The 42,340-nt window shown below is 42.4% G+C and carries 32 protein-coding genes and 1 other RNA gene; 12 read left to right on the top strand and 21 right to left on the bottom strand.

From position 1 onward, the window contains the following. The first annotated feature begins 282 nt into the window (after positions 1–282). The gene (locus tag BN35_RS00825; protein WP_028901099.1) at positions 283–2,058 is read left to right on the top strand and encodes a M6 family metalloprotease domain-containing protein; all 1,776 of its coding nucleotides are present in this window, start codon (positions 283–285) and stop codon (positions 2,056–2,058) included. Positions 2,059–2,349: 291 nt separating this feature from the next. On the opposite strand, the gene BN35_RS00820 is transcribed toward BN35_RS00825, so the two are convergent. Together BN35_RS00820 and BN35_RS00815 are read right to left on the bottom strand one after the other, a co-directional pair. Further along, complete coding sequence (locus BN35_RS00820) at positions 2,350–3,018, bottom strand: YggS family pyridoxal phosphate-dependent enzyme (RefSeq protein WP_025073250.1); 669 nt, start codon at positions 3,016–3,018, stop codon at positions 2,350–2,352. 264 nt (positions 3,019–3,282) lie between these two features. After that, positions 3,283–3,780 carry a DUF4494 domain-containing protein gene (locus tag BN35_RS00815; protein ID WP_025072384.1) on the bottom strand — a complete coding sequence of 166 codons (498 nt, stop codon included), beginning with the start codon at positions 3,778–3,780 and terminating at the stop codon, positions 3,283–3,285. Between the two features lie 189 nt (positions 3,781–3,969). On the opposite strand from BN35_RS00815, the gene BN35_RS00810 reads away from it, so the two are divergent. Together BN35_RS00810 and BN35_RS00805 are read left to right on the top strand one after the other, a co-directional pair. Continuing rightward, entirely contained in the window at positions 3,970–5,217 is a 1,248-nt protein-coding gene (locus BN35_RS00810) for an ABC transporter permease (RefSeq protein ID WP_028901098.1), read from the top strand. A gap of 230 nt (positions 5,218–5,447) precedes the next feature. Then, on the top strand, positions 5,448–7,160 hold the full coding sequence (locus BN35_RS00805; RefSeq protein WP_044071100.1) for an AMP-binding protein: 1,713 nt from the start codon (positions 5,448–5,450) through the stop codon (positions 7,158–7,160). Between the two features lie 156 nt (positions 7,161–7,316). Here BN35_RS00805 and BN35_RS00800 read toward each other — a convergent pair whose 3' ends face one another. The 4 genes from BN35_RS00800 to rnpB all read right to left on the bottom strand — a co-directional run bounded on the left by BN35_RS00800 (position 7,317) and on the right by rnpB (position 10,915). Then, entirely contained in the window at positions 7,317–7,697 is a 381-nt protein-coding gene (locus BN35_RS00800) for a desulfoferrodoxin (RefSeq protein ID WP_025072386.1), read from the bottom strand. Positions 7,698–8,461: 764 nt separating this feature from the next. Beyond that, positions 8,462–8,875 (bottom strand): YkvA family protein, encoded by a 414-nt coding sequence (locus BN35_RS00795; RefSeq protein WP_008122307.1) that lies wholly within the window; start codon positions 8,873–8,875, stop codon positions 8,462–8,464. 90 nt (positions 8,876–8,965) lie between these two features. Beyond that, positions 8,966–10,321 carry a YihY/virulence factor BrkB family protein gene (locus BN35_RS00790; protein ID WP_036893474.1) on the bottom strand — a complete coding sequence of 452 codons (1,356 nt, stop codon included), beginning with the start codon at positions 10,319–10,321 and terminating at the stop codon, positions 8,966–8,968. A gap of 185 nt (positions 10,322–10,506) precedes the next feature. Then, an RNA gene (rnpB, locus tag BN35_RS12720) (RNase P RNA component class A) lies at positions 10,507–10,915 on the bottom strand. A gap of 292 nt (positions 10,916–11,207) precedes the next feature. On the opposite strand from rnpB, the gene BN35_RS00785 reads away from it, so the two are divergent. Then, complete coding sequence (locus tag BN35_RS00785) at positions 11,208–12,659, top strand: Do family serine endopeptidase (protein ID WP_025072389.1); 1,452 nt, start codon at positions 11,208–11,210, stop codon at positions 12,657–12,659. Between the two features lie 219 nt (positions 12,660–12,878). Here BN35_RS00785 and dapA read toward each other — a convergent pair whose 3' ends face one another. The 4 genes from dapA to BN35_RS00765 form a co-directional block, all read right to left on the bottom strand. Beyond that, positions 12,879–13,766: a 4-hydroxy-tetrahydrodipicolinate synthase gene (gene dapA / locus BN35_RS00780; protein ID WP_028901097.1), complete on the bottom strand. Its 888-nt coding sequence runs from the start codon at positions 13,764–13,766 to the stop codon at positions 12,879–12,881. 166 nt (positions 13,767–13,932) lie between these two features. After that, a complete protein-coding gene (gene tilS, locus BN35_RS00775; RefSeq protein ID WP_234396709.1) occupies positions 13,933–15,282 on the bottom strand; it encodes a tRNA lysidine(34) synthetase TilS in 1,350 nt (449 codons plus the stop codon). Positions 15,283–15,335: 53 nt separating this feature from the next. Continuing rightward, positions 15,336–16,520 (bottom strand): class I SAM-dependent rRNA methyltransferase, encoded by a 1,185-nt coding sequence (locus tag BN35_RS00770; RefSeq protein ID WP_275975243.1) that lies wholly within the window; start codon positions 16,518–16,520, stop codon positions 15,336–15,338. Next, entirely contained in the window at positions 16,513–17,163 is a 651-nt protein-coding gene (locus BN35_RS00765) for a 3'-5' exonuclease (RefSeq protein ID WP_025072392.1), read from the bottom strand. The genes BN35_RS00770 and BN35_RS00765 overlap by 8 nt, the downstream gene beginning before the upstream one ends. Positions 17,164–17,272: 109 nt before the next feature. On the opposite strand from BN35_RS00765, the gene BN35_RS00760 reads away from it, so the two are divergent. Genes BN35_RS00760 through BN35_RS00750 form a run of 3 tightly spaced genes read left to right on the top strand, consistent with a single transcriptional unit; the run spans position 17,273 to position 21,981 of the window. Next, entirely contained in the window at positions 17,273–19,735 is a 2,463-nt protein-coding gene (locus BN35_RS00760) for an FtsK/SpoIIIE family DNA translocase (RefSeq protein ID WP_025072393.1), read from the top strand. A 14-nt stretch (positions 19,736–19,749) separates the two neighbouring features. Beyond that, the gene (locus BN35_RS00755) at positions 19,750–20,385 is read left to right on the top strand and encodes a LolA-like putative outer membrane lipoprotein chaperone (protein WP_025072394.1); all 636 of its coding nucleotides are present in this window, start codon (positions 19,750–19,752) and stop codon (positions 20,383–20,385) included. A gap of 45 nt (positions 20,386–20,430) precedes the next feature. Beyond that, positions 20,431–21,981 (top strand): DUF5687 family protein, encoded by a 1,551-nt coding sequence (locus tag BN35_RS00750; RefSeq protein ID WP_234396710.1) that lies wholly within the window; start codon positions 20,431–20,433, stop codon positions 21,979–21,981. Here the strand turns inward: BN35_RS00750 and BN35_RS00745 are convergent. Then, positions 21,978–23,183 carry an L-serine ammonia-lyase gene (locus tag BN35_RS00745; RefSeq protein WP_025072396.1) on the bottom strand — a complete coding sequence of 402 codons (1,206 nt, stop codon included), beginning with the start codon at positions 23,181–23,183 and terminating at the stop codon, positions 21,978–21,980. The two genes, BN35_RS00750 and BN35_RS00745, sit on opposite strands and share 4 nt — an antisense overlap. Positions 23,184–23,330: 147 nt before the next feature. On the opposite strand from BN35_RS00745, the gene BN35_RS00740 reads away from it, so the two are divergent. Continuing rightward, positions 23,331–23,996 carry an MgtC/SapB family protein gene (locus BN35_RS00740; protein ID WP_025072397.1) on the top strand — a complete coding sequence of 222 codons (666 nt, stop codon included), beginning with the start codon at positions 23,331–23,333 and terminating at the stop codon, positions 23,994–23,996. A 214-nt stretch (positions 23,997–24,210) separates the two neighbouring features. Here BN35_RS00740 and BN35_RS00735 read toward each other — a convergent pair whose 3' ends face one another. From BN35_RS00735 to BN35_RS00690, 10 genes are all read right to left on the bottom strand, one after another. Continuing rightward, the gene (locus BN35_RS00735) at positions 24,211–24,651 is read right to left on the bottom strand and encodes a Fur family transcriptional regulator (protein WP_028901095.1); all 441 of its coding nucleotides are present in this window, start codon (positions 24,649–24,651) and stop codon (positions 24,211–24,213) included. A 116-nt stretch (positions 24,652–24,767) separates the two neighbouring features. Continuing rightward, the gene (gene hisS / locus BN35_RS00730) at positions 24,768–26,138 is read right to left on the bottom strand and encodes a histidine--tRNA ligase (protein WP_025072399.1); all 1,371 of its coding nucleotides are present in this window, start codon (positions 26,136–26,138) and stop codon (positions 24,768–24,770) included. Positions 26,139–26,154: 16 nt separating this feature from the next. Continuing rightward, entirely contained in the window at positions 26,155–27,429 is a 1,275-nt protein-coding gene (locus BN35_RS00725) for an adenylosuccinate synthase (RefSeq protein ID WP_025072400.1), read from the bottom strand. Between the two features lie 4 nt (positions 27,430–27,433). Next, positions 27,434–27,913, bottom strand: a complete 480-nt coding sequence (locus BN35_RS00720) for a Fur family transcriptional regulator (protein ID WP_008122339.1) — start codon at positions 27,911–27,913, stop codon at positions 27,434–27,436. Positions 27,914–27,983: 70 nt separating this feature from the next. Beyond that, positions 27,984–28,592, bottom strand: coding sequence for a DNA alkylation repair protein (locus BN35_RS00715; protein WP_028901094.1), 609 nt, complete (start codon positions 28,590–28,592; stop codon positions 27,984–27,986). After that, complete coding sequence (locus tag BN35_RS00710; protein ID WP_081411450.1) at positions 28,582–30,510, bottom strand: dipeptidyl-peptidase 3 family protein; 1,929 nt, start codon at positions 30,508–30,510, stop codon at positions 28,582–28,584. The genes BN35_RS00715 and BN35_RS00710 overlap by 11 nt, the downstream gene beginning before the upstream one ends. Before the next feature lie 69 nt (positions 30,511–30,579). After that, positions 30,580–31,056, bottom strand: coding sequence for a helix-turn-helix domain-containing protein (locus tag BN35_RS00705; protein ID WP_025072401.1), 477 nt, complete (start codon positions 31,054–31,056; stop codon positions 30,580–30,582). A gap of 358 nt (positions 31,057–31,414) precedes the next feature. Next, the gene (locus BN35_RS00700) at positions 31,415–31,978 is read right to left on the bottom strand and encodes a Maf-like protein (RefSeq protein ID WP_025072402.1); all 564 of its coding nucleotides are present in this window, start codon (positions 31,976–31,978) and stop codon (positions 31,415–31,417) included. 41 nt (positions 31,979–32,019) lie between these two features. Next, on the bottom strand, positions 32,020–32,538 hold the full coding sequence (locus BN35_RS00695; RefSeq protein ID WP_025072403.1) for a KdsC family phosphatase: 519 nt from the start codon (positions 32,536–32,538) through the stop codon (positions 32,020–32,022). Positions 32,539–33,240: 702 nt separating this feature from the next. Beyond that, complete coding sequence (locus BN35_RS00690; protein WP_234396711.1) at positions 33,241–34,548, bottom strand: DUF3078 domain-containing protein; 1,308 nt, start codon at positions 34,546–34,548, stop codon at positions 33,241–33,243. 127 nt (positions 34,549–34,675) lie between these two features. Between BN35_RS00690 and BN35_RS00685 the strand changes: the two genes are divergently transcribed. From BN35_RS00685 to BN35_RS00670, 4 genes are all read left to right on the top strand, one after another. Next, a complete protein-coding gene (locus BN35_RS00685; protein WP_025072405.1) occupies positions 34,676–36,283 on the top strand; it encodes a CTP synthase in 1,608 nt (535 codons plus the stop codon). A 6-nt stretch (positions 36,284–36,289) separates the two neighbouring features. Beyond that, positions 36,290–38,185 (top strand): membrane protein insertase YidC, encoded by a 1,896-nt coding sequence (gene yidC, locus BN35_RS00680; protein ID WP_025072406.1) that lies wholly within the window; start codon positions 36,290–36,292, stop codon positions 38,183–38,185. Positions 38,186–38,191: 6 nt separating this feature from the next. Next, positions 38,192–40,369, top strand: coding sequence for a S9 family peptidase (locus BN35_RS00675; protein WP_028901092.1), 2,178 nt, complete (start codon positions 38,192–38,194; stop codon positions 40,367–40,369). Positions 40,370–40,443: 74 nt separating this feature from the next. Beyond that, positions 40,444–41,859 (top strand): MFS transporter, encoded by a 1,416-nt coding sequence (locus BN35_RS00670; RefSeq protein WP_025072407.1) that lies wholly within the window; start codon positions 40,444–40,446, stop codon positions 41,857–41,859. Positions 41,860–42,340: the final 481 nt, after the last annotated feature.

The raw sequence follows: 42,340 nt of genomic DNA, 5'->3' as shown, positions 1-42,340 counted from the left end.
TTAAGCTGGTTATTCACACGGGTTAAGCAGACCACGAGCAGGAGATAATTGTGCTGGCATCGGGAAACGCTAATCATAGACAACTGCATTATCAGTTCTAAGTGAAAATTTCCATCAAGCAAGAAATTGATTACGAAGCAAGGAAGTTCTTTAATTTCCATCAGAAACAAACACGCCAAGAATTACACGAAACACGCAAAAAGGTAAGAAACAGTGCAAAATAAAGATAAATTTTGTATTTTTGCAAAACGATTGAATATGTTACAACTACAACGTCACAATATGAAAAAGTTACTATTGACATGGATTTCTCTCCTACTGGTAAGTCTGTCTTGGGCTGCCAAAGCGTGGAAAATGCCGCTAACGGTCACGCAACCCGACGGTAGCGTGTTACAAGCCTACCAACATGGAGATGAACATTTTAACTGGTACACCGACAAAGACGGTGTCATACTGATTCGCAAAGCCGACATCTTTTATATTGCGCATATCGACCGATATGGGAAAATATCATCGTCAAACCTCTTGGCGCATGAGAAATCGCAACGACAAGACGCTGAAAAGAGAGCGGTGGCAGCGCAAAACAGAAACCTGTTTTTTGAAAGAGCACAACAACAGATAGAAACTCGTGCCATGCGTCGCGAACCTGTACAGGTGAACAGTACTTTTTTCCCACACATGGGTTCGCCCAAAGCCATTGTCATTTTGGCTCAATACAATGACACCCCATTTACACTTACCAATCCTCGCCAATCGTTTCAACAGTTTCTCAATGGCGAAGGAGAACCTGTTGACTACGAACACAGTAAAGGTAGAAATGCATCGAGCGTGAAGCAATATTTCAAGGACATGAGCTTTGGTAAGTTTATACCACAATTTGACGTCTATGGTCCTGTGACACTTCCGCACGAACTTGCATATTATGGAGGAACAGATCCCAACGGTGGCGGCGAAAAATTCAGTGAACTGATTACTGATGCCTGCCGACTGATGGACGATTCGCTTAATTTTGCCAACTATGATGCCAATGGCGACGGCTATGCCGATTTGGTGTATGTTGTCTATTCAGGCTATGGACAGAACATGGGTGCCCCCGACAACACCATGTGGCCCAAAGCAGGAACGATTTACCCCTGCCCCTCCTTTGACGGAAAAAAGATATGTAGGGCAGGTATCAGCAACGAACTGATTGGCAACCCTAAAACTCCTAAGAAAAAAATGATATCAGGCATCGGACTCTTTTGTCATGAATTCAGTCACTGTATGGGGCTTCCCGATTTCTATCCTACATTGGCGAGTGCCCGAGGGGACAACCAAGGAATGGAGGCATGGAGCCTCATGGACGATGGCGAATATACCGCCAATGGCTGGTGGCCTACTGCCTATACGGCTTGGGAACGCGAAGCCATGGGCTGGATGACGATTGATAATTTGACCACTGCGCAGCAAATTGAATTGCAAACCATTGATAACAAGGGCAAAGCCTATCGCATTTACAATGATAACGATCCGAGCACAAAAGATTATTACATTGTTCAGAACATTCAAGCCGAGCGTTGGAATGCAGGCTTGAAGAGTCATGGACTGTTGATGTATCATGTAAATTACGAGGCTACAGCATTTATATTATCATCAAACAGCGTGAACAATGTGAAAGGCAAGCCTCGCATGACAGTAATTCCTGCTGATGGATTGCTGTATAGCTCGTACAATTGGGACAGAAATAGAGATAAATACAAAGAAGATTTAAAAGGCGACCTCTTTCCCGGGACGAAGAATGTAACAGAACTCACAGATGCGAAAAAATTGCCCAACTATGCACCATGGACAGGGGGGACGCTTGATAAGCCCATTTATAACATTTCGGAAAGAGATGGCAAGATATATTTTGATTTTCTTCGAAAAGATTTCACCAGTGGCATTGAACAAGCTACGTACAAAGACCGACCTGTCGATGAGCGCATCTACACACTGGACGGTCGTTATGTAGGAACCGATGACAGGGTATTAGAGAAAGGTATCTATATCAGAAATCACAAGAAGTTTGTCAAACCTTAAAGGCAGGTTCTATAAATTACCACCGCACATAGTCATCAAATGTTTATGAAATACGTTTTGTTATCTTTTGGCTTCTTTTTGGTTCAAAATGTAAGTTCGTTCAGTCGTGTAGCTCGCTACACTCCTTCACTCTCTTGCATTTTGACCTCAAAAATAAGCTCAAAATCTAACAAAGCTAATTTATAGAACCAGCCTAAAACGAACAAATCCAACCAAAGATTTTGGTTGGATTTGTTCGTTTAGAGACTGCTATGGGCTGCGCTCAATCAAAAGGAGAAGAGGGATAGCACGCTAAACTCGCTCACCAAAGATAGCCGACCCCACTCTCACCATGGTTGATCCACACTCCACAGCGATGCGGTAATCATGGCTCATCCCCCAACTGCGTTCCTTGAAATAAGGCGCATCGGCAAAATATTGTGACTTCACTTCATCGAAAAAACGGCTCGCCAAAGTCATCTCTTCCCGTATTTGCTCCTCGTCATCAACATTGGACGCCATCATCATCAAGCCACAGATGCGCACATGATCCAAACTCCGCCATTGTCCTTGTGCTAACCATTGGCGGCAATCGGACAAGGAGAATCCGTATTTTGTAGCTTCCTCCGCAATGTGCAACTCAAGCAGCACATCAATGACACGATGATTGCGCGCCGCCTGCTTCTCGATTTCAAGCAAGAGTTTCTCTGAGTCAACAGCCTCAATCATCGTGATATAAGGAGCTATCAATCGAACTTTGTTGGTTTGCAGATGTCCTATGAAATGCCACTGAATATCTTTGGGCAGCATTTCCACCTTTCTACTTAGCTCTTGTTCTCTGCTCTCTCCAAACACACGCTGCCCATAAGCATAAGCCTCGGCAATGCTCTCGGCAGGATGATACTTGCTAATTGCCACCAACTTTACATGAGCAGGCAATTGCTGTTGAATGTTTTGTAAATTTTGAACTACGTTGACCATGATATTGACTGTTAGTGTAAGAAGAAATAAGGTGAGTGGTTGCTAAGTGAAGGCTGGTTCTATAAATTAGCTTTGTTAGATTTTGAGCTTATTTTTGAGGTCAAAATGCAAGAGAGTGAAGGAGTGTAGCGAGCTACACGACTGAACGAACTTACATTTTGAACCAAAAAGAAGCCAAAAGATAACAAAACGTATTTCATAAAAATTTAATGACTAAATGCGGTGGTAATTTATAGAACCAGCCTGAAGTGAAGCGGCATTCCGTTATTTGGTAGCGTCTGCCGAATCCATTTCGGGTCGATCATCAGCTTTCGGTTTCAGTTCATGTTCGAAAACATCCATGATTTTTGTCTCCGCAATATTCGCTACTGTGAAATCAAGTACACTGGTAGAAAACACTTCCTCGATGTTCTTCAATGCACCAGCCACCGAACCGGCTTGCACCAAGTAATTAACGGCAGTGCGCTTTTCCTTGCCTTTTTCTTCATCAATGGTGATGAACATCAGTTTTGCCTTATACCATTTGTCATCATTCTCTCCGTCACTGAAAAAGATTTCTCCGTAGGTGGCAGGCGTAATATTCTTGATAACGAACTCGCCACTCGAAAAGGAAGACATCTCCTGTGTGATTGCTTTTTCTGCTTCACCAAACGTAAAGGCGTCTATGACATACATTTCTCGCACTTTGGTAAAAAGTCCGTCCTCTCCTTGTCGTTCATATTGCACACTTGTCTCAAACCAATTGGCATTTCTTGTTCTCATGTTGTTCTTTTTTTTTAGTAATTATGAATGCAAAAGTACAAAAAAATAATAGACCTGCAAGTTTTGCGCAATCAATATATTTGCTACCTTTGCAGGAAGACAGGACAGACTTCAGCAACCCGTAGTCTACCCTCTCGGTGCAGAAACGAACAAAGAAACGAACGAACAACGTTGCCGAAATTACGAAATATGAACTTACCACTCTTTTTATCCAAACGCATTTACCAAGAACAAGGAGACAAACAAAAGGTGTCCAAACCTGCTATTCGCATTGCAACTATCGGTGTGGGCATCGGTTTGGCGGTCATGCTGATATCCGTATGCGTTGTCTTTGGGTTCAAACATGCCGTGAGCAACAAGGTCATTGGGTTTGGAAGTCACATCCAAGTGGCAAACTTCATGACGCTGCAAACCTCTGAATCTTATCCCATCCAAATGGGCGACTCGATGATTCAGGTGCTGAAAAAATGTCCGGGAGTAGACCATGTACAGCGATTTGCAAACAAACAAGGAGTTCTCAAGACCGACTCAGACTTCTTAGGCGTTGTCTTCAAAGGCGTAGGACCCGATTTTGATTCTACCTTCATCAAGCACAATTTAATAGAAGGTCACATCCCAGCATTCTCAGACAAGAAGAGTAGCAACCAAATTTTATTGTCAAAATCCATGGCACAAAAGCTGCAACTCAAATTAGGCAATCGTATTTTCGCCTATTTTATCGATGACCATGGTGTACGTGTCCGACGATTTAAGATTGCAGGCATCTATCAAACCAACCTTGCCCAATACGATGATGTGACTTGTTACATTGATTTGTACACCGCTGTGAAGCTCAATGGGTGGGAAACAGATCAGGTCACAGGAGCAGAAATAACGGTCAAGGATTTCCAACAGGTGGACATGACGGCGAACTATCTTATTCAACACGTCAATCGCTCCGTCGATCAATATGGCGAAACCTATTCCTCAAAAACCATTCGAGATATTAGTCCGCAAATCTTTTCATGGCTTGATTTGCTCGATCTCAATGTTTGGATTATATTAGCCCTCATGTTGGCAGTGGCTGCCATTACGATGATTTCAGGCTTGCTCATCATCATTCTTGAAAGAGTACAGATGATTGGGGTGCTCAAAGCCATGGGAGCGCGCAACAATATGATAAGGCGCACCTTCCTATGGTTTGCCGCTTTCATCATTGGACGAGGCATGATTTTAGGCAATCTCATTGGCTTAGGACTCGTTGCATTACAGCATTATACAGGTTTGGTGAAGCTTGACCCCGAAGTATATTATGTGAATACGGTTCCAGTAGAAATTAATGTTTGGATAATTCTGCTCCTCAACCTCGGCACTTTGGTCATCAGTCTGCTGGTGTTGATAGCACCCAGTCAGCTTATCTCACACATCCACCCTGCCAAATCAATGAGATACGAATAAAGGAACCGTATTTTATCAACTTCATGTACAGCGCATAAAACACAGTACATCACTCTTTTGAAAGCCAAAAAATAGTGATGAAGGCACTCGTTCGTTCATAAAATCACCATTTAGCTGCAAAATATGCACATTATATTTGCTAATGTGCAAAGAACATCTTAACTTTGCACACAAATAGAACAAATGTGCAAGAACCGGACTGTGTTACTTCACATTATAATATTACGAACATGAACGAACTAACAAAGAGCCAAAAGCATACAGCAAACGGGATAGAAATATCGAGTTTTAACGCGCTCATTGAAAAGAGTATCAAAGACCATTGGACGCTTGATGCGCTGACAGATTATCAAGGTGCTACATTGCAGTATCACGATGTAGCGCGAAAGATAGAAAAGCTACACATCCTGTTTGAAAATAGTGGTGTGGAAAAGGGAGATAAAATTGCGCTATGCGGTCGTAATAGTTCTGCATGGGCATGCGCATTCTTAGCAACTTTGACGTACGGAGCAGTGGCTGTTCCTATTCTGCACGAGTTTACAGCAGAACAAATTCACAACATTGTGAATCATAGCGAAGCCAAACTGTTGTTTGTTGGCGATGTGGTAGCCACGGTCATCGATGCAACTCAGATGCCCGACTTAGAGGGTATCATCTATCTTCCAGACTACTCATTGGTGGTGTCCAGAACAGAGAAATTAACTTATGCACGTGAACATCTCAACGAGATGTTTGGAAAAAAATATCCAAAGTATTTCCGTCAAGAACATGTAAAATACTATATTGAAAAAGATCCTGATGAGCTGGCGCTTATCAACTATACCAGTGGCACAACTGGCTACTCAAAAGGAGTCATGCTCCCCTATCGTGCACTGTGGGGAAACATTGCCTTTGCTTTCCATAACTTGAAAGACAAGATACACGCAGAAGATCATGTGATGAGCATTCTCCCTATGGCTCACATGTACGGAATGGCGTTTGAGTTCCTATACGAGTTTTTGTCAGGCTGCCATATTTTCTACTTAACTCGCTTACCGAGTCCAGCCATCATTGCCAAGGCATTTGCAGACATCAAGCCGTCACTCATCATTGCAGTGCCATTAGTGATAGAGAAGATTATCAGAAAGCGCGTCTATCCAAAGATTGAGAGCAACAATATGCTGAAACTACTGCTCAATATGCCTGTTATCAATAAAAAGGTAGAAGAGAAGATATGCCAAGAAGTTTATCAAGCCTTTGGCGGTAATCTATATCAGATTATTATCGGAGGGGCTGCGCTCAATCAAGATGTGGAGAAATTCTTGCATCGCATCGGTTTTCCTTATACAGTAGGATACGGCGCAACAGAATGTGCACCCATCATTTCTTATTCGGATTGGAAGACTTTCGAGCCAGGAAGTTGTGGAAAACCTGCCTATCTCATGGAGGTGAAAATTGACAGTTCCGACCCTGAAAACGTTGCAGGAGAAATATTAGCCAAAGGACCAAATGTGATGTTGGGCTATTATAAGGATGAAGAGGCGACAAAACAAGCCATTGATCAAGACGGCTGGTACCATACAGGCGATTTGGGAACGATGGATAGTGAAGGGAATATCTTTATCAAAGGTCGCTCCAAAAACATGCTTCTCGGTGCCAGTGGACAGAATATTTACCCCGAAGAAATAGAAGATAAGCTTAACTCTCTGCCATTGGTGAGCGAGAGTGTGGTACTTCAGGATGGTGACAAACTTGTTGGACTCGTCTATCCAGACTTTGATGAAGCGAAAACACTTGGACTTGACCATGAAGATTTGGAAAAAATCATGGAGCAAAATAGGCAAGAGCTCAATAAGTTGATACCCGCGTACAGTAAGCTTTCTGCCATTAAAATTCACGAAACAGAGTTTGAAAAGACGCCTAAAAGGAGTATTAAGCGTTATCTGTATCAATCGAAAATATAAGGGAGTGGAGCGCAAAAGCAAGACTTCCTCGACACTCGCATTCCCTTCAAAAAACAATCATTAAAAAAGTCTTCACGCACATGGTGAAGACTTTTTTATTGGGTCGCTATTCGAAGATTCGTTCAACGAATATTCAAGGATGATTCTACCACCTGTTTACTTGGTAGCTTTCCACAGTCCGTGCAAGTTGCAATACTCACGAGCTGTTACATTCTTAGCACAGGTCTTAAATTCTGCTACTGGTTTTTCGCCCGGTTTCAAGAACTTTCTTAACACACCATTCTCGGTAATCAAATCAATCCACTGAATGTAATGTTCCTCTGCCATGGGATGTTCCACTTCACCTACAGTTACACGGTAACCACAGTCAGTCTTTTCAATCACAGGAACATGCTTTTCAGTAGCAGCGTCAGTTGTATTTTCTGTCAACAACTCCATGGGCTTACCACAGCAGCTTAATGTTCCTGTACTTGCATTCACTACCTCAACGATGTTTCCACAAACGGAACATCTGTAAATTTGTTTTGTTTTTGTCATAATATCGTATTCTATAATGTTGTTAACGCAAAGATAATCATTTTACAACAAAAACGCAATCTTAAACTTGTAAAAAATCTAAATTTTAGACGAATGATTGTCTCAGCATTCATGTTTCCACCGCTATCTCATTCTAATCGTTATGTTTTTTGGTGAGAACATGAGACGTTTTTGTCCTGTTGTTTTACCAAAAAACGGTCAATGAAAATCTGTGAAATAGAAAATTTTAATAGGCAAACGCTCAACAAAATTATGCCGATTTGAACAAAAAAAACGTCTGTTCGGGTTGGAACATTGACTTAACGAGCTTGGAAACACCATTTAAGGGCGTTAAAGACATGACATAACCGGCTTAAAGCATGCAAATAGCAGGCTTATCTCAATGGGATAGCTGGAAAGAAAGGTGGAAAAAGGGAAGATAAAGAAGTGCTTGAGCCGTAACGCTTTCAATAACAAACGGTTACGAACATCGCTCAAAACTCGCGTATTTGCGACCCACTGTGACGTTGGTTGCTGGAATGCGAGTTATGAGAGGCTCTTTGTAAAGAAAATTCAGCATTGATGACGCTCACCTGCAGCGTTTCACCCATAGTGCTTACACTGCTTGTTGGGTGTGCTTTCGCTGCAAAAATATCAGCCTACGATGAAAGCGTCAGGTGCAAAATGTTTATGGGTAAGATTGCGCTTGACGATGAGTAGCCCAAAAACTCCTACCGCCTAAGAAGCATCATCCATGCCCCTACCCTTCGAAGTCCTGTCGCTTGTTAGACCGGATTATCCTCTGGACGCTCCGAAAAGAGCTGATCGGTCGAAATCATTTCATCTTGATCAAACCATTGTGCCATCTTCGATTGGGCTTTCTTCTTGACATCATCCGAGACATCAACCCATACTCGTTTCAAGACATAAATCAAGACTGCCAAGTCGTCACTGAGTCCAGCAATTGGAATGGCATCTGGCACCACATCGAGGGGACTAATCAGATAGCCTAATGCACCGATAATCATTGCTTTGTCTTTGACAGACACCTGATCACTCTCAAGGGTATAATACAACACAAGAGCGGCATACACCAACTTAGCTCCAGCTCGCTTAGCAATGCTTGCTATCTTATCGATAAATCCTGTCTTTGAGAATTTGTCCGTGTATTTGATAAAATCTGGTAATTTAGTTTCCATTTTCTTTTATTGTTGTTATCGTTATCTATCTTATTGCTTATTCCGATTGCTTTGCTTTCATTTCTTGGACAAGCAAGGTTCAATGGTGCCTTATTGCAGGGCAACCTCATCGTCCTCTGGAATTAAATCCCTAACGGGAATATTTCGTAATTCATCTAAGTATTTCTTTCGAAGATCGAACACACCTTTCCATTGAGGAGTTTCCAAATGGTCGTGCAAATCCAAGTCAAGATGCCAAGCCCCCAACGCCTCTAAGCGGTCGACTAAAGTCCCCACCGTCAGATGATCCAACACTTCGGCAGGTTGATAAATCAACTCTCCCTCCGCACTGTCGCCATCATAGCTTGAATTGATAAGGTGAACTACGGTCATATCGTACAACAAATCGTTAGTAATGCGAATAGGAATGTTGGTTTCTAACTTCAATTCGAGGGCTGTATAGGGTTTCTTTCCTTCAATGAATCGTTTACAAATCTTACCCAAAAGCACCCCACTCAGCAAGAGACGGTAACGATGACTCAGTTCGGCAGGGTTGGTCATGAAGGCTAAATCCTCTAAATTTTGATTGGTATAGCACAATTGTGCGCCAAACAAACATATCGTCCATGATATTTGCATCCACAACATAAAAAGCGGTAAGGCAGCAAAAGTACCGTAAATAGCATTATAACTGGACAGCAACATTTGCCCGTGGATATAGAACAATTGCAGGAACTGCATCGCAACACCTGCCAAGATGCCAGGTGCCAAAGCCGCAGAAAACTTCACTTTAGTATTCGGCATAAAGATGTATAAGCCGACAAATACGCAGGAGATAATCACAAACGGCATCAGGTTGATTGCTATCTGCAAAATAGGAGCAAGCAGCATATAACTGGACGCCCTGTCTACAAAGGTGGTCATGAAAATAGAAATACCCGAAATGAGCACAATCATGATGGGCATCATGAAGACCATTGCCAAGTAATCGGTCACTGTACGAAAGAGTCCACGCTCCTGTTTTACCTGCCAAATGCTGTTGAAAGTTTGCTCTATCGTTCGCGTAAGCCTGAGTACAGTCCACAGCATGAATAACAATCCCACACCGAGTATCACACCGCTATGGGTATGTATCAAGTAAGAATTGACAAAGCGGATAATGATGTCAGCCGCCTGTTCTTGTCCCGACAACGCTTGTCTAAACCACTCTTCGATGTACTTGGAGAACCCAAATCCTCTGGCGATGGCAAACACAACAGCGCAGATAGGAACGATTGCCAACAAGGTGGAATAGGTCAGAGCCGCTGCATAATCGCTCGTTCCCTTGGTAAAGAAGAAGGTAATGGCTAAATACAGTTTTTTGAGAATACTCACCAGCAGATATTTCGGTTTAGAAACGTCGTCTGACTTCAGTCGCCACATATCAATGGTTAGAAAGTTCTTCAATTTTTGTAAGGATTGATTCATTGAAGTGTGAGTTTATTAGTGAGGTGGGCAGGGGCTTGATAAGCCGCCTTTCGCCACGTTATATACCGTGTTTGCCGCATGAGCATTTCCAACAGGGGCGTCTCTCGCCGATACTGATAGGAGGACAACATCCACCCGACCGCTCAAACTACGTCCGCACGCTGTGGTATCCAAATGAACAAAAAAAATCAAGTGCTCCTATAAGCCGGGTTCTGTCACCAAGTTCGCACTGGTGCTCCACCATTTATCTACATTGAAGGTCACCCTCCAACTCCAGCATTCTACCCTCCATTGCCACAAGCGGTCTACTGTAGCATGACGCTCCCAGTCTACCGAGTGTTCGAGCGGACAACTCTCCGTCAATGGTTTACGCGAATTTGCAACCTCCAGATGGCACAGCCTAACGATCGCCCGTTAGCTGGTGGTCTCTTACACCACCTTCTCACCCTTACTCCCTGTTACCAGTGAGCGGTTATTTTCTTCTACCGACACCTACTGTCACCAATAGCTTCTACTTTCAGAAGTGGAGTGTCCTGTGTTGCCCGGACTTTCCTCTCGTATCAGTCGATACCAGCGGCAGAGCCAGAGCACTTGTTTTTATGGGAGCAAAGATAACAAAAAAATTGCGAACCATAAAACAAATCCATACAATTCCATAGAACCGCTGCAACCAGTAAATTCTGTAAAAAAGAGCAATGCAGTACTTAAGAGCCGTTAAGGAGCGAAACGCAAATGTTAAATTGGGATAAAGATATAAGACATTTTGGCATATTCATCGCATTAGACATTAAATTTGCATGCAAAGAAACAAAACGAAGAGAATGGTAGCCATTGTGCTTACATTTTCTAACGAAATATTACAAAACATTTTTTAATTATAAATTACATGAAAAAGTATTCAAGTTATTTGCTCACAGCCATGTGTGTTATCGCATTAGCTTTTTCGGCTGGCTCGTTTATCAAGGTAAATGCGGCTGGCGATCAGGCTCCTATTGCAGGACAACCCGTTGATTTAACTTACGCTTCAGAAAAGGCACTGCCTGCTGTTGTGCATATTAAATATGTGCAGAATGGGAAGACCGTTGAAGTGCAACAACGCAATCCGTTCTCCGACTTCTTTGGATTCCCCTTTGGAGACATCTTTGGTGAGGGTGGTTCTCAAAAACGACAAATGCAGACTCCACCGAAGAGAGCTACAGGCTCTGGCGTTATTATCTCGAGCGATGGGTACATCGTTACCAACAATCACGTTGTTGAAGGAGCAGATGAGTTGACAGTGACCTTGAGTGACAACCGAGAATTTTCGGCTCGCATCATAGGAACAGACAAAATGACAGACTTAGCACTCATCAAAATAGAAGGTAAGAACCTGCCAACTCTCGCCATCGGGAACTCGGACAACCTAAAGGTGGGCGAATGGGTCATCGCTATTGGCAACCCCTTTGGATTGAACAACACGGTGACAGCTGGTATTGTGAGTGCCAAAGCACGTTCGCTCTATGCCAACGGTGTAGAGAGCTTCATCCAGACCGACGCTGCTATTAACCAAGGAAACTCAGGAGGTGCGCTCGTGAATGCACAAGGCGAACTGGTAGGCATCAATGCCATGCTTTACTCGCAAACAGGTTCGTATGCTGGTTATGGCTTTGCTATCCCTACCAGTATTATGAGTAAGGTGGTAGAAGATTTGAAGAAATATGGCAATGTACAGCGTGCCATGTTAGGCATTCAAGGACAAGATGTGCTCAACTACATCAACGTAGAAAAGGACAAAGGCAAGGATGTGGACTTAGGAACTAACTCTGGTGTGTATGTTGCAAAGGTAGAAGAAGATGGTGCTGGTGCTGCCGCAGGCTTGAAAGAGGGCGATGTCATTACGCATATCGATGGAAAGAGAGTAACAAAAATGGCAGAACTGCAAGAAATGATTAACAGCAAGCGTCCGGGCGACAAGATGTCGATTACTTTCTTACATCGTAAGAATAAGGTAAATAAGACTGTTACCTTAAAGAATGCACAAGGAAACACCAACATTGTGAAAGTTGCTGACTTGGATGTGTTAGGCGGAAATTACCGTGAAATTACACAGAGTCAGAAAGAGCAACTGCGCATTAGCTACGGATTAGAGGTGATGAAGGTGAGCAACGGACCACTGAAAGAGGTTGGTATCGCAAAGGGATTCATTATCCAAGATGTGAACGACACACCAATGAAATCGTTAAGCGACTTGCAGCTTGCAGTAAAGAAAGCCTCCACCAGTAAGGACCCCGTACTTTACATCAAAGGTATTTGGCCTTCAGGAAAGAGAGATTACTTCGCTGTCATGGTGAACGAGTAGTTTCACCAAATCGAGATCAGCGAATTATACGATAGATTAAATTAAACAGTACCGCTGATGTTTACACAAATAGTTGGTAAACATCAGCGGTTTTATTTTGAAGTTCAACAGTCGTTGTAAGTGAAAACGACAAATAGAGAGGTTGAGCATGACTATTCACACCACGGAGTAGGAAAAGTTTTTATCCAACCATAAAAGATAAAAACGATAAACTTACCCTTATATCCTTATTTCCTTTAAGATGGCAGCCATTTTCTCTTTTGTCTTAATGGTTGTCGGCACCAAAGGCAAACGCAGCACATTCTCTATCAATCCCATATCACTCAACAGGGCTTTCACACCAGCTGGGTTGCCATCTACAAACAAGAGGCTGTAGAGTTCGGTAAACATGTGGTGTATCTTGCGAGCTGGTTCGTACTCTCCTTGAAACTCAAGTCGTATCATCCGAGAGAACTCTTTTGGCAAAGCGTTACCGATGACCGATATTACACCAGCCGCACCACTGGCTATCATTGAAAAGGTAAGGGCATCATCACCACTGATAACATCAAATCTCTCGGGCTTTCCTTTGATCATTTCATCCACATGCTCCAAGCTACCAGATGCTTCTTTAATTCCAACAATGTTTTCACATTCCCACGCCAATCGAAGCGTTGTTTCCGCACTCATATTCACTCCCGTTCGTCCTGGCACATTATACATCACGATAGGCAGCGGACTGGCTTGGGAAATGGCTTTGAAGTGCTGGTACAAGCCCTCTTGTGAAGGCTTATTATAATAGGGACAAATGCTCAAGATACCATCAATTCCACTCCAATCTGTTGATTGCATCTCTGCTATCACAGCGGCGGTGTTGTTTCCTCCACAATATTTGAGTATCGGAACTCTACCTTGATTGACGTCTTTCACCAACGATGTGATGGCATCCTTTTCGTCACAACTTAAACAAGGCGTTTCTCCCGTCGTTGCAAGGATACAAAGAAAGTCGGCTCCACTCTCCAATTGATATTTCACCAATCGTTCTAATGCATGATAATCCACCGCTCCACTCTGTGTAAAAGGAGTGACAACGGCAATGCCCAATCCTTTGAATTGATGATATTTCATACTGTGTTTGTCTTTAATGATATTGCAAATATAATGTTTTAATGTGATAATCAAGCAATGAAAGCACAAAAGTGTGCACTTTCCCTTTTCTTTTCTGCAATGCCCATGGTTGTTCTTTGTGAAAATGCTTTCATGGAGGGAAGCCGCTTATCGCCACACGGAGGACTCAAAATGATGATGAATGACAAGGAGCAGCCGTACACACAATCATAAGCACTTCGGTGGTTTCATCCGTTACACGGCACCAATTAGCCGTTCGTTGATTGACTACCCACACGATGTGGTCATGGGCATCGGTCAACACCAACTGCATACGTTTGTCGAAAACCGACATCTTTCGATTGGTCATGTAGTCGCTCAACAGTTGTGAACCTTTCATACCGAACGGCTGAAAGCGGTCTGCCGAACGAACGGGGCGAAGGCACAGGGGAAATGCTACATGGTGACTATCGACAAAGGCACAACAGGGGTCTTTGAGGTCAGCGACACTTAAGTTGGGTTGTTCCTGCGAAATCGTCAACTGCCATTTGTCATCATAGCGGTAATTGCCTATCTGTGGCATGCTCAACACGGTCGAGGGGAATGCCGAACGGGCAGCAATAAGCAGCCGTTTGCGGTCTAACAAGAGTTCGTGTGTGGACGATTGCCATTGCTTTCCACTTTCGCCATGGAGGTTTTGCCAAATCTGTTCCACCTGTACAGAGCTGAAATGAAAGTCTTTTAACAGATACCACAAGATATATTCGTGCGTCAGCTCGGCAACAGGAAACCAACGATAACCCTCTGACGGCTGCCAACGTACCTGCTGCGACAAATATTTATCGAAGATGTCGGCTATGTCCGATAACCGTTGTGCCGCTTTCAAGATGTTGACTTGTGCGGCAGGATTGATTCGCTCCAATTGTGGGATGACCTGTAATCGCATTTGATTGCGTTGCACATCGGCAATAAAATTGGTGCTATCGGTCACATAGTTTTGTTGAATGGATTGGAGGTAATCTATGATTTTCAAGCGATTAACGCAGAGAAGTGGACGGACAATGATTCCTTTCTTTGGTGAGATGCCCGTCAATCCATGAATCCCTGTCGACCGAACCAAATTGAGCAATATCGTTTCCACACTGTCCTCGCTGTGATGCCCCACGCACACAGCAGCAGCATGGCGAACCTCTACCATTTTTCGGAAATACGAATAGCGCAAGTCTCGAGCAGCCATTTCTATGCTCACCCCGTGAGATTGAGCATAAGTCTTGGTGTCGAAGTGAGTGGAATGGAAAGGTATTTGCAACTGGGCGCATAGGTCTTGACAAAACGATAAATCCCTGTCCGCCTCTTCTGCACGCAGATGAAAATGGCAATGCACCGCCTCCAATCGATAACCCAAGCTCTGTAAACATCGAAGCAAGCACACACTATCTGCCCCACCCGATAGAGCAACGAGGTAAAGCTCCTCCTTATTTAATAATGACAAGGAAGAGATGTACTGCTCAATATGTCGCTCAAAGTCGTTCACCACAGATGGTTGGTCAATTTGTAACGAAGAGAAGGGCACGCACCCCAATCACTTCGCTACTCTACATATAGCACCAGTCCCTTGAGATACTCACCCTCAGGATGATAAATGTTCACAGGATGGTCGGCAGGCTGGTGGAGTTGATGCAAAATCCGTACATTCCTGCCTGCCTGTGCAGCCGCTGTAAACACGGCATTACGGAAGTTGTCCTTGGTAACTACTTGCGAACAACTGAACGTGAACAAGATACCACCGGGCTTAATGCGTTCAAATCCTTTCAGATTGAGACGAGTGTAACCCTTTAGGGCATTGCGCAAGGCCCCCCGATGTTTGGCAAAAGCGGGCGGATCCAATACCATTAAATCGTATTGCGCATCATGACTGTCTAAGAATTTGAAAGCATCGTCGCAAAAAGAAGCATGACGCTCGTCATTTGGGAAATTCATTTGAATGTTCGCATTGGTTAACTCAATGGCTTTGGCACTACTGTCTACGGAGTGTACTAATTTAGCTCCGCCTCGCATGGCATACACAGAAAAACCACCAGTGTAGCAAAACATATTAAGAACCGAGCGACCTTGCGCATATTTTTCAAGCAAGCAACGATTCTCTCGTTGGTCGATGAAAAAGCCAGTCTTCTGCCCTTTCAGCCAATCCACATGGAATTTTAATCCGTTTTCAAGGGCAACATCATCTTTACTGGCACCTAACAAGAACTCATTTTCTTGTCCCAAATCGGCTTTATAAGGTAGTGTAGTTTCACTTTTGTAATACACACTTTCTATTCGGTTGCCCATTACCTGCTTTAAGGCTTCGCATATCTCATGCCGCTGTCGATGCATTCCCACGCTATGGGCTTGCATCACGGCTGTCGTGCCATAGCAGTCGATAATCAATCCCGGTAGGTTATCGCCCTCTCCATGCACCAATCGGAAGGTATTGTTATCAGAAAGGTCAGCAAGTCCAATGGCTCTCCGCATGTCGAATGCGGACTGAAGACGAGAGACCCAAAATGAGAGCGAGATTTCTGTGTCACTAAACGACAACACTCGTACCGCTATGGAGCCTATTTGGTAATGCCCCAAGGCGATGAAACGCTTGTCGTACGTGTAAACCTTCACGACTTCACCCTCTTCAATGTCATCATCTTTTTTTAGGATAGCACCCGAAAATATCCAAGGATGAAACCGATTGAGAGACTCCTCTTTACCTTTCTTTAGTTGAATTGTTTTGCTAATCATTCTTTACTTCATTATTCTTAGGTTCTTCCTCCACCTCCACTAACTGGTAATCCCCACTCACTTTAAGACGCATGATTTCCTCATACAGCTGAATACACGCCCAAGCATCGGTGGCAGCATATTGCTTTTGCTTTTCTGATAGCGTTTCATTGTTCCAATTTGTGAGTCGTTGACGCTTACTAATCTTTTGCTTAAAAATGTTTGCATACAACTTTTGCAAGCTTAAATCTTTAATTCCTAAATCTCCGATAATGTCTTGTAAATCAATAAAGTTACCTTTCTTAAAGTCAGATCGTTTATGGAGAGCCAAGAGATCATCATGCCAAGATAAACCAATCATCTTGGTTTCTGTATTTTCCAACAATCGTTTGATGGATGGAGTGATGCCTAAAATATTCAATCGGAACAGAAAACAGGTGTCATGCGTAGCCACTTGAAGCAGAGAGACCTTATAAGATTGTCCCTTTCTAAACACGGGACGCGTCTCTGTATCAACGCCCAAAATGCTTTGCTTGAGAAGAAAATCAACCGCTTTTTCTGCCTTTTTCTCTGAGGTGATGACTATGATTCGACCCGTAAATAAAACTTGTGGAAGTTCGTGGATAGCTTCTTTGTTAAATTTACTATAAAGTATTCGCATCATAGTTCGTTATTTTTATGTTTTGCAAAAATAGAAAAAAGTTCTGAAAACATAAAGGATTCTGACATTTTTACACTATTTTTGCAATCAAATCACAGGACATAATATGGGCGTGAAAAGAAAGAAGCCTGAACGCAAGCCTAAAAATGTAGGAGAAGCTGTTGGCTTTCAAAATATATTGAGTAACGAGAAGACGGACTTCCTCTTAGGAGTTATTTTATTAGTCATTGCAATATACGTCATTATTGCAATGGTTTCTTATTTTTCTACGGGTCAAGCAGATCAGAGTATTCTTGAAGATTTGCGCCCCAGAGAATGGATGAATGCCGACCAATCCTTTGCAAATTACTGCGGAAGTATCGGGGCTATCATCGCTTATTCGCTCATCACGCTCAATTTTGGCATCCCTTCATTCCTCATCCCAGCATTTTTCATTTTGGTTGGCTTGAAGCTCATGAAAGCATATCACATCAACCTTTGGAAATGGTTCTTTGGGTGTACCGTTGTAATGATATGGAGTTCTGTCACTTTAGCGAAGTTTGCAACCCCCATCATGGGCGACCAAGTCTTCAATCCTGGCGGCAACCACGGTGTCTTTTGTGTCCAACAATTGGAGAATTTGGTGGGTCCTCCCGGCTTAACAGCGGTCTTGTTGTTAGTGGCACTCATGTTCTTAACCTACCTGAGTGCAGAAACCATAGAAGTCATTAGAAAGGCTTTGAACCCCGTGAAGTATTTGACAAGTAAGATTCCCTTTACAGTGACGAATCTTTCCCACCATAACGAGGCGAAACCTGAAGCGATAGTGGAGCCTGAAGTAGACGCAGAAGAGGAGACCACTCCTTCTGAAGAGCCTGAAGAGGAGGAACAGTCAACAGTGGTAGACCTCACCGATGTGTCCATGCTAAACAAACAAGAAGGCAAAAAAGCACCGAAAACATCGGCAGAATCTTCAAATACTGAGGGAGACAATGACGGCAACTTAACAGTTGAGGTGGCTACAGAAGGAGAAAAAGCAACGGGTAAAACCTTGACCGTAGAAGAGGTGTTGAAGACACCTATCAATCCTAAAGAGCCGTTCTTAAATTACAAATATCCACAATTAGACTTGCTGAAGAAGTACAACGATGAAGACAAACCCCAAGTGGATATGGAGGAAATCAAAGCCAACAATGCTCGCATTGTCGAAGTGCTCAATAGCTTTGGGGTCGCCATTCGTGAGATTAAGGCAACCGTAGGTCCTACTATCACGCTTTACGAAATAACACCAGCCGAAGGTGTACGTATCTCTAAGATTAGAAACCTTGAAGATGACATTGCGCTAAGCTTGGCTGCGTTGGGCATACGTATTATCGCTCCAATTCCAGGCAAGGGTACAATTGGTATTGAAGTGCCGAACAAGAAGCCCACCATTGTGTCTATGGAAAGCATCTTGAATTCCAAGAGATTTCAAGAGTCAAAGATGGAACTGCCTTTAGCCATTGGGAAAACCATTACCAATGAGGTATTCATGGTTGATTTGGCAAAGATTCCGCACCTTTTAGTAGCTGGAGCAACAGGACAAGGTAAATCTGTGGGACTGAATGCTATCATCACTTCACTACTCTACAAAAAACATCCTAATGAGTTGAAGATTGTCCTCATCGACCCTAAGAAAGTAGAATTTAGTGTTTACTCCCGCATTACAGATCACTTCATGGCAACGGCTCCGGGGAATGATGACGAGCCTATCATCACCGATGTAACGAAGGTGGTGAGAACGTTAAATTCACTTTGCACCTTAATGGACTATCGCTACGACATGCTGAAATTAGCTGGAGCACGTAATATCAAAGAATATAACCGTAAATTTGTCAATCATCAGCTCAACTTAACCAAAGGACACGAATACATGCCTTATATCGTTGTCATCATTGATGAGTATGGCGATTTGATTATGACTGCTGGTAGAGAGATTGAAATGCCTATCACGCGTATTGCGCAGTTAGCTCGTGCGGTGGGTATTCACATGATTATTGCGACACAACGTCCTACGGCAAACATCATTACGGGTAATATTAAGGCAAACTTCCCTGGCAGAATGGCATTCAAAGTAAGTGCGATGATTGATTCGCGAACCATTTTAGACAGACCGGGTGCCAACCAATTAGTGGGTCGTGGAGACTTACTCTTCTTAAATGGCAACGAACCTGTCCGTGTTCAGTGTGCGTTTGTAGACACGCCAGAGATAGAAAGAATCAACGAATTTATAGAAAATCAGCCCGGTCCTGTAGAGCCTTTGCAATTGCCAGAGCCTGCCGTTGACGGGAAAACGGGGACTACTGGTGGAGGAAATGACATTCAGAGTCTCGACCCATTCTTTGAAGAAGCTGCCCATGCCATTGTCACTTCTAAGAGTGGCTCCACGAGTATGATTCAAAGACGGTTCTCCATAGGGTACAATCGTGCAGGAAGATTGATGGATCAGTTAGAAGCTGCAGGAATCGTAGGACCAGCACAAGGTAGTAAACCACGCGATGTATTGGTTCAAGATGAAGCGTCTCTGAATGCTATCATCAGTAACATACATGGATAAACAACATTAACAATATGAAACAACGTAAATTACAGAATATATTTTGGAAAGCAGGAGCAGTACTTATTGCATTGGTTTTTTCCATTTCAATTCATGCTCAAAACAACCAACAGGCACGAAAAATTCTTGATAAGACAGCTGCTATCATCGGAAACAAGGCGGGTGCGAGTGCCAATTTCACCTATTCGCATCCTAAATTAGGTAAAACCAATGGCTCTATCGCCATTAAAGGCGCTAAGTTTTATGCACGTACGCCACAGGCAACGGTGTGGTTCGACGGCAAAACCCAGTGGAGCTACCTAAAGCAAACCAACGAAGTGAACATCTCCTCTCCTTCACATACGCAACAGGTTTCTATGAATCCTTATACTTTTATCTATATGTATAAATCTGGTTACCAACTGTATAGCAAAACCGTGGGGAACAATTATCAGATACGAATGGTTGCCCAAAACAAGCGCAGCAGTATATCCGAGATGTACATTTTAATCAATAAGGGTAATTACATCCCTGCACAAATCAAAATCAAGCAAGGCAATCAATGGTCTACCATACAAGTTCGTAACTTCCGTACCAAGAACTTACCCAACAACTTGTTTGTTTTCAAATCACGAGATTTCCCTTCTGCTGAAGTGATTGATTTGAGATAAGCCAACCAGCCAACGCATCCTTCTCCATTTAAGTCAAGCTACAACATGATGAACCGAACAAAACTTTGTTTATCTGCCACAGACTTCCAACAGCGAATAGCACTCTTTAAGATGATGTGGCGGCATCGCAAACTTGCAGAAAAGCGTAGCTTGAGCTTTCAACAAAACAAAATTGCCCAAATTGTGATGTGGGTAGGAATCGTCTTTGGGCTGATTTACATGGCTTTTTTGGCTATTCTTTTCTCTCTTCTGGTACAAGACAGCACCTACATGACATCGCTGGAATTTATTTGTTCCACCATTCCTTTCATTCTTGCGGCTGATTTTATGTTTAGTTTAACCACCCAAGAAGCCCCTGCCCAATTAATAAAACCCTACATACTTCTTCCCATTTCCAAATACACCTGCATTGACAACTTCATCGGCATGTCGTTCTTCAAAGCCTCAAACTTTATTTGGTACGCCTTCATCATCCCTTATTTGCTGATGTCTGTGCTGTTTAGCTTTGGAATATGGATAAGTCTTGGAGTTCTTATCTTCTACACGCTCTTGATTTATCTGAACCGACAAGTTTATGATATCGCACGAATTTTGACCACAGACTCTGTGTTTTGGTGGCTGTTACCTATCGGCATTTTTGCCATTTTAGCGTCACCTTGGTATATTGGAGAGAACGCTGGAATAGAGAATTTGCTTTCTGTTTATGCCACGATAGGAACGCTTATAGAAGCGAACAACCCACTCCCCTACCTCGCTTCCATATTACTATTGATTGCGCTCATCGTGCTGAACCGCCACATTCAATATACCCATATCACAAGCGAACTGGAAAATACAGAGAAAACCAATGCGTCTACACTTAAGAAACTCTCTTTGTTTGAAAACTATGGGGATGTAGGAACTTATTTACAACTCGAAATTCAATCGATTCTTCGTAATAAGAACCCTCGCAAAACGTTCATTGGAAGCATGTCAATTGTCATACTTTTTTCCTTATTGTTGGCTTTCACTGATGTTTATGATGGGACTTTTTACACCGACTTCTTTAGTTTTTACAACTTTGTGGTATTTGGTGCGATGTCGCTTTCACGCATTATGGACTACGAGGGCAATTACATCGACTGTCTCATGGTACAAAAAGAGAATATTCTCAGCTTACTCAAAGCCAAATATCTCTTTTATGTGGGAATGCTCATCATGCCGTTGATACTCATGCTCCCCACCGTATTTTCAGGGAAGTTTGATGTTCTTCAAATCATTTCTTATGCGGTTTTCACGGCGGGATTTCAATACTTTTTGCTTTTTCAATTGGCTGTGTACAACAAACAGTGCATTCCACTCAACAAAAAGTTTATCAATAAGAATTACTCTCACAACAACTACCGACAGCCGCTCATCAACATCATCTGCGTAACAGTTCCTCCGGCATTCATGTCGGTGTTGCAAATCTTCCTGAACAATTTTCAGATTTATATCCTGCTCATCGTCATTGGCAGTCTTTTCGTATGCAGTAGTCCTTGGTGGTTGCGCAACATATACAACAGAATGATGCACAAGAAGTACGAATTGTTAGAGGGATTTCAAGCCTCCCGCTAACAAATTTCGGCAGCCAACCCACCCTCACTCGTCTCTTTGTACAAGGAAGGTAAGTCATGACCCGTCTTTTTCATCACCCGAACCACTTTATCAAAGGATACATGGTGCTTGCCATCCGAGAACGTTGCGTATAAGTTTGCATCCAAAGCTCTGGTTGCTGCAAAGGCATTTCGCTCGATACAAGGGATTTGAACCAATCCACAAACAGGGTCGCATGTCATTCCCAAATGGTGTTCGAGTCCCATTTCGGCGGCATATTCTATTTGAGTAATGCTGCCCCCAAATAGTTGACAAGCTGCTGCTGATACCATCGCACAAGCCACACCAACCTCACCTTGACAACCAACATCAGCTCCTGAGATAGAAGCATTGTACTTGACAATGTTCCCAAACAAGCCTGCTGTTGCCATGGCATGCACAATTCGAGTATCACTGAAGCCGTGTCCTTTCGACAAATGGTAAAGCACAGCAGGCATTACTCCACATGATCCACACGTGGGTGCGGTCACAATGGTACCTCCCGAAGCGTTCTCTTCACTCACAGCCAGCGCATAGGCATAGACCAACGCCCGTGATTGAAGTGATTTTTTGTATCCATTGGCTTTCACAAAATAACTGGCAGCCTTACGTCTTAAGTTCAGAGGACCGGGCAAAACACCTTCATGATTGATGCCTCTCTCCACAGCTTCTTTCATCACTTGCCACACTTCGAGCAAGTAGTCCCATATATCATCGTCCTCGCATTCATCGACATACTCCCAATAGCTGCGCCCATTCTCTTCGCACCATGCCATAATTTCTGCCAAGGTAGTCATTTCATAGACACTCTTTGTGTTGAACATGTCGTCTTTGCCCTTGCCTTCGGACAAAGCACCACCGCCCACACTATAAACAGTCCACTCTCCTATCTCTTGTTTGTGCGCATCAAAAGCCTTGAACAGCATACCATTGGGATGAAAAGGGAGGAATATTTGCGGTTTCCAAACGATATCCAAATCTTTGTGCTCGCCCAAAACACCAGCGATAGCCACATCAGTCAAGTGACCTTTTCCTGTGGCTGCCAAACTTCCATAGAGCGTAACTTCATAGCTGTTTGCCTGAGGATACTTACTCAAAAAGATTTTTGAGGCCAATTGTGGTCCCATCGTATGGCTACTCGAAGGGCCTTTTCCTATTTTGTATAGTTCTTTTAGAGATTTCATAACACTGTTATTCCTATAAAAAAAGCTGGAGATTGTTCGATAAAATATGAACAACTCAATATGCTATACAAAGATAATGGATTTTTTCCGATACTCATTTGTATTTTCACTAAAATTTATTTATCTTCGCAAAGATAAAAGTAATTTATGGAATTAACCTTCATTATTCGGATTTTCATTGCAGGCATCTTAGGCGGTCTGATTGGGATAGAACGGGAATATCGTGCCAAAGAAGCAGGTTTTCGCACCCATTTTTTGGTAGCCCTTGGTAGTGCGCTCTTCATGGTTGTTTCACAATATGGCTTTTCTCACATTTTGGAGACCTCACCCAACGTCTCTTTAGACCCTTCACGCATTGCCTCACAGGTGGTTAGCGGTATTGGTTTTATCGGAGCAGGAACGATTATTTTCCAAAAACATGTAGTCAGAGGACTCACCACTGCTGCGGGTTTGTGGGTTACTTCCGCCATCGGCTTGGCTACGGGTGCGGGATTGTTCACCGTTTCTGTTGCCAGCACGGTTTTGGTGCTTATCTGTTTGGAGGTTCTGAACTACACGATACAGCATTTTGGAACACGCCATATCAGTTTTTCCTTTATTTCACCAGACAAAGCACATATTGATGAAATTCTTTTAAGATTAAAAAATGAAAAGGCTGTTTTACATTCATACCGTGTAAAACTTGAAAGTTTTCAAGCCAAAGAGGCTTACCATGTCAGCATGGAAATTGTGATGAAACGAAGTAAGTTTGACAACGGTTTTATTGATTTCATCTCTGAATTTGACGGAGTGACGGTTGAAAATATAGAATAACAAATCCACAGATTCGTTACTCACAATCACCTATAAAATTAAGTCATTGACTTAACGCCACTAACTCATGGAGATAAGGGCATTAACCCATGTAGATAAGGGCGTTAACTCATGGAGATAACAGCACAAACCCATTGAGTTAAAACAGCTAACTCAATGGGTTCGTTTTGAAATATTAAAGATGTGAAAGGGTAAGTCTTTTCAGTAATAAAAATCAATTCTGTGATTTTTCCAGCTCTGCATTAACACATTCGTTGCAAACTCCTTTATAATAGAGTTGCATCTCGTCCACGATGTGACCATCGATGTTACGTTTTTCCGCCAGTTGGGGAGCTACCTCGTTTGGCAAGTCTATAATCTTTCCACATTTATTGCAGAAAAAATGTACATGAGGCTCCATCTTTCCGTCATAGCAAACACGATGATCGTCAATGGTAATCATCTGTGCAGCATGATGTTCTGCAAACAAACGCAATGTGTTATACACCGTTGTTTTACTCAATGTAGGGATTTTTGGACAGAGGTTTTTATATATTTCATCCACCGTTGGGTGCGTGAAATTTGTCAAAAGATACTCCATAATAGCGATACGTTGAGCCGATGGGTGAATTCCCGCATCAATAAGTCTGTTGTAAGCCTGATTATCTAATATCATATTTTATTCTTTTTGTATTGCTTGCAAATGTACAAAATTTATGATAATTTCTCTCATAACCAACAAAGAAACTGATGTTGGATCATAAACTTTTTATTTTTTACCGAAAAATTGTATTATTTTTGCTCTAAAAGGAACGGAATTAAATCATCTTTAGACAATAATTTCTGCTCTCCAGAACGCATATCCTTGAGTGTGATTTTATTTTCTTTCATTTCATTCTCACCAGCTAAAGCCACATAGGGTATTTCATGAGCATTGGCATAACTCATCTGCTTCTTCATTTTCACAGCATCTGGGAAAAGCTCTGTGCACACTCCTTGTCGACGGGCCTCATTCACTAATGGTAGACAGTAAGCCGTTTCTTGGTCACCAAAGTTGATAAACAGCAGCTGAGTGCTACCGATGGTTTCTTTGGGATAAAGGTTGAGCGCATGAAGGACATCATAGATGCGGTCGGCTCCGAAAGAGATACCGACGCCACTCAAGCCGGGCTTGCCGAAGATACCCGTAAGGTTATCGTATCGACCTCCGCCTGTGATGCTGCCAATCTCAACATCCAAGGCTTTTACTTCAAAGATTGCCCCTGTATAGTAGTTGAGCCCGCGAGCCAAAGTTAAATCAAGTTCTATTTCATGATGCAGCCCTACCGACTTCAATACCTTTAAGATATAAGAAACCTCTTCGACACCTTTCAGCCCTATTTCGCTGTCTTTCAGCACCTCGCCGATGGTCTTTAGTTTTTCTTCATTGGTTCCTTGCAATGAAATGATAGGCTGCAACTTCTCAATGGCATCAGCATCAATTCCGGCATTCGCCAATTCTTGGTTCACACCTTCCAGTCCGATTTTATCCAACTTGTCAATTGCAACAGTGATATCTACTATCTTATCTGCAGCACCTATCACTTCTGCAATGCCTGTCAAAATCTTCCGATTGTTGATTTTTAGCAACACGCGTACACCAAATCGTGTAAATACTTCATCGACAATCTGCATCAGCTCCACCTCATTCAATAGAGAATCAGAGCCAACCACATCGGCATCGCATTGATAAAATTCACGATAACGCCCTTTTTGCGGTCGGTCAGCACGCCATACTGGTTGTATTTGGTAACGCTTGAATGGGAATTGTATTTCATCATGATGCATCACCACATAACGAGCAAAAGGTACGGTTAAGTCGTAACGAAGACCTTTTTCGCAAATCTTGGAAGCTAATTTCAAAACATTGCGCTCTTGAAGTTCTTCGTCGCTTACCTTATTTAAGAAATCTCCAGAGTTCAATACTTTGAATAAAAGTTTATCGCCCTCTTCTCCATATTTCCCCATGAGGGTCTGAAGCGTTTCTAACGACGGCGTTTCTATCTGTTGGTAACCGTAAAGAGCATAGACCTCTTTGATAGTGTTAAAGATATAATTTCTTTTAGACATCTCTGCTGGAGAGAAGTCGCGTGTTCCTTTTACAATACTTGGTTTGTTTGCCATTGCTATTTCCTTCACATTATTTTCTAATCACCGTTTGTGCGCGGTCTGGGCCTATAGACACAATCTTTATAGGAGTTTCAAGGAACTCCTCTATGAACTGCAAATATTTCTTGAAAGCAGCAGGGAATTCGTCCTCAGAGGTCATCTTTGTCATATCTGTTTGCCACCCTTCCAACTCTTGGTAAATAGGCTCCACACCCTCCAAGTCAAAAGGAAGCTCTTTCGTAGTGGTGCCATCGGGCAACTTGTAGCCTACACATGCTTTAATTGTCTTCATCTCATCAAGGACATCGCTCTTCATTAAAATGAGATGAGTCACTCCGTTGACCATCACAGAATAACGCAGTTGGATTAAATCCACCCATCCGCAACGACGCTCACGCCCTGTCACAGCACCATACTCATGACCTAAGTCACGAAGTTGCTTGCCTGTTTCGTCAAAGAGTTCTGTGGGGAAAGGACCAGAACCTACACGTGTACAATACGCTTTCATGATGCCATAGACATTTCCTATCATGCGAGGACCCAAACCGAGTCCGATACATGCGCCTGCACATATCGTATTAGAAGAGGTGACGAAAGGATAACTACCAAAATCAACATCAAGCATCGTGCCTTGCGCTCCTTCACACAAGATGGTCTTTTGCTGTCGAAGCAGACGGTTGATTTCATGCTCACTATCCACTAACTTGAATTGTTTGAGGTATTCAACGCCCTCCATCCACTCTTTTTCTGTTTCAGTAATATCAAAATCAGAATAGTTGAGTGCTTTCAGCATCTTGAGATGACGCTCCTTGTGCGCCTGATATTTTTCGTCAAAGCGGTCTAAGATGTCTCCTACACGTAGACCGTTGCGTGAAGTCTTGTCGGTATAAGTGGGACCAATTCCCTTTCCTGTCGTTCCAACCTTTCCCTTTCCTCGTGCTGCCTCGTATGCCTGATCCAAAATTCTATGAGTAGGCATGATTAAATGTGCTTTCTTCGAGATGTGAATACGGCTTTTCAATTCGTGTCCACTCTTTTCAAGTTCTTGGGCTTCTTTCATAAAGAGGTCGGGAGCAAGCACAACCCCATTGCCAATGATGTTCAGCTTTCCACCTTGAAAGATACCTGAGGGGATGCTTCGTAACACATATTTCTGGTTTTCAAATTCGAGGGTATGCCCTGCATTGGGTCCCCCTTGAAATCTTGCGATGACGTCATATTTGGGTGTCAGCACATCAACGACCTTCCCTTTGCCTTCATCTCCCCATTGTAGTCCGAGGAGCACATCTACTTTACCTGTATTCATGATTTTATGGTTTTAATTTCTTTCTGTTGGATTTGCGGCGTGTAATCTTTGCTTGACACGAACTACACACCCCATATATATATAATGTATAAGCGTCTTTTTTGAACCTTTTGAGCTTCATCTCCTCCACGGTGTCTCTCAATTCTGCGCTGTTAATCTCCGTCACCTTACCACAAATGGTGCAAATCTGATGACAATGGTCCTTACTGTCACAACATGACTCGTACTTTGTACCATTAGAAAGACGATGACAGACGACGAATCGTAACTTTTGAAAGAGCCGCAAATTGTTATATAGCGTTGCTCTGCTCACCCTGAAGCTTTTTTCTAAGAGATAATCATTCAGCTCATCCAACGAGAAATGCCCTTTTAAGCTAAGCACAGCGTCAAGAATTGCATATCTCTCAGATGTCTTTCGGAGATTGTTTGTGATAAGATAATCATCCAGATGTTGCCTAACGGCATTTCTGATATCTTTTTTCATATTGAGCTATATAACACCACAAAGTTACAACTTTTCTTTGGAAAAAAGTATCAGCATGCAAGTATAAATCTTAAATCTCCATTTGAAGTGCCTTCGTTGCGATTTGATGATACTCGTCTCCCAATGCACAAAATCGCACGATGCAATTCATAGCGGCATGTCGAACGCCCACATCTTCGTGTTGCAAAGCGACACTACTTTGATCTAAGAACTCGTTAATGCCTCGTTCGTTAGGCACTACTCCCCTCATAAACAAGCGTGACAAGGTCTGATAAGCACAAATTTGCTTTATCTTATCATCTGTCGCCATCCATTGGTAGGCAAGAACGGAAGCATAAGGCAAATATTGAAAGAGATTGAATGATGCTATTTCGGCTAAATCTTGCGTGTGGATGTCCGCTATCCAAATATCAACGATGTCAGCATCTAATTGCTCTGGCGGCATTATCAACGTTGCTAAAATTTTACATTCACGGATGTTTTCTTTCCATAAGGCAATCGCTAAATGGTAGTTTTTGCCATATTGCTTTGCCATGTTGGATAAATCGCCTAACGAACAACCCCAGTTCACGAAATAAGAAGCACCCTTCTCACGCATAGACTGCGAGGCAACACCATTCATTAACAAGCGAAACGAACGCTTGATTTCTTTCACTGTTTCATTTACATCATGATTCATCGGCAGCTGACTCTTTAGAATATCTCATCATTTGATGCGCATACGACTCGGTATAATCAAGCTCAATATCGACAATATTTCCTTGATTATCTAATTTTGGCTTCATCCACGGATTGATAAAACCTTTATACGGGGCGATATCTAATTGGCGGTATCGCTTCAATACCTCTTCGTGTAATACCGAATCAATGTTGACAGCATAGGTTTCAACCATATTTCGAGCCGCTTCAAAATCACCCTCACTCTTGATACGTTGAATTTCAGCCAACAATTCTCCAAAGAGATTTCTCAATTTGGAATAGTCATTGACTTGTACATAGTGCTTTACTTCGTTAGTGCCTGCTACAGAACGCTCCACAATCTCTACGGCATCACCTGCATGTGCCAACACCCAATGGGCGATGAGCGCACGATTTCTCATGTGAGCCTCCTCAATTTTATGTCCCAACTGAATACGCACAAGCTGCGTCATCAGACCGTTCATCAGGTACGTGTAATATTGTGCGTGATAGGCTGTCGTGTCAGGAAGTAGTCCAAGCTCCACCAATTTTTCATCCGCCATATAGTACAAAGCAAACAAATCTGCTCGAGCTTCTTCAATCGTATCACCATAAGCCCTTAGCGCATCGCCACTAATGCCCGGCAATAGTTGTCCACTTCCATGACCAACACATTCATGAAGGTCGGTATGTAGATTGTCACAGAGATTTCCATACAGGTTGATTTGACGCAGAATTTCATCATCCACGACAAATTCTTCATGCAACCCATTGCCTCGTGCCACCTCATTGTAAGCCTCGGTGAGATTGCCTATCGTGACACTTTTCGAACCATATCGTGCGCGTATCCATTCTGCATTTGGCAAGTTGATACCAATTGCCGATGCTGGATATTCATCACCGCCCAACATTGCTGCACAAACAACATGCGCTGTCACACCTCTTACTTCTTGTTTCTTAAATCTTTGGTCTACTGGCGAATGATTTTCAAACCACTGCGCATGCTGACTGATGAGCTTTGTGCGCTGAGTGGCTTCCTCATCTTTATATGAAACGAAGCCTTCCCACGACCCTTTCAAACCTAAAGGGTCACCATATACTTCAATAAAGCCATTGATAAAATCTACCTGCCCATCTTGTTCTTTCAACCATTCTATCGAAAATTTGTCAAATAGCTTTAACTCTCCCGTATGATAGTAAGTAATAAGAAGCTCCAAAACATGCTTTTGCTGGTCGTTTTCTGCATAGGGAATTGCCTTCTCTAACCACATGATAATACGCTGAATGGCTTTCCCATAGAGTCCTCTTGAGGTCCATTTAACTTCTTGTACCCTTCCATTTTCATCTTTAATCACCTTAGAATTTAATCCATAAGAGATAGGTTCTTCGTCATGGGTACACCTCATTCGCTGATAATAGGACTCCACTTCAGCCTGCGTCACGTTGTCATAGAAGTTACAAGCAGATGTGAGCACCAAATCGTCTCCATCAGTTTTGTTGACTCGCTTTGGTAGGTAGTCGGGGTCAAAGAGTACAGGATACAATTCATCATACAGCATTTCAACCGACTGCCCTGCCTTCAATGGCAATTGCGACGGCGGAATAGTCAATAACAACGACTTAAAGAAAGAAGGCGAAAAGCCGGGTTGTAGCTTTTCACAACCGTAATGATGATAGATACCATTAGAAAACCATATCCGTTTGAGATAAACTTCTAAAGCTTGGAACTCAGGGCTATCAATAGCATTGGCGTGCTGCGCATAAATCAGCTCTAAGACTTTTCGTATCTTGAGATTGTATTTACCAAACTGATCGGTGGTAATATCCCGACCAGCTTGTGCAGCTTTAGATAGATAGTAGATATATATTTTTTGTTGAAGGCTAAGCGTCTCAAAGCCTTTTAATCGATAACGAAGCATTTGCAAATCAGCAAATCGCTCGTCCGAGTAATTAAAATGTTGAATCACTATAAATGCAAAATAATAAAATTATTTTTTCTTAGATTTCGGTTTCCGCCCTCTTTTCTTAGGCGCAACAGGCTCTTGGGGCTGTACTCCTAAATGTTCAATCCTGTATTCACGAGGAGTACAGTTATTGAGTTTGTAAAATGCGGAATAAAACGATTGTCTATTCGCAAATCCTACCACATCAGAGATTTCTTCCATGTTCAAATCTTGATAGCGTTTATCTGCGAGTAATGCCATCGCCTCTTCGATACGAAACTTATTCACAAAGGAAGTATAATTCATGTGAAAACGAACATTGACAGCCGCTGAAATGTATCGTGTGTTGGTACCAAGCTCATCGGCTAACTTTTTCGCTGAATAATTCTTGTCTTTATACTTCTTCTGAATAAGGATAATGTCTAAGATTTTTTCCTTCAGTTCGTCCATCAACTGGGGACTAACGAGCGAACGGTAGGCAGCCTCTTTCTCTTTTTTCTCAGTGATGTTATACTTTGCCATACAATTCGTGATTTATTAATATTATTCTCTTTACTTGCAAATATAGGTATGTTTTTTAATTTTCACAAGTTTTATCACAAAAATTCTATAAGTTTTCACTATTTACAATGATTTTTTGCACAATTTGTGAGTTTTGTTATCATATCCGTCAAAACTAATACATCATTAAGTAAATGAAGAACTTAGAGAAATAGTTAAGCATTGGCATTACAAGAACTAAAGAACTACTATCGTTAAAAATAAAACAACAATGAAAGATAGAGAAGAAAAGATTATCAGATAAACGATTGTTTATTTTTCATAAAAGAGAATAACAACTCTTTAAGTTGTACTTAAAAATGTTTGGTGAACGAAAATGTTACATGGTTTGCATTTCTTCATAAATTCGTTGTACAGGGAGTCCCATGACATTATAATAACTGCCTTCAAGTTTTGTCACCCCCACATACCCTATCCATTCTTGTATGCCGTATGCACCAGCCTTGTCAAAAGGTTGATATTTTGAAATATAATAATTTATCTCGTCGTCCGAAAGCTCCTTAAAAGTAACATTTGTGCTGACACTAAACGCCTTCTGTTGGGACGTTGTTGTGAGGCAAACGCCTGTTATCACCTGATGGGTGCGCCCACTCAACAGCCGAAGCATGCGCCTCGCATCCGATTCGTCAACGGGTTTGCCCAACACATTCTGTCCAACAACAACGACAGTATCGGCTGTGAGCAACAATTCTCCATGACAAATGTCATAGGCACTCGCCTTTTCTTTCGCAATGAATTGTGGCACTTGAGCAACCGGCAAATCTTTCGGATAATCTTCAGGGACATAGTTTTTTACCTTCACCGCAAAAGGTAAATCCAATCCTTCTAAGAGTTCCTTTCTACGTGGTGAATTAGAAGCAAGAATAAGATGATAGATCGTCATATCTTTTCGTTTGTTTTTCCTATTTTTCCTTGATGCGCGTGTTACCAACCGAATGCCGTCTGGTCGTTCAACCATAATTTCTTCACTCTTAGCACTTGTTCAATGATGTCTCTACCACAGCCTTCACCGCCCCGATAATGACTCACATAAGTGGACAGTTCTTTAATTTCAGCAACGGCATCAGCAGGACAACAGGGACAACCACATTGCTTCATGACCTCATAATCTGGTATGTCGTCGCCGACAAATATCACTTCTTCATCGGTGAGTCCGTATTTCTGGATAAAATCCTGATAATGCTTAATTTTAACGCTACAGCCCATATAAATATCTTCCAACCCAAGACTCTCATAGCGCAGACGCACAGCTGGCGTATTTCCGCCTGTCAAAATGGCTATCCGCAGACCTCTTTTTTGCGCAAGCTGAATGGCATAACCGTCTTTGATATTGATGGTTCGCAAGGGTTCTCCATCGCTATCCAGCGTGATAGTAGACTTCGACAATACACCGTCTACATCAAATATAATCGCTTTTATTTTGCTTAAATCGTAATTTATCATCGCATTCGTCGTTTTTCTGTGTAAGCTATCATATCTGCAAAGTTAATGATAATTCCATGAATTGTCGGCATTTTTATCAACATTTGATGTCTTGCGCACGGCTCTTTCATGGAAGAATCGTATTTGTACAACGAAAAACACACCCCAAAACGCAATGTTTGCAAAATTAGCGGCACACTTGATTGAATAAAAATAAATGCTGAATTTTCTTTACAAAGTGCCTCTCATAACTCGCGTGAAATCAACCAACGGCAACATGGGTCGCAAATACGCGAATTTTGAGAGACTTTTGTAATTCATTGCTATTGAATACATTACGCACAAATCATTTCTTTTCATTCGATTTTTTATCATTTCTCGGCGACTAAAGCATTGAGATAAGCCTGCTATTTGCATGCTTTAAGGCTCTTAGGTCATGTGAATAACACCGTTAATGTATGTTTCCAAGGGCGTTAAATCAATGTTCTAACGTAAAAAGACGTCTATTTTGTTCTGATCATTGCATTTTTGCAGGTCGTTTGCCTATTGAATTTTTCTATTTTGAAGATTTTAGATGGTCGTTTTTTGGTAAAATAATAGGACAAAAGCATCTAAAGCTCTTACCCAAAATGGCAAGAAAATAAAAAAAATAGCTCCTTCATTGAAGGAGCATTGTTAGTGCAATCAAAGCAACGAGGGAGTTAGTATCGCTATTGAAACTTATTAGAACGAATGAGACAACCCAATCGACAAATACTCTTTATACATGAAATATCCGTTCGTGTCATCGCGCTTGCGACTATCATCAAAGCGTGGATAGACATACAAGTTGGCAGATAAATACTTGGTAAACTGGAAGGTGAATGTATTTTCCCATTCTATTTCAGAGCGCTTATACGAGGTGTAACCGTACAGACGTGAACGCCATCGCACCATTTCTGAGAACTTCCAGTTGAAATCAATGTTCATACTGGAACCGTAATCGTCCACATGGTGCTTGCCTTTTTCAATACCAAAGCGCGTCACCAAATGCTCACGAGCCACATAACGATAATGATAAGCCAAGGGCGAGAGGTTCACACTACCCTTCAAACGTCCCTTCAACCAGTCGAAGTTATATCGCATACCGACCGCAACATCGATATTCAAAGGGGATAGGAAATCAGAATAAACCTTTTCATCGTTGTTGCGATAGCCTCGCATGAACTGCGTGTTGGCTATCATCTGTAAAGAATAATACCAATTTTTAGTCGCCTGCAACCCGAAGTTACTGGTGTATCGAATATCATCGGTATGCGTCTTTAGCGTGTGCAACGTATCACTTTCAGAGGTTTGGAAACCCAATTTCATCTCTAACTTGTTGTCCCACTTTATCTTTTTCTTATTGTTATAGCCAAGATTGAGGGTCACATTGCCGAGCATGGAATAATTGCTCTCCCCTCCCTTATACCAGTTACCCGATACGTAATTTTGCAAAAACTGTAAATATCCATCGCCCGAAAAGCTCCAAAAGTTAGGTTTCTTAATCACCAAATCTACTGGTACATACACTTCCTCCGTAGGTAAAGGAGCCACCTTTTCGACAATAGCGGTTTTATTTTTAAGCGTCGTTTCTTGACTGGTAGACACTTTCCCTTCCGCTTTTAGCTGTGTTTGCGTCTTGGTGACCAAATCCGGCCGCTTCAGGTAGATATGGAGCAACGCATTCTCCAAAGCCTCGTTGAACATAGAAGAGGTCAGTGAGTCTTTTGATAAACTAAACTGATGTTGACTTATCTGATGATAAAAAGTGGTAGGAAGAAACAATCGAGCATATTTACCATTTTCTTGTGCGAGCCGATGATACAAAAGCGCATTGATACGTTGCAGCGAATCGAGCTGCTGTTGATAATGATGCAAAGAATCTGTATAAGCTTTCACAAAGGTGTTGGTGGTGTCTGACGGATGTTTTATCACCTTACGACCAACTGGTTCGTTGGCAGATAAAACCATCGGTATCATGATCATCATGAATGTGCTGATAAGTTTCATTTTCATATTCGTTTTTGATGCATGCAAAGGTAATAATAAAAAATGAAAGTTGCTTGTATGTTTCGCAATTTTATACTAACTTTGCACCTTGTATTTTTATGTCATATCACAAATAAAACAACGTATCGTGGCTGAAACAAAGTATATATTCGTTACAGGTGGTGTGGTCTCATCATTAGGAAAAGGGATTATTTCATCATCTATTGGAAAGCTTTTACAAGCAAGAGGTTACAATATTACCATTCAAAAATTTGATCCTTACATCAATATTGACCCGGGAACATTAAACCCTTACGAGCATGGAGAATGCTATGTAACAACGGATGGTATGGAAACCGACTTAGACTTAGGACACTACGAACGGTTTACAGGGATAAAAACAACAAAAGCAAACTCGCTGACAACGGGCAGAATTTACAAAGCAGTTATTGATAAAGAACGCCGTGGCGACTATTTAGGCAAAACCATCCAAGTAGTTCCTCATATCACCGACGAGATTAAGCGCAACGTAAAACTCATGGGACAGAAGTTCCATTACGATTTTGTCATTACTGAAATCGGTGGTACGGTGGGCGATATCGAGTCTACACCGTTCTTAGAAGCAATTCGCCAATTGAAATGGGAATTGGGTAAAAACGCTTTGAGTGTACACCTTACTTATGTACCTTATTTGAAAGCCGCTGGAGAACTGAAAACCAAGCCAACGCAACATAGTGTCAAGGAACTCCAAAGCATAGGTATTCAACCGGATATTTTAGTACTTCGTACAGAGAAACATCTGAAAGATGATGTCTTACACAAGGTGGCATCTTTCTGTAATGTCGATTTCGATTGCGTCATTCAGAGTGAAGACTTGCCGAGTATCTACGAAGTTCCCGTCAATATGCAAAACCAAAAGTTGGACGTGGCTATCTTGAAAAAGATGGGAATAGCAGTAAAAGAGACGCCAACTTTGGGGCCTTGGAAGAGTTTTTTGGAACGAAGAAACAAGGCAAAGAAAGAGGTTCATATCGGATTGGTAGGCAAGTACGATTTACAAGACGCTTATAAAAGTATACGAGAGAGCCTGTCGCAAGCAGGAACCTATAACGACCACAAGACGATACTGACGTTTATCAACTCGGAAAAGATTAACGAGAACAATGTTGCAGAAATGCTTAAAGGACAAGACGGCATTGTGATATGTCCGGGATTTGGGCAACGCGGTATTGAAGGGAAAATCATTGCGGCTCATTATACGAGGACACACGACATCCCCACCTTTGGTATTTGCTTGGGTATGCAGATGATGGTGATAGAGTTTGCACGCAATGTATTGGGTTATCCCGACGCCAACAGCCGTGAAATGGATGAGAAGACAGAACACAATGTCATCGACATCATGGAAGAGCAGAAGAACATCACCAACATGGGAGGTACCATGCGATTGGGGTCATACGAATGTGTGCTCAAACAAGGCTCGCACGTCTTCAACATTTATAAACAGGAATATATTCAAGAGAGACATCGACACCGTTTTGAATTCAACAACTCTTTCTTAAAAGAATACGAGAAAGCGGGAATGATGTGCGTGGGTAAAAACCCTGAAAGTGATTTAGTTGAGATTGTAGAAATACCGAGTTTGAAGTGGTATATTGGCACACAATTCCACCCAGAGTATCAAAGTACGGTCCTTAACCCACACCCCTTATTTGTTGATTTCATAAAATCAGCAATTGAAAATCAGAAGAAATAATTAGAAATGGATAAAAATACGATGACGGGTCTCGTTCTTATGGGACTCTTGTTAATAGGTTTTAGTTGGTGGTCTCAACCCTCTGCAGAAGAGCAAGCAAAGAAGATGCAGCAAGACTCCATTGCCGCAGTCACTCAACACAAAGCCGAACTCGCTAAACAACAAGCACACGCCAAAGAAATAGCTGACTTAAAAGCCAAACAAAAGGCGGACACCACCGCTTTATTTCATGCTGCCTTGGAAGGTCAAGCACAAGAGGTTGTCTTGAAAAACGAACACCTTGAACTGTCTGTCAACACAAAAGGAGGAACCGTAAGCAAGGCAATCATCAAAAACTTTAAGGATAGAGAGGACAATCCTGACGTTGTTTTGTTCGACGATAAGGTTCAAAAACTAAACTTCATCATGTCGACGAAAGAGGCAAACATTGCAACGCAAGACCTCTATTTCAGTCCTTCTGCACAAACAGACTCTACCCTTACGCTGACAGCAGACGCAGGACAAGGCAAATCTCTCGTGATACAATATCGCTTGGGCGCAGATTATCTTTTACACATGTCCATGAAAGTGAATGGCATGAACGGCTTGTTTGCACCTCAAACAAAATCCATGAATGTTGATTGGACAGACAAATGCCGACAACAAGAAAAAGGATTTACCTTCGAAAATCGCTACGCTACCCTCACTTACCACAAGGTGAAAGGGGGGACTAAGAAGCTGAGTGAGACTTCAGAAGAGATAGACAAAAAGATTGATGACAAGATAGATTGGGTCGCTTTCAAGAACCAATTCTTCTCAGCTGTCATGATTGCCAAGCATGACTTTAGCGAAGAGGCGCTGATGACCAGTGTGCCACAGGAGAAAGGCAGTGGATATCTAAAGGCATATCAGGCAAAAATGCAAACTTTCTTTGACCCAACAGGACAGAAAGCATCTGAGTTTGAATTCTATTTCGGACCTAATGATTTCCGTTTGCTCAATCGCATTGAAAAAGAAAGTACATTCAACAAAGACCTTGAGTTACAGAGATTGGTTTACTTAGGCTGGCCCTTGTTCCGCATTATCAACCGTTGGTTTACCATTTATGTATTTGATTGGCTTTCCAAGTGGTTCCCCATGGGTGTGGTACTCATTCTGATTACGCTTTTGTTAAAGCTCATTACCTACCCAATGGTCAAGAAGAGTTATATGAGTTCTGCCAAGATGCGCGTGTTAAAACCAAAACTCGAGGCTGCAACGGCACAATATAACAAGCCTGAAGACCAGATGCAGAAGCAACAAGCAATGATGGCAGAATATTCTAAATATGGTGTCAGTCCTCTTTCTGGCTGTCTCCCGATGCTCATTCAGATGCCTATTTGGATTGCCATGTTTAACTTTGTGCCAAATGCTATCCAACTTCGAGGCGAAAGTTTCTTGTGGATTAACGACTTAAGCACCTACGACCCAATTATTCAATGGAACAAAAACATTTGGTTGATAGGCGACCATCTCTCACTGACCTGTATCCTCTTCTGTATTGCCAACGTTCTTTACAGTTGGATGACCATGCGCCAACAGCGCGATCAAATGGTAGGTCAGCAGGCTGAGCAGATGAAGATGATGCAATGGATGATGTATCTCATGCCCGTGATGTTCTTCTTTATGTTCAATGACTATTCAGCAGGATTAAACTTCTATTATTTCGTATCGCTCTTCTTTAGTGCTGCCATTATGTGGACCTTGCGTAAAACGACTAACGATGCGAAACTACTTCAAATTTTGGAAGCACGCTACGAGGAGAACAAAGCTAATCCAAAGAAGTTAAGTGGGCTTGCTGCACGTTTGCAAGCAATGCAAGAACAACAGCAAGAAATGCAGCGCAAACGCGAAGAATTGGAAAGAAAGAAACGTAAACTCTAATATAGTATGAACAAAAAAACACTCCTTATGGCAACTGTCGCTTTGATGATAGGCGGCAGTTTTGCTAAAGCACAAAGCACAGTGAAAACAGCGAAAGAACAAAATGCCGCCTTCAAGGCAACCTGTGACCTCATGACACCGGAGGCATTGTGGGCAATGGGACGAATAGGAGGGGCATCCTCCTCGCCCGACGGCAACCAAGTAGTCTATCAAGTGGGCTATTATAGCGTAAAAAACAACAACAGCCAACAGATGCTTTTCGTGACAGATGTCAAGGGAAGCTATAAAACTCAACTCACTACTGGCAGTAAAAGCGAAACCGATGCGGTGTGGATTCAACAAGGCAAAAAGATAGCTTTCCTCACAGGTGGACAGCTATGGACCATGAATCCTGACGGCTCGAATCGGCAAAAGCTAACGAATAGCACTGTTGATATTGAAGGATTTAAGTTCTCACCCGATGAAAAAAAGGTGATTTTGATAAAGTCTCTTCCCTATCACGGAACCATAAAAGCCAATCCTGCCGACCTGCCATTGGCAACGGGTCGCTTGGCTACGGACATGAACTATCGCCACTGGGATCACTATGTGGAAAGCATTGCACACCCATTTGTTGCCAATGTGACCGAAAGTGGGGTTGATGAGGGCAAAGATATCTTACAAGATGAGCCTTTCGAATGTCCTACTGCGCCCTTCGGTGGTGTAGAACAGTTGGCTTGGAGTCCTGACTCAAAACAGATAGCTTATACCTGTCGTAAAAAAGAAGGCGTGCAATATGCCATCTCTACCGACACAGATATTTACCTGTATGACATCACTACGGGCAAGACTCGCAATCTTTGCAAGCCCGAAGGATATCAAGAACCTGCCATTGATGCGACGAAATCAATGAAAAATCAAGCTGTTAATCATCAACAGGGCGATATGAATGTGGGCTACGACACCAATCCTTCTTTTTCTGCCGACGGCAAATACATTGCTTGGCAGAGCATGAAACAAAACGGTTATGAAAGCGATCGCAACCGTTTGTGTATCTACGACTTAAAGAAAGGCGTTAAACAATATGTGACGGAGAGTTTTGACAGCAATGTAGATGCTTATTGCTGGGGAAACGACAACGCAACCCTTTACTTCATTGGTGTATGGCATGGTAAGACACATGTGTACCAAACCAACCTAAAAGGACAGGTAAAACAACTCACCGATGGTCAATACGACTATGGAAGTGTACAAACCTTAGGCAACACCAAACAGTTATTAGTCACTCGACATTCGATGTCTCACCCAGATGATTTATTCATTGTAAGCCCTTCGAAAAAAGAAAAACAAGCGAAGGTGACACAACTGACAGATGAAAACAAGCACATCTTTGATCAGTTGGCAATAGGAAAAGTGGAAGAACGTTGGAGCAAAACCACCGATGGCAAAGACCTCTTGAGCTGGATTGTCTTGCCTCCACACTTCGATGCCAATAAGAAATACCCCACTCTCCTCTTCTGCGAAGGCGGCCCTCAAAGTCCTGTAAGTCAATTCTGGAGTTATCGTTGGAATCTTCAAATCATGGCTGCCAACGGCTATATCATCGTAGCACCCAACCGTAGAGGCTTACCCGGCTTCGGTTCTGATTGGAATGCGGAGATTTCTGGCGATTGGACAGGACAGTGCATGAATGACTATTTATCAGCCATCGACGATGCTGCCAATCATCTTCCCTATGTGGACAAAGACCGATTAGGTGCTGTGGGTGCTTCATTTGGTGGATTCTCGGTTTATTATTTAGCCAGTCATCACAACAAACGCTTCAAGTGTTTCATCTCGCACGATGGTGCTTTCAATCTTGAAAGCATGTACACCGACACCGAAGAGGCTTGGTTCTCTAATTGGGAGTACGATGATGCTTATTGGAATAAAGACCAAACAGCCAATGCCAAACGCACCTACGACAACAGTCCGCATAAGTTTGTAGACCAATGGGATACTCCTATCCTCTGCATCCATGGCGAAAAAGACTATCGCATCAATGCCAATCAGGGTATGGGCGCATTCAATGCGGCTCGTTTACGTGGTATTCCTGCCGAGTTACTCATCTTCCCTGACGAGAATCACTGGGTACTGAAACCGCAAAACGGTATTCTTTGGCAGCGTACTTTCTTCAACTGGTTAGACCGCTGGCTCAAGAAATAGACGTCCTCTCACACGTCTACAAAGCAACAGAAAACTTATCAACTTAAAACTCATAAACTCAAAAAAACACAACAATGGTTGAAACATTTCAAAAGAAACTGAGTGATTCGCCCGCATGGCGCTGGACAGCACTTGTATTGTTGGCATCCGCCATGTTCTTTGCTTACATTTTCGTTGACATCCTGTCTCCTCTTCAGGAGTTCTTGCAGACACAACACGGTTGGGACCCTATCGCATACGGTCGGTTTGCGGGTTCAGAACCCTTCTTGAATGTATTTGTATTTTTCCTCATTTTTGCAGGTATCATCCTCGATAAGATGGGAGTACGCTTTACAGCAATCCTTTCTGGAACAGTGATGGTGGTAGGTGCAAGCATCAATTATTATGCGCTGACAGAAGGATTTGATGCCAGTAGTATCAAAGTTTGGTTTGACAACAACCTCAATCTACCTTTGGCAGCTTGGAACATAACCCCATTTTATGATGGAATGCCAGCCTCCGCAAAACTTTCTGCCATTGGATTTATGATTTTTGGTTGCGGTGCCGAGATGGCAGGTATCACTGTTTCGCGCGGTATCGTCAAATGGTTTAAGGGTAAAGAAATGGCTTTGGCAATGGGTATTGAAATGGCAATTGCTCGTGTAGGAGTTGCCGTTGTGGTTATCGCATCCCCTGCTATCGCCTCTATCAAACCCATTGACGTGTCACGTCCTTTGGCTTACGAACTGCTGTTGCTGATTATCGGTTTGATTTGCTTCATTGTTTATGGATTCATGGATAAGAAGTTAGACGCTCAAGGAGTGGAAGAAGAGAAAGACGACCCATTCAAGGTTTCTGACATTGGTAAGATATTATCGCTCAAAATGTTCTGGATTGTAGCCTTACTCTGCGTATTATACTACTCGGCTATCTTCCCTTTCCAAAAATATGCCATTAACATGCTGCAATGCAACCTTCAGTTTAGTGCAGAACAGGCAGGACTTGTTTTCTTTGTCTTCCCATTGGGAGCGGCAGCAGTGACGCCATTTTTGGGCAACTTCCTTGACCGCAAAGGAAAAGGAGCAACGATGTTGATTATAGGAGCAATGCTCATGATTATCTGTCACCTCATCTTTGCCTTTGTGGTACCAGCCACACAGAGTGTCATCATCACGTATGCAGCCATAATCTTATTGGGTATATCCTTCTCATTGGTGCCTGCTGCCCTATGGCCCTCCGTACCAAAGCTCATCGATGACAAGCTCATAGGCTCTGCCTACGCACTGATCTTCTGGATTCAGAACATCGGCTTGTATGCCTTCCCAATGATTATCGGTTCGGTATTGCGTTCGTCCAACCCTGGTGTCACCGACCCTTTGAAGTATAACTATACGGCTCCTATGTTAGTATTCGTCTCCTTAGGTGTTGTAGCTCTGATACTTGGTTTCTTGCTCAAAGCCTTAGACAAGAAGAAGGGTTATGGACTTGAACAACCAAATATTCAAAAATAAGAATAAAAAAAGAATTGCACCATTCAAATTTTAATGGATGCATCTATCTATAACAAACTACTTTTAATCTTCATAGAAGAGTTCGGCATCATCAAGTTGTCGAACTTTTTTTATGTGTCACGATAAAGGGTAGTTCTATAAATTAGCTTTGACAGATTGTGAGACTATTTTTGAGGTCAATTCGTTTGTGAGTGAAGGAGTATAGCGAGCTATACGACTGAACGAACAAACAAATTGAACCAAAAACAGAGCAAGCCGAATACAATCAAACTTGTTTGAATTGTTGAGGCGCAGCCTGTTTTATATAAAAACGGAGCAAGCCGAACACAATCAAACTTGTTTGAATTGTTGAGGCGCAGCCTGTTTTATATAAAAACGGAGCAAGCCGAATACAATCAAACTTGTTTGAATTGTTGAGGCGCAGCCTGTTTTATATAAAAACGGAGCAAGCCGAATACAATCAAACTTGTTTGAATTGTTG

Origin of the sequence: Hoylesella timonensis 4401737 = DSM 22865 = JCM 15640 (assembly GCF_000455445.1) — a bacterium.
In the GTDB taxonomy this organism is placed as follows: Bacteria; Bacteroidota; Bacteroidia; order Bacteroidales; family Bacteroidaceae; genus Prevotella; species Prevotella timonensis.
The sequence above is the reverse complement of the archived record's forward strand: the minus strand, read 5'-3'. Positions and strand labels throughout refer to the sequence as shown.

What these genes read in the sequence shown, in the direction of transcription:
- BN35_RS00825 (WP_028901099.1), top strand. Translation starts at nt 283, where the DNA reads ATGAAAAAGTTACTATTGACATGGATTTCTCTCCTACTGGTAAGTCTG.
- BN35_RS00820 (WP_025073250.1), bottom strand. Translation starts at nt 3,018, where the DNA reads ATGGTCAACGTAGTTCAAAATTTACAAAACATTCAACAGCAATTGCCT.
- BN35_RS00815 (WP_025072384.1), bottom strand. Translation starts at nt 3,780, where the DNA reads ATGAGAACAAGAAATGCCAATTGGTTTGAGACAAGTGTGCAATATGAA.
- BN35_RS00810 (WP_028901098.1), top strand. Translation starts at nt 3,970, where the DNA reads ATGAACTTACCACTCTTTTTATCCAAACGCATTTACCAAGAACAAGGA.
- BN35_RS00805 (WP_044071100.1), top strand. Translation starts at nt 5,448, where the DNA reads ATGAACGAACTAACAAAGAGCCAAAAGCATACAGCAAACGGGATAGAA.
- BN35_RS00800 (WP_025072386.1), bottom strand. Translation starts at nt 7,697, where the DNA reads ATGACAAAAACAAAACAAATTTACAGATGTTCCGTTTGTGGAAACATC.
- BN35_RS00795 (WP_008122307.1), bottom strand. Translation starts at nt 8,875, where the DNA reads ATGGAAACTAAATTACCAGATTTTATCAAATACACGGACAAATTCTCA.
- BN35_RS00790 (WP_036893474.1), bottom strand. Translation starts at nt 10,321, where the DNA reads ATGAATCAATCCTTACAAAAATTGAAGAACTTTCTAACCATTGATATG.
- BN35_RS00785 (WP_025072389.1), top strand. Translation starts at nt 11,208, where the DNA reads ATGAAAAAGTATTCAAGTTATTTGCTCACAGCCATGTGTGTTATCGCA.
- dapA (WP_028901097.1), bottom strand. Translation starts at nt 13,766, where the DNA reads ATGAAATATCATCAATTCAAAGGATTGGGCATTGCCGTTGTCACTCCT.
- BN35_RS00770 (WP_275975243.1), bottom strand. Translation starts at nt 16,520, where the DNA reads ATGATTAGCAAAACAATTCAACTAAAGAAAGGTAAAGAGGAGTCTCTC.
- BN35_RS00765 (WP_025072392.1), bottom strand. Translation starts at nt 17,163, where the DNA reads ATGATGCGAATACTTTATAGTAAATTTAACAAAGAAGCTATCCACGAA.
- BN35_RS00755 (WP_025072394.1), top strand. Translation starts at nt 19,750, where the DNA reads ATGAAACAACGTAAATTACAGAATATATTTTGGAAAGCAGGAGCAGTA.
- BN35_RS00750 (WP_234396710.1), top strand. Translation starts at nt 20,431, where the DNA reads ATGATGAACCGAACAAAACTTTGTTTATCTGCCACAGACTTCCAACAG.
- BN35_RS00745 (WP_025072396.1), bottom strand. Translation starts at nt 23,183, where the DNA reads ATGAAATCTCTAAAAGAACTATACAAAATAGGAAAAGGCCCTTCGAGT.
- BN35_RS00740 (WP_025072397.1), top strand. Translation starts at nt 23,331, where the DNA reads ATGGAATTAACCTTCATTATTCGGATTTTCATTGCAGGCATCTTAGGC.
- BN35_RS00735 (WP_028901095.1), bottom strand. Translation starts at nt 24,651, where the DNA reads ATGATATTAGATAATCAGGCTTACAACAGACTTATTGATGCGGGAATT.
- hisS (WP_025072399.1), bottom strand. Translation starts at nt 26,138, where the DNA reads ATGGCAAACAAACCAAGTATTGTAAAAGGAACACGCGACTTCTCTCCA.
- BN35_RS00725 (WP_025072400.1), bottom strand. Translation starts at nt 27,429, where the DNA reads ATGAATACAGGTAAAGTAGATGTGCTCCTCGGACTACAATGGGGAGAT.
- BN35_RS00720 (WP_008122339.1), bottom strand. Translation starts at nt 27,913, where the DNA reads ATGAAAAAAGATATCAGAAATGCCGTTAGGCAACATCTGGATGATTAT.
- BN35_RS00715 (WP_028901094.1), bottom strand. Translation starts at nt 28,592, where the DNA reads ATGAATCATGATGTAAATGAAACAGTGAAAGAAATCAAGCGTTCGTTT.
- BN35_RS00710 (WP_081411450.1), bottom strand. Translation starts at nt 30,510, where the DNA reads ATGCTTCGTTATCGATTAAAAGGCTTTGAGACGCTTAGCCTTCAACAA.
- BN35_RS00705 (WP_025072401.1), bottom strand. Translation starts at nt 31,056, where the DNA reads ATGGCAAAGTATAACATCACTGAGAAAAAAGAGAAAGAGGCTGCCTAC.
- BN35_RS00700 (WP_025072402.1), bottom strand. Translation starts at nt 31,978, where the DNA reads ATGACGATCTATCATCTTATTCTTGCTTCTAATTCACCACGTAGAAAG.
- BN35_RS00695 (WP_025072403.1), bottom strand. Translation starts at nt 32,538, where the DNA reads ATGATAAATTACGATTTAAGCAAAATAAAAGCGATTATATTTGATGTA.
- BN35_RS00690 (WP_234396711.1), bottom strand. Translation starts at nt 34,548, where the DNA reads ATGAAACTTATCAGCACATTCATGATGATCATGATACCGATGGTTTTA.
- yidC (WP_025072406.1), top strand. Translation starts at nt 36,290, where the DNA reads ATGGATAAAAATACGATGACGGGTCTCGTTCTTATGGGACTCTTGTTA.
- BN35_RS00675 (WP_028901092.1), top strand. Translation starts at nt 38,192, where the DNA reads ATGAACAAAAAAACACTCCTTATGGCAACTGTCGCTTTGATGATAGGC.
- BN35_RS00670 (WP_025072407.1), top strand. Translation starts at nt 40,444, where the DNA reads ATGGTTGAAACATTTCAAAAGAAACTGAGTGATTCGCCCGCATGGCGC.